Source organism: Nocardioides sp. NPDC057767 (assembly GCF_042798275.1).
Taxonomy (GTDB): domain Bacteria; phylum Actinomycetota; class Actinomycetes; order Propionibacteriales; family Nocardioidaceae; genus Nocardioides.
The window spans coordinates 224394-268249 of the sequence record NZ_JBHVKJ010000001.1; the positions used below are offsets into that span (position 1 = coordinate 224394).

Below are 43856 nucleotides of genomic sequence, written 5' to 3' on the forward strand. Positions count from 1 at the left end.
GTCGATCTCGTCACGGGACTCTCCTCACTCACCTTTTGGTAAGTACCCCAGTAAATAGTGGGTACTCCCGCCATCGTACGCAAAGCCCCAGGATTGTCGTCATGAATCAATCTCTCACCCCCGTCACCGTCATCGGCCTCGGCCCCATGGGTCAGGCGATGGTCCACAGCCTGCTCGCCACCGGGCATCCGGTGACCGTATGGAACCGCACCGCTTCGCGAGCCGACGAGGTCGTCGCCGCCGGCGCCCAGCTGGCGGACTCGCCGGCGAAGGCCGTCGCGGCCAGCGACCTGGTCATCCTCAGTCTGACCGACTACCAGGCGATGTACGACGTGCTCGACCCCGCCACGTCCGAGCTGAAGGGACGCACGATCGTCAACCTCAGCTCGGAGTCCCCGGACGGGACGCGTCGGGGAGCGGAGTGGGCCGCCTCGCACGGCGCGCACTTCCTCACCGGCGGCGTGATGGTCCCGGCCCCGATGGTCGGGACGCCCGATGCGTACGTCTACATCAGCGGTCCCGCCGACGTGCTGTCGCCGCACGAGGACGCGCTCGCCCGGATCGGGTCGGTCCGCTACCTGGGTGAGGACCCGGGGCTCGCGCAGCTGATGTACCAGGCCAACCTGGACATCTTCCTCACCTCCCTCTCCTCGCTGCTCCACGCCGTGGCGCTCCTGGAGACGGGCGGCATCAAGCCGTCCGCGGCCATCCCGGAGCTGATGCAGACCCTCGCCGGCATCCCGCCGATGCTCGCCGCCGGCGAGGACCTCGGCGCCCAGCTCGACGCCGGCAAGCACCCCGGCCACCTGAGCACCATCACGATGATGGGCGCCACCGCCGACCACCTCGTCGAGGCCAGCGAGGCCGCCGGCATCGACACCGACCTCCCCCGCGCCGTCCAGGCCCACTACTCCTGGGCCCGCTCCCGCGGGTACGGCGCGGAGAACTGGTCTCGCATCATCGACGCCATCCGGCCGTACGTCTGAGGTGAGCTGTTGCCGGGCGGCCTCCCCGCAGGAGGCTGTCCGGTACAAGCCTGCCGAGAAGTCACGTACGTCGGCCGAGACGTCACACCCGGTCACTCTCCTACCGCGAGTATCCCTCGGCTGGGCGGCCTCAGCCCGTGAGAATACGGAGCGCGGCTTGACCGTCGGTCTGTCGATCTGCAGGAAGGGCTCTCCATGCCCGCGCGTTGTCTGGCATCGCTTTCGCGAGCGCCGCCAGGCGCGCCCGGTCCGACCCGGCGAAGTGTTCACGCTCTGCGTATGGATCTTCGATCACCGACAACAGGAGCGCGGCATCCTGGAGGTGGCGCTCCTTGTCGCGCGGATCGGTCTGGTACGCGGCCGCCTTGAGGATCAGCGCACCGAATGGGGACGGCACGCTTACCGTCGTCGTTCGCCCTGGTGTGATCTGCAGGCGCGCGTTGATGGTTCGCTGCAGTGCTTGAGTCCCGCCTTCGATCGCCATCATGTTCTTGCCGCGCAGCTTCTCAATCACACGAGGTGCGGCATGGTCGGCCACCAGTACGTCGACGACATCCGTTGCGCTGGCGACGAGATCCACCCGCGACTTGCCTCGGACAAAGCGATGGGCAATGGTGCTTCGCTCATCGATCGACGGAGCGAACGCGTACCCGATCGACTCCAACGCGTTCGCCGCTTCGGCAGCGATGCCACGGGTCGTCTCCACATGCAGCACGAGGTCCACGTCGTTCGTCGGCCTTAGGGCGTCGACACCTCGATGAATGGCGTGGAGCTGCGCCATCAGGCCGCCGACCAGCGTCCACTTCTCGTGCGTCAGCACCGCCTCGATCTCAGCAACGTTGGGCCACGGTGCACCCCAACCGCCACCGGGACTCGGCACCTCGATGGTGGCGCGTTCAGACATGGAAGTCCTCCAGCGCGTGCTCGAGCGCGTCAAGGCCGGCCCGCCGTTCGCGTACGTCGAGGGACTCAGCCAGATCCATTGCCGCGAGCAGGATGCCCCGCCCCGACAGGTCACGCACCACGTCGAGGCTCATGGTTGTAGCGCGGAGCGTGACGCGACCGTCCTCGTCCCGAATCAAACCATGTCGCGACACCACGCCAGCGACGTCATCGGCCGAGAGGTAGCCATCGATGTCGTTCGTGTCCGCGAGACCAAGCCTGCCCGCCACATCGACCGGATAAACCAGTTCCGCCAGGAGGTACTTCCCGGCGCTGGAATGAGCACGGTATCGAGTCACAACAGCCCTCTCACGGGCACGCTCGACCAGCTCAACGGCGGAGAGCTCGCGAAGTCGCGCCCTGAGGCGGAGCCGCTGCCGCTCCCCCATCCATTCGACACCCGCCCCAGACAAGGTCGCCACCGCGCCCCATGCCGTGGCCTCCGACCATGCGCGACGCGAGCGACGCCGAACAGTGGCGAACCGTTCAACCGAGGTCTCGTCCACCAGACCACGCGCGACCTGGCGAAGAGCTCCGCTCGCGGCGAGCTGCTGCACCCGCCGCGTGGACACGCCCAGCCGCTCGGCGGCATCGGACACACCCACGAAACTCATGACAGATAGTTTCGCATATGCGAAGCTATCTGTCATCCCTGGCGACGAACACCGACCACCTCGTCGACATCAGCCAAGCAGCCAGCATCCGAGGGGTGCTGTCGCCGGGGTGGCCGCCCGCGAGGAGGACGCCCCAGTCAGGAATGAGCCGTGAGCCAGCCGATCACGTCGGCGGTGATCGCATCGCGGTTGGTCTCGTTGAAGATCTCGTGGCGCGCCTCGGGGTAGAGCGTCACCGTCACATCCTTCAGTCCGGCCTCGCGATAGCGCTGCCCCAGCAGCTCGACCAGGGCGCCACCTCCGGCAAGCGGGTCGGCGTCGCCGGAGACGACGAGAATCGGCAGATCGGGGCGGATCCGACTGATGGCTGCCGGGTCCGCCAGACGCTCGGCGCCGGCGAACAGCTGAGGCACGGCGGTGTCGGGCAGATCGAACCCGGACAACGGGTCCGCGACGTACGCATCGACCTCGGCCTCGTCGCGCGAGAGCCACTCGTACCCGGTCCGGTGCTCGAACCCGGCGTTGAACGCCTCCAGCCCGACCGGCCCCTCGGCGCTCGAGAGCGCACCGGCGAGTACGTCGAGGGCGGTCGAGCCCGACAGCACCACGCCGTCGTATAGATCGGACCGGTCCAAGATCACCGTCTGCGCCGCGAAGGACCCCATCGAGTGCGCGACCAGGAACACCGGGATCCCAGAGAACTCCTCGCGCAGCGAGGCACCCATGGCCGCAACGTCGGCCACCAGCGCCTCGAAGTCGAAGTGACCGAGCTGGTCGGCCGACGCGACGGACCCGCCGTGACCGCGGTGGTCGACCGCCCGCACGACGTACCCAGCCCCGACGAGAGCCCGAGCGAGCCGGTCGTAACGCTGGCCGTGCTCGGCGATGCCGTGGGCGATCTGGACCACGCCCCGCGGCGCCGACAGCTCCGCTCCCCATGTCCGGGTTGCGAGCACGGTGCCGTCGGTCGGCGAGACGAATGTGGCTGTGGTGGGCATCGAGCCTCCTGGTGACGGGGTGCCTATGCTGCCATTCCTAGGTCCGGCGCATACGCGATCAGCGCGATCCCCTCAGGAACACACCGGGCCTGTTCAAAGGGCGCGAGTCGACGTCGTATCGAGCCCACGGACCGCCGACCTGCTCCCTCATCGCGCTCTCGCCCGGCTCGAGGTCCAGGACATTCACGAGCGTCGGATCCGTGTCCACGAGATCGGTGAGGTGTCCCACCCTGTTGCTGTCCAACGTGGCCTTCGACGCCCCGATCAGCTGCCACACCCCGTCATCGGTGTCGCGCGAGACGAAGAGGGCAGGCTCCTCGCCCGTCAGGACCGGTGCCGTCGTGATGATCTTCGTACGACGCAGCCAGTGGCGCAGCCACACCGCGCGACTGTCGAGCCCCATCACGGCATCGACCACCGTCCAGATGTACGCCATGTCCTGATGCTCGAGGGCTGCAGCAGCGGTCAGATGCGGCCCTCCTTGGGGCACGTCATCGAACGGCTCATCGATCAGCGCCTACCCGACGCGACCGTCACGCTCGAGAACAGCCGCATGAAACGTGCCGCCGCCCTCGTCTCCGGCCCCGACACCGATCGAGATCCGCCCCTCATCCGCTCCCGACGTCCACCCGAAGACGTACGAAGCCAGCTCACCGCGCGGGCCGACGAACTCCCCGAACATTCGGCGGTCCGTACCGTGCTCCGTCTGCCGCTCGACGAACCGGCCCTCTTCTACTCTCACCTTCACGACGCAAACCTAGTAATCGCGCGATTGGCCCCCGCCGCAACAACACCGCCGGCACCAGATGAACCCGAGAGGCTTCGATGACAGCGACACGCTCGACCAGCGACGACCTCGAGGTGCTGCAGCAGGCAGCATCACACGCAGGGTTGGACGCAGCGGACGCCCGCTTGTTGAGGAACGGAACCCACGCGGTCTATCTACTGCCGAACGCGAACGTCGTAGCCCGCCTTGGTCGCTCAGGGACCGTTGACAACGCCGCGCGCCAGATCCAGATCGCCTCCTGGCTCTCCACCAACAGAATCAACGCAAACCTCCCGATCGACGGATTGGACCTCCTCACTGTCGCCGGGCGGCCCGTGAGTTGGTGGACCCCGATCCCGACTCACCGCCACGCGACTCCGGCGGAACTGGGCTCCGTGCTCCGCAAGCTCCACGACCTCTCGGTGCCAACCACCATCGACATGCCGAACCTCGACATCGTCGAACATGTCGCCGAGCGCATCGGGTCAGTACGAGCACTCCCCGCCTTCGACCGCAACTGGCTTCATTGCCGACTCGCCAAGCTGGACGCGTACCTGGCAACCACCGAGGTCCTCGAAGCCCGATGTGTCGTGCAAGGCGACGCTTGGCAAGGCAACCTGGTCGTACCCGACGGCGGCTCCACCGATCCTTCTCGACTTCGACCACGTCTCGATCGGACGCCCAGCCTGGGACCTGATCCCACTCGCCGTCGACCACGAAGACTTCGTCCGAATCGGCCACGAGGATGCCGCCGCGCCGCTGTCCATCACTCGCGCCAGGCATCCCCCAGCCCAACGGCACCCGCGCCTGAGTGCATATTCCCATCCCCAACATAGGGGACTTGCCGTACCAGTACAGCCCAAGGTAAACACACCGACGATGTGCTGAACACGTGACTTTCTTGGAGAAACCTGCGCCGAGCGCTGGACAAGAGAGGACCTGTACGCCGCAGACCTCGCTGAGGACGGCTACATCTCGAATCCAACAAGCAACGGGCACGTCCGTTCTTCCATTCAATTGTGTGCCGAGTGTCGGCACGGGTTGCTAACCTTTCGCTTCGGCTTGGCCGGGTTTGAACTGCGTGACACATAGGAGACCGATGGATCTGATTGGTGAGCTTCTCCACCGGAGGCTCCTGACCGAGATCGGTGATGAGGAAGAGCGCCTCAGGATGGTGCGGGACGCCGCCCTCGCGCTCAGCCAGCGGTTCAAGAGTGACCTACGGTCCCTAGTGCCGCATGCCGTTGTTGCGGCCGTCGATGAGGACTGCGGCGCCGATACAGACCCCCTCACACAGGCGTACGGCGAACTGACGGCGCAGTGGGAGACTGTCCGCAACGCGTTCGACGGGCCGCCGCTTTCGCTGATTCGTGCCATCACGCTTGAGGCGGTCGCAGCAGTGGCCGAGGACGACTCGAGGGTTCTCGCCGCCGCCTGGTACTCGCTGCGCACCGCGCTAGAGGAGCTCCCTGCGGGCAGTTGGGCTGAGCCGCTGGGCGACCTGGCAAAGAGATGGGACGACGCCATATGGGAAAGCGTCGAGGCGTCTTGGTCTCCGGTGTCGGTGTCGTCGAAAGTGACGATGCCGCCGGTGTCGAAGTTCGACAACGATCGCATTACCGCGTCCACGGCGGCGACTGCGCGCAAGGAAGCGGCCACCTTCGTGGCGTCGGGCAACTGGCAGAACTTCGCACAGACCATGATGACGGGCTATCCAGATCACGTTGAGGCGCTCGTGAGCGCGTCTGAGGTTGCTGCCGCAGAGGCGCTCCGTCAGTCGAACGAAGACCTTCGGACGTTCGCTGGCGAGCTGGGCAAGAAGCTGCGCGACATTCTTGCGGCACAGGAGGACGCCATCGAATCGACGCGCCTGCGCGGCGAACTGCTGTGGTGGCAGCGCACGGCGTTCAGCCCGACGCGTCGGGTCGGATACTCCGACCTCGAACCGGCCGAGGTTCCCGTCGTTGCGGCGTACGACCTGCACCTGTTGATGCCCGAGGTAGCGCCGCTGGCGGCCGAGCACCTGCTGTCCGGTGTGGTTGCAAGGGCCAGCGGTAACGCGAAGGTCTCCATCGACGATCTGTCCGGAGCTGCCGACAACCTCCCCGCTGGTAACGGGCACACTCCGACACTTGTTCTTGACGCCGCCCAGTCCGATGCGAAGACCCAACTGCTTGCACGCGGTGAGGACGTGGAGGCCGGCCGTGCCGCGGTGCTGCTGTTCCGGGATCTTCAGGCTCGACGTCTCAGCGGAACCGGTGACGACGAATCATGACAGCCACGGCGGGCGGCGGCGCCGCCTGCAGCCGCGGGAACTGTTACGCCCCGGACACAGGCTGCATCCTGGGCAACGTCGAAGACTGCGAACACTTCGCGGCCCCGGTGCCCGATGCCGCCACGGTGCCTGAGCAGGAGGTCACGCAGGGCCAGCGACTCCCGTGGTCCGGTCTCGCGCTCGGCCTGACCGACGTGTTCCCAATTGCCGCACTGGGTCGCCCGCACATGGTCGGTGTCGTGGGCGCCGCCGGTTCAGGCAAAACCACCCTGCTGGCTGCTCATTGGATTGCTGCCCGACGCGGACTAGGCACGTACAGTCGGTCCTTCGCCGGGTCGTACAGCTTGATGGGTTGGCACCAGATTGCACGGCACCTGCAGTGGCAGCCGTTTGGCTCCGGGTTCCCACCACACACCTCGTCATCAGACAACCGCTCCCCTTCGCTCCTGCACGTCGCGTACTCGAACCCCAACGATCCGGCTGACGGCGCCCGGCGGCGCCACGTTCTGCTCACTGACGCACCGGGCGAGTGGTTCTCCCGTTGGGCCGAAGAACCCGCCCTTGCCGAAGGCGCACAGTGGGTGGCCGACCACGCCGATTCGTTCCTGCTTCTAGCCGACGGCGACGCACTCCGCGGCGCGGAGCGCGGTCAGGCGCGCGTGGACTACCAGTCACTTGCCATTCGTCTTCAGACGGCTGCGGCCGGACGCCCGGTCATTCCGGTTCTCGCGAAGGCCGACGTCGGCGTCCCCGAAAACATCCTGGAAGCGATCAATAGGGTCAATCGGAGGTACTTCGAGGCAGAAGCCCTCCAGGTCTCCGCCCACGAACCAAAGACCTTTGCATCCATAGTCAAGCCGATTGATCTGGCCATCGAAGCTGCGTTCCGCGCCCGCTACGCCAGCACCGGCGACCCAGGAACGTGGATGCGTCAGATGGCAGTTCAACTGCACGGAGGACGTCGATGAACACAAGCGATCAGGTTCTCGTGCTCGGCGGCCCGGACTCCGGCAAGTCCACCTACCTGCTCCAGCTTTACGGTCGCGTGTTCGATGGCGACGGCCGGGTGCAGCTCCGTGGAGCGGTCGATTCGATGGTCGCCATCAAGGACGGGCTTGCCCGTCTCGCCACCGGCCGCCCCGCCGGCCACACGGCGAACGGAACCGAGACCAGCCTTACTCTCCCTCTCATCGACAACGACACGGGCCGCGAGTGGGACATCACCATTCCCGACTACGCAGGTGAAGATCTGCGTCGAGTCGGCGACGCCTTGCGCCTGCCAGACCGGTGGCGCAATCTAGCGGCGACCAGCGACCACTGGGTCGTCATGGTTCGCCTCTCCCTATACCCCGACATGCCTGACTTGGTGAGCCGCCCCGTCGGCGAACTCGCCAGCGCCTCACCCGAAAGTCCCGTAGGTGCTGATGTTCAGAAACTGCCCATCGACATGCTTCTTGTCGACCTGCTGCAGCTTCTCCAGCACGGGCGTGCCCAGCTCGAAATCACTAACGCCCTTCGCGTAACGGTCGTACTGTCGTGCTGGGACGAACTCAGCCGCCCCGACGACACCCTGCCTTCGCAGGTGGTACGCCAACAACTGGCGCTCCTCGACTCGTACTGCACGACGACGTTCGGCCCTCGTTACCGTGTTCTTGGTCTCTCCGCGCAGGGCCGACCGCTCACCGACGCCGACCCCGCCGTCGAGTTCATCGACGAGGGACCGGGCGCAATGGGTTGGCTCGTGCGCGAGGACGGGGCACGCGACCCTGACCTGACCAAGCTGATTGCGGTTGAATGACCCAGTTTCCTCTCGCGCGCTTCGGTAACAAGTCTGGCGCACACGACGTCCTCGGACACAGCGGCGTCGATAACACAATCCTGACCGCCATCGTGTGGCGAACAGACGCCCCGGCTCTCAGTGAGGGCCTCGGTCTCGAACCGTTCGTCTCCGCCTACCGAATGGGCAACTCGTTCATCGTCACATCTACCGCCGCCGATCTCACCGCGGACCGTGCCGGCATGGTGGTCACTACCGCAGCCGTTGTTCCGATCGCGGCAGCTGAAACGCTGGACCTTCAGGCTCTGTGGAACACCCTCAGCGAACCCATCCCGATCGACAGTCCCCTCGACGCGACCGGCTTCGTCCTCGACACGGCCGAACAAGGCACGCACACTCACCCGGCCGGCGCGAAGGCCGCAGCGTCCGCGCTCATAGCGAAGGGGCGAGTCATCTGGGCCGGCGCCGGGTTTGAGGACGCGGTCACATGCATGTGGGCGCACCTACGCCCCCGGGACCGGACGCGACTGGTTGTCGGCGCAGCCGCACACCCCGATCGCATCTCCTTGCCGGCCGAACGAGCGTCCATGCAGTTCATCAAGACCGATGTGAGTGCCCTCCCCCGCTGGGTGGACTGGCCGACCGCGTCGGACGAATCCGCCGAAGTCCCTGACCCGGTCCGGGACGCCATATTCGGCGACGACGCTGGCAACGCCGAACGGTTCGCCTACCGGCTCGGTATCGGCCACGTTGAGTTCGCCACCTGGCGCCACCTCGCAACCGCCGCGAATCTGTTCGACCGCCTACCGACGTTGGATCACGAGGGCGCTCGAGGCCTGCTGCAGCTCCTAGGTCTTATCCAACCGGACCCCGAATGCGGCACCGAAGTGAAGGACGCGGGTCTGGAGCACCTCTCGAATCTGACCGTGACTGCGTCATTCGTCGACGTTCGAGGACTGCGCGGGCTGCCGTGGCAGGCCTACGGAAGAGGCGTGCGTCGTCGGCTGTTGGACACCTGGGCAACTGCAACAGTACCTGATCGCACACGCACCAGCGAGGTGGTCGCGGCGGCGACGTCGCTGCAGTCCGAAGCGAGCGACACGTTCCTAGTCGAGCTGGGCACGGCAGTCTCAGCAGCGATCCAAGACCGTCACATGGAGCGTCTCGTAGGCGCAGCCCTGACGGCGGCTGACGGTGCGAGTGCGTTGACCTGGTTCGTCAACGTCCGTACCGCCCGGGCCATCGACGACGCCATCTCTTCGAACGTCGCCTCCGGCGCTCCGGTACCGGCCTGGTTGCGAACCTCCGCCCAGGAACTGGTGCTCCCGATCGCGCACGCGTTGTCGGTGCCTGTTACGGACCCGATCGCTGGATGGAAGGACCATCTCGCGCTCCGGTCACGCAGGGACTCCGCGGAGGACATCCTCGCCGCTCGGACCGGTGAAGCTGGCGTTGTTGCCGCTGCGGTCGCACTCGGTGACAGCAAGCTCCTCGACCGCGCCGCCCACCTCGCCGTCGCTGACCCGTCCCTGCTCGGCGATGGCGACATCGACGACGCCAGCTTCCGCATGTTGTGGTTCGCAGCCACCAGGGCCGGAGGCGACCCGTGGACATCGGTCCGCCCCGCTAACGCGGTTGTACCGCTCCTCGACCTCCTCGTCGCTGGAGACGATGTCGAGCCGAAGGTGCTCGAATCACTGTCACGGACGACGTCCGCAGACATCGCCACCTACCCGAGCCGCGCGTTGGTCTGGTCCAAGCTTCCGCCGACGGCAGTCATCGGGTTCAAGGAGGCGACCGCACAGACCATCGCAAGGTCATACAAACCCGGTGACACACTCCTCGAGCATCCGTTGGTCGCCGCCGTCCTCTCCTCGACGCTCCTCGCATCGGTGTCCCGGGAATCCGCAACCCAAGCCCTCTCCCTGTTGTCGTCCGTCCCGAACGCCAACGCCAGTCACGCCATCACAGTCATCGAAAACGGCACCTTCACCGCAGCTGAAGAAGCAAGACTCGGCGACCTCGTCCGCACGCGCCGTTGGCGCTACGCGGCCGAACGCATCATCACGCTGAGCGCCGCCCGCTCCGACCTCACCCGAGCCGCGGCAGCCGTAGACAGCATGTTCGGGTTCTTCGACCGGCTCACTAGGTACATGAGCTCCGGAAGCCCGGTCGTCCCCAAGATCACCGAGAACGAACTCCATGACGCACTCACGAACGTCGCCGCCCAGCTGTACAAGCAGGGCCCCTTGACCGCCGCAGTGTGGGAGCGAGCCAGAGGTGACGACGCCGACCTCGTCACCGGCAAGACAGGGCGACTGGCCTGGGGCCGCGCGCTCCAAGACGTCTTGGCCGGGCGAAAGGGAGCACCGTCCCTCGAAAACCTTCTCGCAACCATGCTCGAGGACTATCCAACCAACCAGCAGCTTCTGACCCTGAAGAAGACGATCGAGAACGGAACAACCCAACGATGACCAGCACCGACATCAACGTCCTCGTCGTCACCGCCCTCAAACTCGAGAGGCTCGCGGTCCGCGAGCACCTTGCCGACGTCGAAACCGAAAACGCCTCCGGCCTCGCCGCCGACATCGGCAGCAGCGTGTCCAGCCCCGGGCAACGCATCGCCATCATCGAAACCGGCCCCGGGAACGTCAGTGCGGGAATCCTGACTGCGAAGGCCGAAGAGACGTTTCGCCCCGAGTACATCGTCATGTTTGGCATCGCCGGAGGCGTCAAGGACGTGGCTATCGGCGATGTGGTCGCCTCGAGCAAGGTCTACTGGGTGGAGGGCGGCAAGGCCGCCGACAAGCTCAAGCCCCGACCAGACTTCGCCACGGTCAGCCCTTCAGTGCTACAACTCGCCCGCGCCGTCTCCGCAGACAACGCGTGGATGGGCCGCGCCACGAGCAACGGCGGCACTTGGCCAGGAACAGGACGCGAACCCGACTCCTTCGTCGGCCCTATCGTCGTCGGCGAGAAAGTCGTCATCGATCAACGCGCCGAAGTCGCTCAAATCATCTCACAAACGTTCTCCGACGCCATCGCTGTCGATATGGAGGACTTCGGAGCGCTCCGCGGCGGAGCCGCCAATGAACGCGCCAAAACTATCGCCATCCGAGGCATCTCCGATCTCATGGCGCACAAAGCCGATGCCGACGCCGGGGGGTCCCAACCGCTTGCCGCGGCCAACGGCGCAGCGTTCCTTTTCGATCTCCTTGACCGACTCGCCTCGAGCACGATGGTCGCCGCCGCAGAAGCAGTCGCTCCACCAACCACCAACCGGGTTAACCAGCTCGTGTCCGTGGCAAGGAAACTCTATCCTGGCGGACCAGAGCAGGACGCACTTTGGGAGCGCGCAGGAGGTGACCCGTCCCGCCTAAACCGTGAAGGTGCCGGCGCCACGAGATGGTGGCATGCAATCCAACTCCTAGAAAACGGTGGGGGCGGAAACATTACCGTCGACACCCTTCTTGCTCAGATGCGCTCCGACTACACCAACAACGACGACCTCAACGGCTTGAACTAGTGGCGCCTACCAGCTCCGTGCGACAGGGGAGCATTCTGCGGCGCGGGGTCGGCGCTCTCGCTAAAGTTCTGACACACCTACAATCAAGGTACAGGCACGTGAGGAAAACTCAGCAACAGCGACTGCTAGCGAGGTACGCGCAACACTCAAAGCTACTCGGCTGGATCATGTTGATCTCTGCAGTGTTGATAATCGGCGTGGGGATCTACGTCGGTGGCGCTTGGGGAATCTTCATCAGCGCCGTCGGTGGCTCCGTCATGCCGGCCGCACTCGTAAACGCTTGGCTCGATCCGTTACTTCGCGAGGACGCGGCTCACGATATGAAGGTTCTCCTTGACGTGCGCGCGGACCTCGACGCAACTGGATTCATGGCAGCGTGGCGGTCCACGGCCTTTGATATCCGGAGGTTCATCGGCCGTACAAACAGCATCGACGTCTTACCCTTGAGTCTCCGGGACTGGATGAACCGAGACTATGCGACTCTTTTAGAGATCTGCGCGGCCAGTGCCGTGAAGGTGCGTATCTACTTACCAGCGCCGGATGAGCCCTGGTGTTCGGTACTCGCTCACCGAGACCATCTTGAGTCCAATGCGGTCCACGACCAACTTATCCGCATGCCAGATCAACTGCTTCGGGCTTGGGATGCGAGTCCACCCCACATGGGTTCTCGAATCGAAGTCTTCTTTTTCGACGGCGTTCCCTCCACTGGAATCACGCTATGCGATGGCGGCGCTGCGGTCGAGGTCGGACCAGCTGTACGTGACGAGGAGGTTAAAGTTCCCGGCCACGTCCTGGCGTTCGAGTTCAATAGCGCCGTTGACAATTGGGCAAGACGGCAACTGTCCTTTGGCGGCGAGAGTCGGCCGACCAGCGCTGGACTGAGGCCGCTACCACAGGTTCAACAGGCACCATCTGCGGAGGGCATTCACTCACAGCCGCGTGGGACCGGGGGGCAGGTGGCCGACTCATCGTCTCCGACTGAATCTGTTACGAACGATTCGGCCTCATTCGAAGCGAGGGACACCGATGGCACGGAGTAAGAGCGGAACGCTGACGCGAGACTTTCGGATTGAAGAACTGCTCGCCCAAATCGACGATGGCGAGTTGGTGCTCCCCGAGTTCCAGCGGGACTTCGACTGGGGAGAAGATCGCGTTGCGCAGTTGCTGGCCACGGTTGCGAGGCGATGGCCGGCGGGATCATTGCTCCTTCAGGAGTTCACTGACGAAGCGTTTTTTGAACTGCGCGAATTCGACGGCGGCCCACCAGTGGTCAAAGAGCGAGTTGTCTATACGGTTCTCGACGGGCAGCAGCGACTGACCGCTCTATATCACGCAATATACGACAGCGGAAAGTACGTCTTTGCCGTGCGCGCAAATGCGCTTACTCCAGGTACATCCATTGAGAATCTTGAAGATTCAATCCGTTCATTTCGAAGGGCCGAATGGGATGGTAACCACCGCTCGGCTCCATGGTCCGACGATAACGATTGGATCCCGTTCTACGCACTGAAGTCGGCGGCAGATTTCTTCGCTTGGCGCGATGACGTGGTCCGGCGAGATCGGCCTGGTCGCGTCCCGTCGCAGGCGGACGCAAATGTGTTGTCGGAGGCATACAGGCTAGGGCTCGAGGCATTTAGCACTTACATGTTACCTGCCGTAGTCGTCGAAAAAAACCTGGAACCTGAAGCTGTGGCTCGCATCTTCGAGCGAGTAAACCGAGGGGGTCTCCATCTAAGCGCGTTTGACCTTATGGTCGCAAAGACTTTCGAACCCGGATGGAACCTTCGCGACAAGTGGCTAACCGCTCAGAATGAACATTTGCACCTCTCCGATTTTTTCGGAGAAGACGGCATGCCAGTCATACGATCTATCGCCATGAAGACGAGCAACAATGTCCGAGAAGGAGAAGTTCTACGACTTCCAGGCCTGGCTGTTCGTCAAGACTGGGACGCAGCCACCCGCGCGATGGAGCAAGCGTTGTCCTTCTTGGGGGAACGTTGTGGTGTTCGCCAGCCTGAGTGGTTGCCGTACGGTGGCATGCTAATCACTCTTGCGGGTCTCGCACTGGAGGAGGATCTGTACGCGCATTCCGAGACCGTCGAGGCATGGTTCTGGTCGCGCGCCTTTGGACTCAAGTACGAGGGCGGGGCCAACACGGTCACGGTGGACGAGTATCACCATCTTCGCGCGGTTCTCCGCGGGGAGGTCCGCCTCAGCCTCACCCCTATGTACAGACGCACTATATTCGAGGCAACACGCAAACGGCGCTCGGCGCTATGGCGCGCTTTCATGGCCGTCTTGTCGGTTCACGGCGCAAGGGATCCAATCACGGGGGAGGCCGTCGACGCCGACAGCGCGGTAGCGATGCACGTGCTTCCCCGACAGTTTGAGACTGCCCCCGGAGAGGAGTCTCAGCACCTTCGGGTGCTCAACCTGGTCTTTGTCTCGAACTCGACTAATCGAAGGCTCGCCGGCAATGGAATTGACAATCTTTACGGCGAGACAAACAGACTGATTGGACTTGAGGGTCAGATGGTCCGCGAAAGCCAACTTCTGCCGGCCGAAGGAGCCGTCAATTCTGCGAGGGAGTTTCTTGAACTTAGGCTCGATCTCCTCGAGACCTTCCTGAGAGATCGCGTGGGGCAGGGTTTCGTCGAGTAAGTCCCGCAAAGCATCCGCCTGCTTGAATGACCACTCATCGGCGGCGGCTTAACCACCGCCTGACCGACAAAGAACTCACGCATGTTGGCCGTCTAGCGCTTTGCGCGTCGTATGGAAGGATTCGGGTCCATGATTCGTGCGGTGGTGTTCGATGTTGGCGAGTGTCTGGTGAACGAGACTCGGGAGTACGGCACGTGGGCCGACTGGCTGGGGGTGCCACGGCACACCTTCTCCGCGGTGTTCGGGGCGGTCATCGCCCGCGGGTTGGACTACCGCGAGACCTTCCAGGTGTTCCGGCCGGGGTTCGAATTGACCGAGGAGCGGCGGAAGCGGGATGAGGCTGGCCAGCCGGAGTGGTTCGGCGAGGACGACATCTATCCCGACGTACGTCCTGCGCTGAAGGAGCTTCGCGCCGCCGGATTGTGGTTGGGGCTTGCCGGCAACCAGACCGTCAACGCTGGTCGAATCCTGCGGAAGCTGGACTTCCCGGTGGACATGGTCGCGACCTCCGACGACTGGGGTGCGAGCAAGCCGAACCTGGCGTTCTTCGAGCGTGTCATCGAGGCGGTGCCGTACGCGGCTGAGGAGATCCTCTACGTCGGCGACCGGCTCGACAACGACGTCCGGCCTGCATACGAGTCGGGGATGGCGACCGCGCTGATCCGTAGGGGCCCGTGGGGCGTGATCCAGGAGCACGACCTGGAGGCGGACGAGATCGCGACGATCCGGATCTCGTCGCTCGACGAACTGCCCGGACGGATCGCGTCTCTCAACAAGAGTCAGTGACGTAGCGCGCTCAACGTGTTGTGCCAGCCGTAGAGACGGTCGTCGAGGCGGCGTACGCAGTCCAGGTCGGCGTGGGCGTCCAGGGCCTTTCGTACGGTCATGATCCGCTCCATGCCGGTGGCGTACCAGTTGACCGCGAGGCTGTCGAGCGCGCGCTCGGCGTACCCGCATGCCGCCTCAGGGTCGCCGGCAACTGCCTCGACTGCGGCCATGTCGCCCAGAATCACCGGTGACTGCTTCTCGTCGCCGGTGGTGGCCGAGTCCAAGGCCCATTGCAGGGTGGCGCGGGCCTGGACGATGCGGCCGGCCTTGAGCTCGGTGTTGCCCTTGAACGCGGCCAGTCTCATCGGGGAGAACCAGGTGAACCAGTCGGGTGACTGATGCTCGTTGGGTTCAGCCATCAGGTCCTCAGCGTGGTGGATCAGCTTCAGCGCCTGGTCGTAGTTGCCGGCGATGGTGGCGCATTCGGCCTCGACCGCGTCGAGCCACGCGAGATGCTCCACTGACGCGGGAGCGCGGCGGGCGTAGACCCGCGCCGCGCGGATCCGATCCGCGGTCAGGTCGGTGTCCTTGACCCAGCCGGGGATGAAGGCGGTGTGAGCCAGGATGGCCGAGCCGATCAGAGAGTCGTCAGCGACCGCGGCCATCTGGAGCGCGTTGATGTAGGTGGCATCGGCATCCGCAGGACGCTGAAGCGAGAAGAACTCGATCCGCCCGGCGAGCAACAGCGACTCCGCCAGCGACAGAGCGAGCCGCTCGCGGATCGTTCCGGTCGCCTCTTCCACCAGCCCGGCGACCATGTGGTTGTGCTCGACCAGCACAGCCAGCAGATGTCCGGGCGCGACGGTGGGATACATATGGCGATAGGAAGCCACGATGGCGGTGACGTCAGCGGCGATCGTCACCGGCTGGGCGCCCGCCGCCGGGGTCGTCGAACGTCGGGTGCGACGGACCGACTCCTTCCTCTGCGCCTGACCAGGCACAGAGGCCACTGTCGGCATCGTGTCCCAGGGAGCGGTGAACCCGAGTTGCTCGATCGGCAGGTTGAGGACATGCGTGAGGAGCCGCTGATAGTCCGAGCGTGGCCACGGCGGCGCGGCCGACTCCCATCGGCGTACCTGCCTGACGCTGATCTCCACGTGGCCCAGGCCCAACTGCGGTGCGGCACGCGTCAACGCATCTGCTAGTGCCTGCTGGGACCCGAAGCCCGCGTGCTGTCGGGCGGCCTTCAACAGGACGTTCCCATTCCGATCGTTCACAATCTTCCTCCGAGGTTGACCCCTCCCCGCCACCAGGAACCGTATCGCGCGCCAACTAATGACCGCTAAAAGTCCTCAGAAAGACCTCACATGCTCGCCATCGGTCAAGGAGGCTGAGGACGTCCGGGCGGACGGATGGCGACAGGCCGCTTTTCGCCCGGATTCCAGAACGGGAAGCGACGGAGAGACTCGGATGTCATCGCTCAGCAAGGTCCGCCCAGGCAGACCACGACTCATCCCGGACATCGGCGTGGGTACGCCGCGCGAGCAAGTCTTGGAGGCGGCCGCAAGCTTGTTCACGAGCAAGGGGTTCGCCGCGACCTCGACCCGCGAGATCGCCGAGGCGGTCGGAATCCGACAGGCATCGCTCTACTACCACTTCGCCGGCAAAGACGAGATCCTCGCAGCGCTGCTCGCCACGACCGTGAGACCGACCCAGGTGGTGGTCGAGGAGATCGTGGCGCTGGTCCCGCCGGAACGCGTCGAGACCGCGTTGTGCCTGCTCGCTCTGGTCGACATCGACACGCTCGCGCGGGTGCCGCACAACGTCGGCGTCCTGTACCAACTGCCTGACGTCGTGTCCGCGACCAACCTCGACTACGCGAGCTTCCGCCAGGCCCATGGCGAGCTCGCCGAGGCGTACGCAGATCTCGGGTATCGGCTTGCTGCCCGGCACGGAATGACCACCTCTCCCCCAGCGCTCGGCTCGATGCTGATCCAGCAGGTGGAGGGAGTCATCACACTGCGCACCGACGGCAACGACGTCGACAGCGACCGCGCCGTCGAGATCGCCGCCGGTTGTCTTCGCCTGTGCGGCTGCGACCGGGTCGAGGTCGACGAGGCGATACGCAGGGCGAGTGCTCTTCAGAATCAGCTGAGGCTCGAGGCAAGCACGTCTCCCGAGAAGACTCAGTCGGTGATGTCGCCGGAATAGCCGTGCGTCGTGTCGTGCCAGGTGCCGTTGGCTGGACTGGTGGCGTGGAACTCGGACCACGTGATGTTGGCGTTGGTGATGGGCGAGAAGTACATGGCGGGCGAGGGCCGCGGCCCGGTGCAGGTGCCGTCGGAGTGGCACTGCCAGTCGAAGTCGGCGACGTGGCCGCTGAGCGGATACTGCGGGTTGAACTCGCCGGTCAGCCGGAGGATCCGCAGGCCGTAGAAGGTGCCGGTCAGGCCTTCGCTGATCGTTCCGGTGCCGCCGGGGCTGACGCCCGCGAAGCTGGTCCAGGTGCCGTTGTACTCGATGCGGAAGCAGTAGTGCTTCTGACCGATCTTCCACACCTGGACATGCTGGAGGTACGAGTCGAGGGCCCAGACATGGCCGTCGCTGGCGAAGTCCGCGACATTCGTGTTGCCGATGGTCACGTCGTACAGCGTCGGTCTGTTCGTCGGGCACGAGTCCAGGTCGGTCGGGACCGCAGAGGCGTGGGGGCTGCCGGCGATCAGCAGACCGACGCAGAGAGTCAACGCCAAGAGAATCCGGCGCATAGCGCCACCTCCGCCTTCTGGTGAGCTGCGGCCGAAGACTCTTGGTGCCGAGATCGGCCGGACAGCTACTTCGAAGTATGCGCCTGGTTGCCCATGATGTGGATCCCCGTTCCGGGGGAAGATTCGCTCGCATCTGCGGTCAGTGGCGCTGCTTCGACGCTATCCGCGCGAGGGTGCGGTCCAGGTCGTCGAGGACGTCCGGCCAGGTGGCCTCGCTCGGTGGCTCGCTGTGGGCGAAGCTGCCGGCTAGCTCGAGGGTGACGTAGCCGTGGATGAGGCTGGACATCAGGCGGACGGCGTACGTCTGGTTGGTCTCGGCGACTCCGTAGCTGCGGACGACGGCCAGGGCCAGGTCGGCGTTGCGGCGGCCGGCGGCGATCGCGTCGTCGACGGAGGGTGGGGCCGACTCGGCACCCGGGGCGGGTGGGATGCGCTGCCGGGTGGTGGCGTCGTAGCGGCCGGGTGAGCGGTGGGCGAAGTCGCGGATGGCGTTGGCGTAGGCGATGAGGAGGTCGCGGCTCTCCCCCGCCGACATGGCGGCGGTCGTGGTGTCGGCGAGCTCATTGAGGACGTACGCGGTGACGGCGGTGCGGAGGTCGGTGGCTCCGGTGATGTGGGAGTAGAGGGTCGGCGATTTGATGCCGAGGTGGCGAGCGAGGACCGAGATCGTGACGGCGTCGAAGCCGAGCTCGTCGGCGAGGTCGGCGGCGGCCGCGATCACGGCGGTCCGGTTCAGGCCTGGACGACCCATCAACAGCCTCCTGAGTAACGAGTTGCCTAACAGTTGTAGGAAATCCTAGTCTGATGAGCATGAAGCCGCTGACCGAGATCGACGTACGTGCATCGTTCGTCAACCTCACCAAGGGTGCGACCAAGCGCCTCAACATGCCAGCTGATCTGGCCGAACGGCCGTGGGACGACCTCGACTACCTCGGCTGGCAGGACCCGAAGGCGCCGCAGAACCACTACCTCGTCACCGAGCACGACGGCAGGCTCTGCGGCGTGGCCCTCCGGGCTTCACGCGAGACGCGGGGGCCGCGGAAGACGATGTGCGCGCTGTGTACGACGGTCGGTGACGTCGCGCTGCTGGTCGCCTCGCGCGCCGGTCGCTCCGGGCAGGACGGCAACTCGGTCGGCACCTACATCTGCGCCGACCTCGACTGCTCCCTCAAGGCGCGCAACAAGCGCAAGCTCGACACCCCGGTCGTCCACGAGACCCTCAGCGTCGAGCAGAAGGTCGACCGGCTGCGCGGCAACCTCGACTCATTCGTGGCGCGGGTGCTCCGGCCGGCGTAGCGGCTTGGCGCCGGGGGTTCGCAACCTCCGCGCCGTCGCATAGGCGGGCGCGCGTAGGCGGCGGTGCCATGCGTAGATCTCGAACCCGGGCGGTGTCGAGCGGGTCGGGTCGAAGGAGAGCATCAGGTCGCGGTCGGACTCGACGGTCAGCTCGAGGGTCGCGAACGACGTCCAGTCCGTCCCCGCACGTGTCCACATCAGCTGCCACGTGGCTTCGTCGACGAGCTGCGCTCCGAGCCAGACCGGCCCGGTGGGCGTGCGGTACGGGAGCAGCGTACTGAAGAAGCCGTCGGGCAGATGGGTCCTGGGAGCCAGCAGGAACCGGGTCCATCGGCCGTGGCCGGTGGTGGCGAGCAGGAGGTCGGCGTGTTCGCCAGGCGAGGTGGGAACGCGCAGGGCGAGCCCGTTGACGTCGGGCACGGGCTCCGGCAGGCCCAAGGCGCGGGAGAGTCGTACCACGACCTCGTCCGACCCGCCTTCGTCGAGGAACGCCGCGCCCGTGGTGGCTCCCGGCCGTCGCCGCAGCGTGGCCAGGTGCACCGTGCCGTGCGGGTGCAGGGGCTTGTCGGCGGGTCGCAGGTGGGCGAGTACGCCGACAGCGGTCTGCAGCACACGGCCGCCCGCTCGCGCCATCGAGCCTGTGACGGCGGGCTTCACGCGGTCGACCTTCCCCATCGAAAGCGGTCGTGCAGGATGGCGGCACGGGCCGCGTTGCTGCCGGCCGCGCCGTGCACGCCTCCGCCGGGGTGGGCGGAGGCGGATCCGAGGAACAGTCCGGCGATGCCGGTCTCTGCCCGCCCCAGGCCGGGGACCGGCCGAAAGACCAGCTGTTGGTGGAGCTGGGACGTACCGCCGCCGATCGCTCCGCCGATGAGGTTGGCGTCGAGGGCTTCGAACTCATGCGGACCGAGCACGCGTCGTGTGGCGACGGCGCTGCCGAAGCCGGGAGCCAGGCGCTCGATGCGCGCCTGCATGCGGTCGGCGAAACGCTCGCACTCCTCCTCGTCCCATCGCCCGCGCAGGCCGTCAGGTCCCGCATCGCGCCGCACCGTCTGCGGCACGTGCGTGTAGGCCCACACCGACTCCGTCCCGGCCGGCGAGCGGCTCGGGTCGGTGGTGGTCATCTGGCCTGCCAGGAGGAACGGAGCATCGGGGATGACGCCGGCAGACACCTGTGCCAAGGACTGGGTCATCTGCTCGACCGAGTCGGCGACGTGGAAGGTGCCGGGCGCGTACGCGGGTTCGGTGAGCCACGGGATGGGCTTGTTCAGGGCCCAGTCGACCTTGACCGTGCCCGGGTCCAGCTGGAAGTTCTTCATGCCGGCTGCGACGCGTCGCGGCACGTCGGCGGGATCGAGGAGCCGGCCGTACAGATGGGGTGCCGCGACGGCGGCGATCACGGCGCGGCGGACCTCGATCCGGTCACCGTCACGGGTGCGGACCTCGGTGACGCGTCCGTCCTCGACACCGAGGCGGGTGACCTCGGCACCGCAGCGTACGTCGCCACCACGGTCACGGAAGCGGCGCTCCAGCGCGGCGGCGAGCATGCCGGCACCGCCCTCCGGGACCGGGAAGCCGACGGTCTGGCCCAGCATCGCGAGCAGGAGCCCCATCATGCCGGAGCCCGGCGAGTCCAACGGGATGTCGGCATGCCCGGCGTTGCCGGCCAGGAGCAGACGCGCACCTTCGCCCCCGAAGCGGTTGCGGGCGAGGTCTCCGGCCGGGGTGAGCAGCGTACGCACGGCCGCCAGGCCTCCTGCACGACGAAGGGCGTTGAGCAGGTGAGCCCCCGGCCGCAGTGGCGGGAACGGGGTCAGCAGGGCGTGTACGAGGGGTTCACCGATGTGGTCCCAGAGACCGCACAGCTCCAGCCACGCGTCGCCGTCGCCGGCGTGCTGGGCATCGAGCAGCTCTGCGGTGACGTGTCGGTCGCGGTGCAGCAGCGCCCAGCTGCCGTCCTGCATGGGGTGCCCCAGGACTGCGGGTGCATGCGTCCACCGCAGCCCGTAGTCGTCCAGGCCGAGACCGCGGATGGTGGGTGATGCGGCCGCGAGCGGATAGAACGCGCTGAAGGTGTCATGGATGAAGCCCGGGTGGACGTCCTCGGAGCTGCGTACCGCTCCACCTGTGGTGGGCTGGGTCTCGAGCACCAGCACCGACCAGCCCTTGTCGGCGAGCAGGTTGGCCGCGACCAGGCCGTTGGGTCCGGACCCGACGACGACCGCGTCGTAGGCGTCAGTCATGGGCGGCGTTCGACGATGTAGGCCAAGCGCCGCAGAGCCTCCACGTTTCGCCACTTGAGAAGCGGATCCTGCACCAGCCGCGGGATCAGAGCGCCCGGGCCCGCGACGGCCTGCTCCTGGATCGCGATCTCGGTGTCCTCGCCTGCTGGCTCCACCGTGATCTCGACGTGCGCGGCACCTACGGGCCAACCGCGCGCACGGAGCAACAGCCTGCTCCCGGGGTCGCACTCGAGCACCTCGGTGCTGTCGTCGAGCAGCATCGGCCAGATGCCGACCGAGTGATGCAGCTGAGAGCCGACGTTCGGCCAGTCCTTGTCGGCATCACGCAGTCGAGACGCGCCGACCACCCAGAGCGGGTAGAGCCAACCGTCCGCAAGGACGTCCCACACCTGCTCGGGTGATGCGTGGACCAGCCTGTGGTTTGTGCTCATGAAGACGTCCTCGGGGGCTCGGGATCACTGGACCTAGCGGTACCCCTCCCCCGGCGCGTCATGCGGACGACCAGGTTGCGCACCACCCCCAGGGCCGTGTTCTCGCGGCCGCCGTGCACGCCGTTCTCGTCGTTCATCGTGGTCAGGACGTTGCCCGGATGTGGGTCGACCGGGCGGGTGAGGTCGGTGAGCAGGAAGCCGAGAATCGGCGCGACCACCCGGTCGTGGAGGAGAGGCACCGCATGCCCCAGCCGTATCACCTCGCCGGCCATGCTCAGCTGTGGCCGGCCACGGCCGCGGTCGGCGCGGCGCAGGATCTGTCGGGCTGTCCGTTGGGGGCTCGAGACCGGAGGCGGAGGCCGGCCCTCATGACCGATGACACTCGCGGCATGGCGATAGATCGGGGTGTCCACGCCCGCGGGCGCGACGTACACGATCGCGACGTCAGGTCGGTCGCGGTTCTCCAGGCGCAGCTGATAGGCCAGCGCGCGTACGCCCCACTTGCTGATGACGTAGGGGCTCATCGATGGCGCCGTGATGTGGCCGAGCACCGAACCGACCAGGACCAGCGTCCCGCTGCCCTGGCTGCGCAGCACAGGCACCACATGACGTGCCACGCTGACCGACCCGAGGAGGTTGGTACGCAGCACCCCCTCGAAGAGCTCGGACGGCAGGGACTCCGTGCGACCGAGCGCGACCACCCCAGCGCAATGGATGACAGTGTCGAGCTGCCCATGCCGGTCGAGCACCGCCCCGACACAGTCCCGCACCGCAGCGTCGTCTCCCACGTCGAGCGGCAGCACCATGGTCGATGCGGCACCCAGCCGCACACACCCGCGGGCAGCGGCGTCGAGCGACTCACGCCCCCGGGCGACCAGGACGAGGTGGTCTCCGCGGGTGGCGGCGAGGCGCGCGACAGCCAGACCGATCCCGCTGGACGCTCCGGTGACAAGGGTGATCGCCATACTCCGACGTGGTACCCGTGGACGACGACTTCATGCGACGATGCTCTGCGGCTCAACAGTGCATCGCTGGGTCATGCAGCCTGGTCAGAGCACCTCGAGCCACGCCGCGGCACGTTCCGTTGCTGCCCGATCCTTGACCGGCACCGTGCCCAGTCGCTCAGCAATGAGCTTCCGATCGACCAGGCCCGCACGAATGAGTGCCGCCACGAAGTTCTGGTCCTTCTCACGGAACGCACAGAGCTTGGCGACGCAGAGGTCCTCCTTGTCGAGACACCAGCCCGTGAAGACGGGCTCCCCTCCGGGCGCAGCAGTGTTCGCGTTCCGCACCTTCACGAGTCGATCGCGCCAGCCGTCCGGCAGCACAGATGTGCTCAGGTCGACACCGTCGATGCTGAACCCGTGCAGTTCTTCGAACGGCGAGAACTCTCCAGCGATGCCCTCGATGACGTCGGCGAGGCGGGCGGTCTCGTCGTTGTCGTCAGCGATGGGCAGGATGTCGACCTCGATCGACATCGTCGCATCGGGCGGCAACTGAGTCTCGTCGAACGATCCGAGGATGGACTGCGAGCCGACGACGATCACCTCAGGGTGGCCGATGATCTGGCATGCCGTACGGATGGCGTGCTCGAGCTGATCGCGACGCATCAGCTGGCCTCGGCCAGTTGCTCGAGGACCTGAACGCGGTCAGGCTCGCTGAGCAGGCCGCCCATGGGCGAGACTTCGCGCATCTCGATGGAGTCGCGGTCGAGGCCGGTCATGACACGCTGCAGGCCGCGTACGTCCTCGTCGTCCACGAGCGAGGTCCAGCGCTCGAGGTTTCGCTCGTGCGGTTGTCCGTTGACGTTGTGACGGAGGTGGTCGAGGCGGCGCTCGATCCTCGGCCTCCACTCACGCAGCGTCGTCGGGGTCAGGTCGCCCGACAGGCGGCGATGAAGCATCCACGAGCGGCGTTCGGAGCGGGTCAGGTCGGGCGTGACGGGGCGGCGTACGACCTCGAGACGCCAGCCCATGCAGGACAGCAATCGGTCGAGCTGTTCGTCGCTCAGGTCGACCTTCCCGGAGAGGAACTGGCTGATGCTCGGCTGATGGACACCGCTGGTTCGCGACAGCGTCGACTGGGTGGTGCCCGTCTCGAGCATCACCTCGCGCAGGATCTCACCACGTGACGACATGACCCAAGTATAGCAAGCGATACTATGAGCGTCCCCGACTCAGCACTCGATGACGTTGACCGCGAGACCCCCGCGGGAAGTCTCCTTGTACTTCACCTTCATGTCGGCCCCGGTCTCCCGCATGGTCTTCAGCGCCTTGTCGAGGCTGACCTTGTGGGAGCCGTCCCCGTTGAGGGCGAGGCGGGCGGCGTTGATCGCCTTCACGCTGGCGATGGCGTTGCGCTCGATGCACGGGATCTGCACCAGCCCGCCGACCGGGTCGCAGGTGAGGCCGAGGTTGTGCTCGATGCCGACCTCGGCGGCGTTCTCGACCTGCTCCGGCGTGCCGCCCAGCACCTCGCACAGCGCACCGGCGGCCATCGCGCAGGCAGAGCCGACCTCGCCCTGGCAGCCGACCTCGGCGCCGGAGATCGAGGCGTTCGTCTTGCACAGGATCCCGATCGCGGCCGCGGTGAGCAGGAACCGGACGATGCCGTCCTCGATCGCGGCCTCGTCCAGGCCGGCCTCGGGCGCCACGAAACGTACCCAGTAGTGCAGGACGGCGGGCACGATACCGGCCGCGCCGTTGGTCGGAGCGGTGACAACCCGGCCGCCCGAGGCGTTCTCCTCGTTGACCGCCAGGGCGAACAGGTTGACCCAGTCCATCACCCGGAAGGGGTCCTTGGCCCCCGCCCCGGAGGCCAGGTCGCGGTGGAGCAGCGGCGCCCGCCGCGGCACCCGCAGACCCCCAGGAAGTACGCCGTCGGTGACCGGATCACGGTCGCAGCCGGCCTGCACGCAGGCCGCCATCACCCGCCAGATCTCCAGAAGACCGGCGCGGATCTCGTCGTCGGTACGCCAGGTCAGCTCGTTGGCGCGCATGAGGTCGGAGACCCGGAACCCCTCGCGCTCGCAGATGTCGAGCAGCTCGGCACCGGTGGCGAACGGGAAGCGTACGGGCGAGCGGTCGGCGACCACCCGCGCGGCGCCGGAGGCGTGCTCGTCGACCACGAAGCCGCCGCCGACGGAGTAGTAGGTCCGCTCGCGCAGCACCTCCCCCGTGGCGGCGTACGCGGTGAACACCATGCCGTTGGGATGGCCCGGCAGGCTCGCACGGCGGTGCATGACCAGGTCGGTGCCGCTGTCGAAACGGATCGGACCGTGGCCGCCGAGCGACAGCTCCCCGGACTCGCGGATGGCCGCCACCCGACCGGACGACGCGCGCGTGTCCACCGTGGCCGGCTCCTCGCCCTCGAGGCCGAGGAGCACCGCGCCCTCCGAGCCGTGGCCGTGCCCGGTCGCGCCGAGCGAACCGAAGAGCTCGGCCTTCACCCGCGCCACCTCGCCCAGCCTTCCGTCCGCGGCGAGACCGTCGACGAAGGTCTTCGCGGCGCGCATCGGGCCGACGGTGTGCGAGGACGACGGGCCGATCCCGATCGAGTAGAGGTCGAAGGCGCTCAGTGCCGTCGCCACGGCCGTGGAGCCGGCGACCTCCGCGGTCACGTCACTCCTCGATCAGGGCGTCGTAGGCTGCGGCGTCGAGCAGCGCGGGGGCGCCCGAGACGCGCATCTCGAACAGCCAGCCGGCGCCGAACGGGTCGCTGTTGATCAGTGCGGGGTCCTCGACGACGGCGGCGTTGACCTCCAGGATCTCGCCGTCGGCGGGCGCGAAGATGTCGCTGACCGACTTCGTCGACTCCAGCTCACCGCAGCTCTCTCCCCCGGTGATCTTGGTGCCGACCTCGGGCAGCTCGACGAAGACGATGTCGCCCAGCGCCTCGGTGGCGAACGCGGTGACACCGATGCGCGCGACGTCGCCGCGGGTCTCGAGCCACTCGTGCTCGGCGGTGTAGGACAGGTGGGTCGGGTTGGTCATGGCGGTGCTCATTTCTTGGAGTAGAAGGGAAGGTCGACGATCTCGGCGTCCTCGCGGCTGCCACGCACGTCGACGTGGACCTTGGTGCCAGCGGTGGCGAGATCGGGTCGGACGTACGCCATCGCGATGGGGCGTCCGAGGGTCGGTGACGGGGAGCCGCTGGTGACGACTCCGATCTCGTCGCCGGTGACCGGGTCGACGACGGCGTAGCCGGCCCGCGGGGACCGGCGCCCGGCGGCCACCAGGCCGACGAGCACGCTGCGCGGGCCTTCATCGCGGCGTACGGCCAGGGCGGCATCGCCCACGAAGCCGTCGGCCTTGTCGAAGGAGACGACCCGGCCGAGGCCGGCCTCGAAGGGGGTCGTGTCGCGGTTCAGCTCGTGGCCGTAGAGCGGCATGCCCGCCTCGAGCCGGAGGGTGTCGCGGCAGGCGAGTCCGGCAGGGACCAGCCCGTGCGGCGTACCGGCCTCGGTGATGGCCTCCCAGACCGCAGCGGCCGACGCGGGCGCGCAGTAGATCTCGAAGCCGTCCTCGCCGGTGTAGCCGGTGCGCGCGAGCAGGACCTCGACCCCGGCGACCGTGCCGGCGTCGATGGCGTAGTAGCGCAAGGAGGGGACGTCCAGGTCGGTCAGGGCCGCGACGATCGCCGCCGAGGCCGGTCCCTGGACCGCGATCAGCGCCCACTCCGCGGAGGCGTCGTGGACCACCGCATCGAACCCCTGGGAGCGCTCGGCCAGCGCCGGAGCGACCGCGTGGACGTTGCTCGCGTTGGCGACGACCAGGTAGCGCTCCTGCTCGAGCCGGTAGACGACCAGGTCGTCGATGATGCCGCCGTCCTCGGCGCAGATCATCGAGTAGCGGGCGCGGCCGAGGCCGATCGCCGAGGGCCGGCCGACCAGGGCACGGTCGAGCGCTCGCCCCGCCTCGGGGCCGGTCACCTCGATCTCGCCCATGTGGGACAGGTCGAAGAGCCCGGCGGCCGTGCGGACCGCGTTGTGCTCGGCGGTCTCCGAGCCGTAGCGGACCGGCATGTCCCAGCCGGCGAAGTCGGTGAACGAGGCGCCGAGCGCCTGGTGGATCTGGTGCAGAGGGGTAGGGACAGATGAGGTCATGTGTGCGGGAGGCTCCCTGGTGGTGGGTGCCGACAGCGGCACCCGTGGACGGGTGACCTCCCCGCTCTGTCATCGCTACCTGAGAGCTTCACCGCCCGACGGGGGCGGTTTGCACCGTGGGTGCAGGATCGTCGGATCCTGACTTTCCAGAGGTCGCCTCACCACAGCGGTCATTTGGGCCTGAGAGATTCTGGGGAGGTTTGCTCCTTCGGCGCCTCGCCCGGGATGGGTGAGGACTCTCCCGCTGCAGTTCGAACGGCGGATGTGAAGTTGTGCGGCAAACCTAGGTCTGGCCTCCCCGGCCGTCAAGATCTCGGCACCGCGACCCACTAACGGGAACTGTTCTCACCACCTTCTACGATGGCTCGATGCCACCGACCAATGCCAGCACCCGGGTCCCCGTGGTCATCCTCACCGGTCATCTCGGGTCCGGGAAGACCACGCTGCTCAACCATCTGCTGCGCCAGCCCGGCGCCCGGGTGGGCGTGGTCGTCAACGACTTCGGCGACATCAACGTCGACGCCGGGCTCGTCACCGGCCAGGTCGACGAGCCGGCCTCGATCGCCGGCGGCTGCCTGTGCTGCCTGCCCGACGCCGGTGGTCTCGACGACGCCCTGGAGAAGCTGACCCATCCGCGGCTCGCGCTCGACGTCGTCATCGTCGAGGCCAGCGGGCTCGCCGAGCCCGGCACCCTCGCCAAGCTGGTCCGGTTCAGCGGTGTCGAGCGGGTACGCCGCGGTGGGCTCATCGAGGTCGTCGACGCCTCGGCCTACTTCGACACGCTCGACGACGGGCGGGGCCCGGCACCGGTGAGGTTCGCGGCCGCCTCACTGGTCGTCGTCAACAAGACCGACCTGATCCCGGACGCCGAGCGGGAGGTGACCCTGGCTCGGATCGAAGCGCGGGTGCGGGAGCACAACCCCGAGCTCCACGTGGCGTACGCCGTGGGCGGCCGCATCGACCCACGACTCGTCTACGACGCAGCCGTGCCCGAGGACCCGCCCGACGAGCTGCCGATCGCCGCACTGCTGCGCGAGGCGGCCTCCGACCACCAGGCACATCAGCACGCCGCCTCGGTGACCGTGACGAACCCAGGCACCATCGAACCGGCCCGGCTGATCGACCTTCTCGAGGACCCGCCCCCGACGGCGTACCGCATCAAGGGGACCGTCGCCGTCGCGACCGGCCAGGGACCTCGCAGCTACCACGTGAACCTGGTCGGACGCAGCGCCCATGTCGCCGCGGCCAGGCGGACACCGGAGGCGACGAGCGAGCTCGTGGCCATCGGCCTGGACCTCGAGACCGACGCGGTCCGTGCGCGCCTCGCCGGCGCCCTCACCGAGGCCGAACGGCCGAGCACCGAGGGCCTACGCCGGCTGCGCCAGCTGGTCCGCGTCAGTCTCTGACCAGCGACCTCAGCCGGCTCGGCGGACGATCCGCTCCATGTCGGTGATGACCACCGAACGCGACTCCAGCCTGACCCAGCCCTTGGCCGCGAAGTCGGCGAGCGCCTTGTTGACCGTCTCCCGGGCCGCGCCCACGAGCTGGGCGAGCTCCTCCTGGGTCAGGTCGTGGCGTACGTGGACGCCCTCCTCGGTCTCCTGACCGAACCGCTCGGCGAGGTCGAGCAACGCCTTGGCGACCCGGCGAGGAGCGTCGGCGAAGACCAGGTCGCCGATCACGTCGTTGGCCCGGCGCAGCCGACCCGACAGCAGGGCGAGCAGCCCGCGGGTCACGCTCGGGCGGCCGTCGAGCAGGCCCAGCAGGTCGTCGTGCGAGAGCGAGGCGAGCTCCACCTCGTCGGTGACGGCCGTGACCGTCGAGGAGCGCCGACCGGGGTCGAAGAGCGACAGCTCGCCGAACACCTGGCCCGGCCCCAGGATCGCCAGCAGGTTGTCCTGCCCGTTGGCCGCGGCGCGGCTCAGCTTCACCTTGCCGTCCACCACCGCGTAGAGCCGGTCCGCGGCGTCTCCCTCGTGGAACAGAACCTCGCCACGCCCGAGGCGCGTCTGCCCCATCGTCGCGAGCAGCGCCGTCATCGCCTCGTCGTCCAGCTCGCTGAAAAGCGGTGCGTGCCGAAGCACGTCTTGATCCATTACCCAGCCGCTCCTGTCGTCATTTTGCCGAAGCCCTCAGCGTACCGAGATCGTGGCCGTCAACCCCGGTTGTGTGTCCCGCATCGCACACCTGTCGGGTGCGTTCTTCGCCACACCGGACCAGCCGGACCAGCCGGACCGGCCGGGCCGGCCGGGCCGCATGACCCGAGGACTCAGCTCGTCGGCCACCCCGTGTAGGCCTCGGCGAGATATGCGGACCCGGCGGCCGAGTCGATGACCGAGCGCAGCTCACCGACCTGGCGACGCAGGTCGAACTCGTCTCCGCCCGGTGGCAGGTGGAGCATCGAGGTCATCCAGTAGGAGAAGTTCTGCGCCTTCCAGACCCGGGCGAGCGCCCGCTCGGTATAGGTGTCGAGGATCGCGTCGTCAGTGCCGCCCAGCACCCGCTCCAGTACCTCGGCGAGCACCTTGACGTCCTGCAGGGCGAGATTGAGACCCTTGGCACCCGTGGGCGGAACGGTGTGGGCAGCGTCGCCGGCGAGGAGGAGCTTGCCGTACCTCATCGGCTCGAGCACGAAGCTACGGAACCGGAGCACCGCCTTGTCGATGATCGGGCCTTGCTGCAGCTGATGGCCGTTGGCGCCCACGCGGGCCTGTAGCTCGCTCCAGACGCGATCCTCGGACCAGGCGTCGACCTCCTCGTCGGGGTCGCACTGGAAGTACATCCGCTGCATGGTCTCGGTGCGCTGGCTGATCAACGCGAAGCCGCGCTCGGAGTGGTTGTAGATCAGCTCCGGGGCGCTCTTCGGAGCCTCGCACAGGATGCCGAACCATGCGAAGGGGTACTCCTTGAAGTACTGACGCCGCTGATCCTCGGGAATCGACCGGCGACACATGCTGTGCGACCCGTCGGCTCCGACGACGTACCGGCACTCGATCTGCTGTGCGAGACCCTCTGCGTCGCGGAACCGGATCGTCGGCCTGTCACCGGTCAGGTCATGGACCGAGGTGTCGGTGACACCGAAGCGGACGTCGCTGCCGGCAGCGGTGTGGGCGTTGGCCAGGTCGATGAAGACATCGGTCTGCGGGTAGAGCCACACCGAGGCGCCGGCAAGCTCCTTGAAACTGATGTGGTGGAGCTCTCCGCCGAACCCGAAGAAGGTGCCTTCATGCTCGTCACCCTCGTTCAGGACACGGTCGGAGACGCCGGTCTCGGTGAGCAGCCGGACGCTGTCGCGCTCGAGGATGCCGGCGCGCACGGTCTGCTCGATCTCGATACGGCTGCGACTGTCGATCACCACCGAGTCGATACCGGCGCGCGCGAGGAGGTGGGCGAGCATGAGTCCGGCCGGGCCGCCCCCGACGATGCCGACCTGGGTGGTGGTGACCTGCGGTGTGTTCGTCATCTGAATCTCCGGGTTCGGGCATCACGCCGTGGGACGGCGGTGGATGGACTTGTAGGTGACGTACGCCGCGAGGCCCTCCGGGCCGTACTCGACTCCGAGGCCGGAGTCGTGCCGGCCCGCGAAGGGTGCGGCGTGGTTCGAGGCGAAGAAGTTGATCCCGACCGATCCGGTGTCCAACCGTTCGGCGACCTCGGCGGCCGCCGCAGGATTCGTGGAGAAGACCACGCCACCCAACCCGAACGGGGTGTTGTTGGCGATCGCGACCGCCTCGTCGAGGCTCTCGTAACGAAGCACGGTCAGGACCGGTCCGAAGATCTCCTCCTGGGCGACGGTCATCTCGGGTGTGACGTCGGCCAGCACCGTGGGCTGGACGAAGTTGCCCGGTCCCGGCAGCGGCGCTCCCCCGGCGACCACGCGAGCGCCCTCGGCGCGGGCGGTCGACAGGTAGCCGAGAACCTTGTCGTACTGGCCACGGTTGGCAACCGGCCCGACCACGGTGTCCGCGTCGAACGGGTCGCCGACCTTGGCCGCTGCGACCGTGGCGGCAACGGCGTCGACCACCTCCTCGTAACGTTCGGCGGGCGCCAGGATGCGGGTGGAGATGTAACAGGTCTGACCGGTGTTCCGCAGGCAGGTGCGCAACAGCACCGACCGCAGCTGATCCAGGTCCGCGTCCGGTAGCACCACGGCCGAGGACTTGCCGCCCAGCTCCAAGGTGACCGGACGGAGGAGCTCGCCACAGGCCGCGGCGATCCGGCGGCCGACCGGTGTAGAACCCGTGAAGGCCACCTTGGCGACGTCGGGATGGCGGACGAGCCGGTCGGCGACGTCGTTGCCGGACGTGAGCAGATTGACCACGCCGGGCGGCACGCCGGCCGCCTCCGCCGCGTCGACGACGTAGCGGATCGAGAGGGGGGTGCTCGGTGCCGGCTTGATGACGACGGTGTTGCCGGCCAGCAGTGCCGGGGCCAGCTTGATCACAACCAGGTTGATCGGGAAGTTCCACGGCGCGATCAGGGCGCACACGCCGAGCGGGTCCTTGCGCACCAGACTCTCGTGGCTGCCCGATGGCGCGGGGCGTACGTCGTCGGTGTCGAGCTCGGGGGCCAGCGTGGCGAAGTAGCGCAGGATCCCGGCCGCGTTCGCGGCGGCTCCGGCCGACTCCATCACGGGCGACCCGTTCTCCCGGGTGTTGGTGGTCGCCAACGGCTCGGCCCGGGTCTCGATCTCCGCTGCCATCCGGACCAGAACCTCGGCACGCTCGGCGGCGCTCATTCGTGGCCACGGACCCTGCGTGAACGCCATGCGCGCGGCCGCGACGGCACGGTCGAGGTCGGCCGTGGAGCAGTCCGGGACCGAACCCCACTCCTCGTCCGTGGCGGGGTCGACCACCGGCAGGCGGGCGCTGCTCTCGGCAGCGACCCAGCGCCCGTCGACGTACAGGTCCTCGACGTGAGTCCAGCGCAGCTCGGCGCCACGGCGCCCGGGCGCGAGAGGAGCCGGGGCGGTCATCGCAGCACCGCGGTCTTGAGCAGCGCGTTGCTCCGCGCGAGCGACGCCTCCGCCATCGCCGTCCCCGCTTCGGTCAGCAGCTCCGGCACGATCTCGGCGGCCAACCGATCGCAGTAGGTCGCCGGGTCCAGGCCGAACCACCCCGAGGCGAGCGCGATGCCGGCGTGGTCGAAGCGCCACAACCTGTCGGCATCGCGGACGAGGGCGTCCTCCAGGCTATGGGCCTCCTTACGGGTGTCGTGACCGTCGATGATCGCGCAGCAGGCCTCCACGAACGCGTCGTCGTAGCCCAGTGGCGGCAGCACCTCACGAGCGATCAGACAGCCCTGCTTCTCGTGCTCGTAGCGGATCGCGGCCTTGCGCCAGTCGCCCGAGAAGCCCTCGGAGATGATCCGGCTCTCGTCGACCCGGCCCCAGCCGGTGTCGTGAAGCAGGATGGAGACGCGCACGAGCAGCGCATTGGCCTCCGGATGGGCGCGGCAGAGCCGCTCGGCGAACGCGAGCGAGATCGGCAGGTGGATGTCGTTGCCACGGGTGCGGCTCTCGGGCACGACCGCCTTCCATACCGGGTCGAGATCGGCGTCTGCCGCCGGGGTGAGGGAGATCGGGCCGATGTCGACCGGTCCGGAAGCAGGGACCGGCGTCGCGGGGAGGGGCTGGGTCATGGATCGAGTCACTGGGTCACCTTCTTGAGCATCACCGCCGGGTCTGCCGCGGCGGAGGCGGGAATGTGCTGGCCGTTGCTGAGGGCCGCCTTCACGGCCATGAAGTCGAGCGGGGTGTTGATGGCGTCGCAGGCGATCAGCCGCTCGCGGCGGTAGTAGAGGACCGAGAACTTGCCCTTCTCCTCGTCGCGACGTACGACGGTGCGGTCATGTCCCGCGGAGAGCCCGGCGATCTGGATCTTCATCTCGCCCTGGTTCGACCAGAACCAGGGGATGCCGGCGTACTCCTCGGCACGGCCGGTGATGGCGTACGCAGCGACCTTGCCCTGCTCGACGGCGTTGTTGACGCTCTCGAACCTGATCCGGTCGGCGTCGTCCTCGGAGAGCGGGTTGGGAAGGTTGGCCACGTCGCCGACGGCGATGGTCACCCCGTCGGAGGCCACCGCCTGCCGGTCGACGACGATGCCGTTGTCGCAGTGCAGGCCGATCGACTCGGCGAGCTCTGTGTTGGGTACGACGCCGACACCCACCAGGACCAGGTCGGCCGGATAGACCGTGCCGTCCTCGAGCTCGACGCCGCCGACCTTGTCGCCGCGGGCGGTCGCCCGCTTGATCCGGGCGCCGGTGACGATCTCGATCCCGGCTTCCCGATGCCGTCGGAGCACCTCGGTCGCGGTCTCCTCGCCCACCGCCCTGCCGAGCAGTCGGGGCCCGGCTTCGAGCAGGACCACGTTGCGGCCCATCGCACGGAGGCTGGCGGCCGCCTCGGCACCGATGAAGCCGCCGCCGACCACCACGACGTCCTTGACGTCCGGCACTCGGGCCTTGAGCTCGAGTGCGTCGTCGGCGTTGCGTAGATAGAGGACGCCCGGGAGATCCATGCCCTCCAGCAGGAGTCGCCGGGCCCTGGCGCCCACGGTCAGCGCCAGTCGGTCGAAGTCGAACCGGCGCCCCGACATCGCGTACGCCGCGCCGCTACCGTCGGCCTGCTTGTCGATCCTCAGGATCCGCTCGTTGGCAACGACCTCGATGCGGTGCTCCGCCCAGTAGTCAGCCGTGCGGAAGATCAACGACTCCTTGGACACCTTGTCCTGCAAGAACTCCTTCGAGAGCGCGGGACGCTGGTAGGGACGGTGGTTCTCCTCTCCCAGCAGAGTGATCGGCTCGTCGTACCCGAGCGCCCGAAGCGAGACCGCGAGCTGGACGCCGGCCTGAGAGGCACCGATGATCAGCAGTCCGTTCGACGTGGACATGGTCAGACCTGCGTCTTCGGGGTGGTGACATGGAGGTCACGGTCGGCGACCTTGATCTGGCACGAGAGCCGGGAGCAGTCCTCGCGGTCCACCGCCGCGCCCCAGAGCATCTCGTCCTCCATCTCCTCCATCTCGGGAAGCTGGGCGAGATCGTCCTCGTCGACGAAGACGTGGCAGGTGGCGCAGGACAGCGACCCGCCGCACTCGGCGACGATGCCCGCGATCCCGTTGCGTACCGCGGTCTCCATGACCGAGTCGCCCGAGGTGGCCTCGACGGTTCTGGTTTCGCCGTCGGCGGAGGTGAAGGTGATGGTCGGCATGTGTTGCCCCTTCCTGGGTGAGCTGGGCTCAGCTGGCTGGCTCAGATGAACTGGCGGCCGCCGTCGACGACGACGGTCTGACCGGTGATGAAGCTGCTGTCGGGACCGGCCAGGAACAGCGCCGTGCCGACGATGTCGTCGGGTCGACTGGCCCGGCGCAGCGCACCCCGGTCGATGCCGTACGACTCGGCGTCCTCGATCAGGCTGAGGCTGGCGTCGGTGAGGGTGAAGCCGGGAGCGATCGCGTTGGCGGTGATCGAACGCCGGCCGAGCTCCTTGGCCATCACCCGGGTCAGGGCGACGACGCCTCCCTTGGAGGCCACGTAGTGCAACCACTGTTCCGATCCGGAGTAGATCGTGGCCGAGGACAGGTTGATGATCCGGCCGCCCTCGGGCAGATAGGGGCTACAGGCGCGTACGACCAGCCAGGGGCCCTTCAGGTTGACGTTCATGACGAGGTCCCATTCGGCCGGGTCCAGCTCCTCGAGCGGCGCCCTGGTCAATGTCCCGTAGATCGCGGCGTTGTTGACCACCACATCGATGCTCCCGCCGCCGAACTCAGACACCGCCGCCGCGACCTGACCGGTCGACTCCGGCGAGGTGACGTCGCCGGTGCCGTACCAGACCTCGCCGCCGGCCCGCTCGACGAGGTCGGCGGTCTCCTTCAGCCCCACTTCGGCAACGTCGGTGATCGCGACGCGGTAGCCACGGCTTGCGAACCCGAGCGCGAACTCGCGGCCGAGGCCGCCCGCAGCGCCTGTGACGAGCACCGTGCGACCGGTGCCCTCCTCGTCTGTGGACCTCTCTGATGTCGTCATCGGCTCAGTCCAGGATCTCGACGCGACCGGTTCCGCCGTCCACGCGGACGCGCTGACCGGTCTTGATGGTCGTGGAGCCGTTGCCGGTGCCGGTGACGGCCGGAAGTCCGTATTCACGGCAGACGATCGCCGCGTGGCTCATCATGCCGCCGATGTCGGTGACGGTCGCCTTGATCTTGCCGAAGACCGGTCCCCATGACGGAGCGGTGATGGTGGCGACCAGGATCTCGCCGTCCTGGACCTCACCGAGCTGGTCGGCGTGATAGACGACGCGGGCGATGCCCTCGACCACCCCGGGCGAGGCGGCCATGCCAGTGATCGCGCCGTCACCGTCGGCCTCGTCGCCGGCCAGCCACTGCTGGACCTGCTCGGTGGTGATACCCCACAACATCTGGGTGAACGGCTCGGTGATCTGCGCGGGCGGGGTGTTGAGCGCGGGCTGCGGACGCTGCGTGGAGAGCGCATCGATGATGCCACGACGACGCTCGATCTCCGCCGGCCAGTAGTGCGGACCGGTGGCCTCGGCGCCGACGGCCCAGCCGGTGACCAGGTCGAAGATGGCGTCGCGTACCTCACCACGGGTCAGGTAGAGCATCTCGTCGGGCTGCCAGAACCCCGCCTCGACGAAGACCCGGTCGAGCTCGCGGACCTTGCGCCAGAACACCCCCATCGTCCAGTGCTCGATGTAGAAGTTGTGGTTCTCGACGTACGGGTAGGCGGTCGCCGCCAGGCCCCGTTTGGCGTCGAAGAGACCCTGCTGCTCGGCGTCGAGCAGATCGCGGTACTCCTCGACGATCCGGTCCTTCTCCGCGGTCAGCTCGGCCACCGGCCGCATGATCTGATGGCCCTCCTCGAGCCGGCGGATGTAGTCCTTGATGTAGCCGAGCGGGATCTCCTGGTGCTCGAGCCAGTACTTGTCGTGGCCGTAGAAGCCGTTGCCGACCGTGAAGTTGAACCACGGGTCCTGAGCCTTCTCGTACGCAGCCAGCCACTCGGCCCCACCGGGCATCGCACCGATGGCAGCCAGAGTGCCCGTGACGTCGTCGGTGTTGCCGAACCCCGCCTGGAGATGGCTCTCCACGGCCAGCGCAGCGAGCTGCTTGAGCTCGTCGTCGGGGCGGAACAGCTCCATGTCGACGCCCTGGACCATCTTGGCGATCGCCTGGTCGGGGATGCTCGGGAAGACCTCCTTGCAGAAGGTGAAGAAGTCCAGGTAGGCGAGGTAGCCGAGGTTGAGGAACTCGAAGTGGTACTGCCAGTTCTGGTAGCAGAGCTGGATCAGCCGGTCATAGTTCTCCATCAGGACCTCGGAGCCGTCCTTGGCCTTGCCGGTGGTGATGTCCTCGAAGGGGACCATCTCGGGCAGAGGCCGGAAGCTCAACGCCTCCATCTCGTCGATGGTGCCGCGTACCTTGGTCCGCCAGGCTTCGAGCAGGCTCTCCCAGTTCTGGAAGTAGTGGCCGGCGCGACGCTCGAACTCGGGCACCCGGCCGGCGATCTCTTCCGGGGGCACCGGGACCGGCGACATGTACAGGTAGCCCATGTGGATCTTGAACTCGATCCCGTTGGCCGGCGGGATCAGGAGGTGACGGGTGTTGTACTGCCCGAGGCACTTGACGGCGAACTCGCCGCCGATCGTCTCGAACGGCTTGAAGACCGTCGGCCAGTGCTGGCTGTCGCAGAACCAGAACTTCTCGTCCTCGGCACCGCTGCCGTTGGTGAAGACGAGGTTGTAGGGATAGAGCTTCTCCCAGCCCTCGGCGCCCGGAGGCACGCTCAGCTCGGAGGGCTTCGGGAAGGATTTCAGTGCTGCGGCGGCATCGGTGGCGGTCATCGTTCTCCTTGAACTCGTGCGGACCCGGGCTGCTAGGCGCCGGTCAGATGGCTGGTCAGGCCGGACATGAAGCCGCCGGCCGCGGGCGTGGAGCCCGACGTGGATGGTGCACCCACTCCCCCGCCGGGTCTGCCGGCAGCGGAGTGGATGGTCTCGGGGCGCGCCTGGAGGAGAAGCAGGTCCTCGCCCTCGGGAAGATCTCGGTCGAAGGCCCACTCGATGTCCTGGGGGCAGCCATAGTGCTTCTCGGCGCGCTTGGCGAGGCGCGCGATGGCGACGAACTCCTCGGATTCGAGGCAGAGCCGACCGCGACGCTCCTCCTCGACCTCGCGCTCGACCAGCCCTCCGGCGTCGGCGTCGGGAACGAGCTCGGCGTGCTTGGCGCCGCAGTGCTGCTCCACGACGGTGAGCATCACCTTGTCGAGCAGAAGGTTGTCGGGGGTCACCTGGCCCGAGACCACCATCTCGCCAACACCGTAGGAGGCGTCGATGGCGACCTTGGAACGGTCTCCGGTGGTCGGGTTCAGGGTGATCGCGACACCCGCAGCTCGGGCGTTGACCATCTTCTGCACCGCTACTGCCATCGACAGACCCTCATCGGGGATGTCGTTCTTGAGGCGGTACAGGATGGCCCGGCTGGTGTAGATCGAGGCCCAGCAGCGCCGGATGTGCTCGCGCACCTGGTCCCAGCCGCGCAGCCATAGATAGGTGTCCTGCTGACCGGCGAAGCTGGCGTCGGGCAGGTCCTCGGCGGTTGCCGACGATCTGACCGCCACAGGCACATCCGCGCCTATCCGCTCGATCAGGGCTGCGTACGCCCCCTCGACCGCCCCGTGGACCGGCACGGGCACAGGCAGCTCGAGCAGCATCTCCCGGATCCGGCGCGCCACCTCCTCGACGGCGGCGACGTCGGCCGGGTCCAGCCCGGTCAGCATGGTGGAGATCTGGTTGGCCATCCCGGAGTCACGGACGAAGGCGTCGTACGCCGCTGTCGTCACCGCGAACCCCGGAGGAACCGGCATCCCGGCGGCCGTCATCGTCGCCAGCGACGCACACTTGCCGCCGAGCAGGTCGTGCTCGGCCGGGGTCGGGTCGTCGAAGAACTGTACGTAGGGCGCGTTCATGCCTGGGCCTCCGTTCGGGCCGGGTCGATGGCTCTGTCCTGACCGAGGTCCCAGGTCACCGGAACGGCGAGCGGTGCCCGGAACGAGAGGTTGTCGCCGAAGTGGATCGCCTCGCCCCCGGCCAGCCGTAGGTCGGGCGCAACCCGGACGATCTCCTCCAGGGCGACCCTCGCCTGCAACTTGGCGAGCATGTTGCCGAGGCAGTAGTGGATGCCGAATCCGAAGGCGAGATGCTCGCGGGCGTTGCCGCGCGTGACGTCGAAGGAGTCGGGCTCCTCGAAATGGGACTCGTCGCGGTTGGCTGACCCCATGAGCAGCAGCAGCTCGGCACCCTTCTCGATGGCCACACCACCGATCGTCGTGTCCTTGAGCGCCTTGCGGCGCCAGCCGACGATCGAGGGGCTCGTCCGCAGAACCTCGTCGACCGCTCCGGGGATCAGGCCAGGGTCAGTGCAGACCCGCTGCCACTGGTCTGGGTGGCTCAGCAGCATTCGGACAGCGTTGGAGATCAGGGTGGTGGTGGTCTCATGACCGGCGAAGAGCAGGCTGTAGCAGATCGAGGCGATCTCGTGATCGGTGATCGGGTCGCCGTCGCGCTGGGCGCGGACCAGGTCGCCGACGAGGGAGTCGCGGTCCTCGGCGTGCGCCTCGGCCACCAGGCGCTGGCACTCCTGCCAGTACGCGACCAGGTTGTGCGCGTGTGGCACCTGCTCCTCGTCGCTGAGGTCGCCCCAGGTCATCGCCGCACGTGAGTCGGACCAGGTCTTGAACTGCTCCACCTGCGAGGTGTCGGCACCGATCAGGGTGAGGATGGTGACCGTCGGGACGTCGTAGGCGAGATCGCGCACGATGTCCCCGGTCGGGGCGGTGCGGGTCAACATCGCCGCCAGCAGGTCGACGACATGCTGGCGGATCGTCGGCTCGAGCTTCTTGTAACGCCGCGGCGTGAAGGCCTTGGAGGTCACCTTGCGGATGCGGGTGTGCTCGGGTGGCACCCTTGCGGAGAGACCGGAGTAGGCGGTGAAGCCGCCCTCCTCCATGATCCGCCTGGCCTCGGCGCCCCTCTCCCGAACCGGTGCCTGAGCGTTCTCGCTGCTGAAGGTCTCCCAGTCCTCGAAGACAGCCTTCACGTCGTCGTAGCGGCTCACGACCCAGTAGCCGACACGCTCGTCGAACATGACCGGCTCGTCGGTGCGCAGCGCCGCGTAGGAGGGAAACGGATCGTCCATCGCGAACGGCTCGTACCCGTGATGAACCGGGCAGCCCGTCGACGGCCGAGCGTCGTTGGTCGCGGTCATGAGTGGTCCTCTCACCGTGGGGCGGATCGACATCGTGTGATGCCTGCAACACCCTGGATCCTTCCTCCGTGTGGCCCCCGCCACAATGGGCGGATTCCATTCAATGGAAGTGGATCCCCGGACGGGACCTACGCCGGCTAGTCGGTAGCGCGCTGCTGGCCGGCGGCTTCTGCACTTTTCGCCCAGCGGTTGACCGCAGGAGCGATACGGGCGGCGGTACCGCGCAGGGTCGGTAGATGACGCGGCATCTGATCGGCCTGGCTGGAATGCATCGCCAACCCGATCGCTGCCGGCGCCGAGCCGTCGGCAACGATCACCGGCACCGCGATCGAGCACGTCCCGATGCGCACCTCCTCATACGTCGTCGCGAACCCCCGCTCACGGATCGACGCGAGCTCGTCCAGGAGACGCTGCGGACGTACGACAGTCTTCGGGGTGACGGCAGCGAGGCCGCGAGCGACGTATGCCTCCTGCATCCAGCGCTCCTCGTAGGCGAGCAACACCTTCCCGACCGCGGTGGCATGCAGAGGCAGCCGGCCTCCGACCCGACTGGCCCGCGGCACTCGCTTGGAGCTGTAGATCCGGTCGATGTAGAGCGCTTCGTCGCCCTCACGGATCACGAGATGGGTGTTCTCGTTGGTCAACGAGAACAGATCCTGGAGGTAGGGGCGGCTCGCTTCCCGCAGCTGCCGGCTGGCCTGCTGGGCGATCTCCCACAGCCGGAGCCCGACACTGTAGGCACCACCCTCGTCGCGCTCCAGCGCACCCCACGACGCCAGTTCACCGACCAGCCGATGAGCGGTCGGGAGCGAGAGATCAGCGTGCACGGCGATCTCGGTCAGGCTCACCGAGCTGCGACCGCTCTCGAAGACGGAGAGGATCGCCAGGACCTTGGCCGTCACCGAACGGCCGTCGCCTCCCCGGCTCATCAGCACTCACCCGTGTTCGGTTCCATCCAATGAATCTATCCGGTCCCGACCTGGTCAACAGGAAGCATCGTGACGTCGGCATGGTTGAGGCCGGTGTGAGGCTCTCCATGCTGGACCGCTCCCGTACGCGGACGGGCTGTCCCGAAGGCGCTGCGCTGACCCACACGATCGAGCGGGCGGTGGCCGCCGAGAGGCTGGGCTACCACCGGTTCTGGGTCGCCGAGCACCACGCGGTGCCGGGGATCGCGTCGGGGTCGCCGCCGGTGCTGCTCGGAGCGCTCGGCGCGCACACCTCCACGATCCGGCTCGGGTCGGGCGGGGTGATGCTGCCGCACCACCAGCCGCTGGTCGTCGCCGAGCAGTTCCTCATGCTCGACGCCCTCTACCCCGGCCGTATCGACCTGGGGCTGGGGCGCACGCTGGGCTTCACCGCACCCGTACGCCGCGCGCTGCGGCAGGATCTCGACGACCCGGACACGTTCGCCGAGGACATCGAGGAGCTGCAGGACTATCTCGACCGCACCGCCCCGGTGACCGCGCGCCCGGCTGCCGAGCGCCGGATCCCGATGTTCGTGCTGGCCACGGGACGGGGAGTCGCCCTCGCGGCAGGGCTCGGGCTGCCGGTCGTCGTGGGCGGTCCGGTGCTGGACAGCCCACGGCTGGGCGAGCTGCTGGGGGCGTACCGGAAGGACTTCCGGCCCTCCTCACGGGCTCCCGAGCCGTCGGTGATCGTCTCCGTCGACGTGCTCGTCGCGGACACCGACGCCGAGGCCGCCGAGCTCGCGCTGCCGGAGGCGTGGGCGATGGCCCGGTCGCGGCAGACCGGCGAGTTCGGCCCGCTCGAACCCGTCGACGCGATCCGGTCGCAGACATGGTCGAACCAGGTCCGTGAGCGGGTCGAGGCCCATCTCGCCCGGACCACCGCAGGATCGGTCGAGACCGTCCGGCGCCGCCTCGACCAGCTGGCCGAGGCCACCGGAGCCGACGAGCTTCTCGCCTTCACCTCGACCTACGACCGCGACGCCCAGCTCGCCTCCGACGCCGCGCTCGCCCAGATCATGACCGCCCGGGCAGAGGTGTAGACCCGGTTCCCGAGCTGGTCGACAACGTGTGGGCCGCCTCCAGGAGGAGACGACCGAGCTCGGCCTGGCGCGGAGGCGCGAGGCGGGCCTCGATGCCGGTGATGCTCAACGCCCCGTAGGGCTGCCCGTGGGCGTCGAAGACGGCGGCGCCCAGACCCCAGCTGCCGACCACGATGAGGCCCGGGTTGACCGCGAAGCCGCGCTCGCGGGTGGCGGCGATGCGCTTCCGCAGAGCGGACGCGGAGTGCTCCTCGCCGTAGACGGGGACGAGGTCGGTGCGGGCCAGGTAGGCCTCGCGGCGCGACTCGGGCATGAGCGCCAGGATCGCCAGGCCGGCGGAGGCGACACCGAGGGGGAACCGGATGCCTTCGTGGAGCACGTGCGAGCGGATCGGGAAGCTGCCGTCCTCGCGCAGGACGCAGACGGTCTCGTCGCCACGCCGGATCGAGAAGAACGCGCTCTCCCCTGTATCCCGGGCGATGCGCAGCACCGCCGCCCGGGCCGCCGGGGTGATGTCGTGGCGGGTGGTCGCGGCGGCACCGAGCAGGAAGCACTCCGGCCCGAGGTGCCACGCGCCGGTGCTGTTGTCGCGCTCGACCAGCCCCTCCTCCTGCAACGTGCTCAGCAGCCGGTGGGCGGTCGGGCGCGGGATGGCGGCGGCCGTCGCGAGCTGGGTGGTCGTCGACCCCTCCGGCTCGCGCGCGGCGAGCAGCCGCAGCAGGTGCGCGCTGCGACGGATCACGCTGGGCTGGGTCGCGCCGGGGCCGGGTTCCATGAGACGTACGATAGGTGCCGTCCGCTCAGTGAACGCATCTGCGGCAGCGGGGTCGGTCAACGAAAGATCGAGCGTGAACTCGCGATCATCTATTGACCGAGCGACCCGCCCGCCCTTGACTGATGATCATGGACAAGGTCATCTCCTCAGCCGCCGAGGCGGTCGCGGACATCCCGAACGGAGCGACCCTCACGGTCGGCGGCTTCGGGTTGTGCGGCATCCCCTCGGTGCTCATCAACGCAATCCTCGAGGCCGGCGTGACCGACCTCGAGGTGGTCTCCAACAACGCGGGCGTCGACGACTGGGGCCTGGGCCTGCTGCTCGGCGCCGGACGCCTGCGCCGGGTCGTCGCGTCGTACGTCGGTGAGAACAAGGAGTTCGCGCGGCAGTACCTCTCCGGCGACCTCGAGGTCGAGCTGACCCCGCAGGGCACGCTGGCCGAGCGGATGCGCGCGGGCGGCTCCGGCATCGCCGCCTTCTACACCCGCACCGGCGTCGGCACGCAGGTGGCGCAGGGCGGGCTGCCGTGGAAGTACGACGACGCCGGCAACGTCATCAAGACCTCGCCGGAGAAGCCGGTGATGACCTTCGAGACGCCTGACGGCGAGAAGGAGTTCGTCCTGGAGGAGGCCATCGTCGCCGACTTCGGCATCGTCCGCGCGTGGAAGGGCGACCGCCACGGCAACCTCGTCTTCAAGGACTCCGCTCGCAACTTCAACCCGCTGGCCGCGATGGCCGGCCAGATCACGATCGCGGAGGTCGAGGAGCTCGTCGAGCCCGGCGAGATCCCGCCGAACGACGTCCACCTCCCCGGGGTCTACGTCCACCGCGTCGTGCCCCTGACCCCCGAACAGGCCGCCGACAAGCGCATCGAGAAGAGGACGGTCCGCTGACATGGCATGGACACGTGAACAGATGGCCGCTCGCGCCGCCGCGGAGCTCTCCGACGGCGACTACGTCAACCTCGGCATCGGGCTGCCGACGCTGGTGCCCAACTACGTCCCCGACGACGTCGAGCTGGTGCTGCAGAGCGAGAACGGCATCCTCGGCACCGGCGCCTATCCCACCGAGGACGCCGTCGACCCGGACCTGATCAACGCCGGCAAGGAGACGGTCACCGTGCGCAAGGGCGCGAGCTTCTTCGACTCCGCCACCAGCTTCGGGATGATCCGTTCCGGCAAGATCGACGCCGCGATCCTCGGCGCCATGCAGGTCTCGAAGGGCGGCGACCTCGCCAACTGGATGATCCCCGGCAAGATGGTCAAGGGCATGGGCGGCGCGATGGACCTCGTCCACGGCGCCAAGAAGGTCGTCGTGCTGATGGAGCACGTCGCCCGCGACGGCTCCTACAAGATCGTCGAGGAGTGCTCGCTGCCCTACACCGGTCTCGGCGTCGTGCAGCGCATCATCACCGACCTGTGCGTCCTCGACATCACCCCCGAGGGCCTGCGCCTGGTCGAGCTCGCCCCGGGCGTCACCCTGAACCAGCTGTACTACGCCGTTCGCCGACTCGCACGTGATCCCTGGCCACGAACGCGTAACGGTGGTTGACACCCGCTCGTGCGACGGAGCATCCTGCCCCATCGGATCATTGGTCTAGACCGGAACGTACCAATCTTCCGGACCAGATG

Annotated in this window: 44 protein-coding genes and 1 riboswitch (1 of these 45 only partly in view); of the genes, 14 read left to right on the plus strand and 30 right to left on the minus strand. The window is 67.5% G+C overall.

All coding sequences use genetic code 11. The features are described from left to right. Positions 1-14: the beginning of a winged helix-turn-helix transcriptional regulator gene (locus ACFVDI_RS01045; RefSeq protein ID WP_378899323.1), read on the minus strand. The gene continues 367 nt to the left of window position 1, outside the view; only the first 14 of its 381 coding nucleotides appear in the window; it begins with the start codon at positions 12-14; its stop codon lies off the left edge, out of view. Positions 15-101: 87 nt separating this feature from the next. Between ACFVDI_RS01045 and ACFVDI_RS01050 the strand changes: the two genes are divergently transcribed. Continuing rightward, complete coding sequence (locus ACFVDI_RS01050) at positions 102-986, plus strand: NAD(P)-dependent oxidoreductase (protein WP_378899325.1); 885 nt, start codon at positions 102-104, stop codon at positions 984-986. Between the two features lie 130 nt (positions 987-1116). On the opposite strand, the gene ACFVDI_RS01055 is transcribed toward ACFVDI_RS01050, so the two are convergent. From ACFVDI_RS01055 to ACFVDI_RS01075, 5 genes are all read right to left on the minus strand, one after another. Beyond that, positions 1117-1890 (minus strand): nucleotidyl transferase AbiEii/AbiGii toxin family protein, encoded by a 774-nt coding sequence (locus ACFVDI_RS01055; protein ID WP_378899327.1) that lies wholly within the window; start codon positions 1888-1890, stop codon positions 1117-1119. After that, complete coding sequence (locus tag ACFVDI_RS01060; RefSeq protein ID WP_378899329.1) at positions 1883-2542, minus strand: hypothetical protein; 660 nt, start codon at positions 2540-2542, stop codon at positions 1883-1885. The genes ACFVDI_RS01055 and ACFVDI_RS01060 overlap by 8 nt, the downstream gene beginning before the upstream one ends. A gap of 137 nt (positions 2543-2679) precedes the next feature. Then, positions 2680-3540 (minus strand): alpha/beta fold hydrolase, encoded by an 861-nt coding sequence (locus ACFVDI_RS01065; RefSeq protein ID WP_378899331.1) that lies wholly within the window; start codon positions 3538-3540, stop codon positions 2680-2682. Between the two features lie 58 nt (positions 3541-3598). Then, the gene (locus ACFVDI_RS01070) at positions 3599-3976 is read right to left on the minus strand and encodes a hypothetical protein (protein ID WP_378899333.1); all 378 of its coding nucleotides are present in this window, start codon (positions 3974-3976) and stop codon (positions 3599-3601) included. Between the two features lie 81 nt (positions 3977-4057). Then, the gene (locus ACFVDI_RS01075; protein WP_378899335.1) at positions 4058-4288 is read right to left on the minus strand and encodes a hypothetical protein; all 231 of its coding nucleotides are present in this window, start codon (positions 4286-4288) and stop codon (positions 4058-4060) included. A 1117-nt stretch (positions 4289-5405) separates the two neighbouring features. Between ACFVDI_RS01075 and ACFVDI_RS01080 the strand changes: the two genes are divergently transcribed. From ACFVDI_RS01080 to ACFVDI_RS01110, 7 genes are all read left to right on the plus strand, one after another. After that, positions 5406-6581, plus strand: coding sequence for a GTPase-associated system all-helical protein GASH (locus ACFVDI_RS01080; RefSeq protein ID WP_378899337.1), 1176 nt, complete (start codon positions 5406-5408; stop codon positions 6579-6581). Further along, positions 6578-7549 carry a hypothetical protein gene (locus ACFVDI_RS01085; protein WP_378899339.1) on the plus strand — a complete coding sequence of 324 codons (972 nt, stop codon included), beginning with the start codon at positions 6578-6580 and terminating at the stop codon, positions 7547-7549. The genes ACFVDI_RS01080 and ACFVDI_RS01085 overlap by 4 nt, the downstream gene beginning before the upstream one ends. Continuing rightward, positions 7546-8379, plus strand: coding sequence for a hypothetical protein (locus tag ACFVDI_RS01090; protein ID WP_378899341.1), 834 nt, complete (start codon positions 7546-7548; stop codon positions 8377-8379). The genes ACFVDI_RS01085 and ACFVDI_RS01090 overlap by 4 nt, the downstream gene beginning before the upstream one ends. Continuing rightward, a complete protein-coding gene (locus ACFVDI_RS01095; RefSeq protein WP_378899344.1) occupies positions 8376-10832 on the plus strand; it encodes a hypothetical protein in 2457 nt (818 codons plus the stop codon). Before ACFVDI_RS01090 ends, ACFVDI_RS01095 begins: the two co-directional genes overlap by 4 nt. Further along, positions 10829-11884 carry an effector-associated domain EAD1-containing protein gene (locus ACFVDI_RS01100; protein ID WP_378899347.1) on the plus strand — a complete coding sequence of 352 codons (1056 nt, stop codon included), beginning with the start codon at positions 10829-10831 and terminating at the stop codon, positions 11882-11884. Before ACFVDI_RS01095 ends, ACFVDI_RS01100 begins: the two co-directional genes overlap by 4 nt. 1026 nt (positions 11885-12910) lie before the next feature. Beyond that, a complete protein-coding gene (locus ACFVDI_RS01105; RefSeq protein WP_378899350.1) occupies positions 12911-14545 on the plus strand; it encodes a DUF262 domain-containing protein in 1635 nt (544 codons plus the stop codon). 129 nt (positions 14546-14674) lie between these two features. After that, complete coding sequence (locus tag ACFVDI_RS01110; protein ID WP_378899353.1) at positions 14675-15331, plus strand: HAD family hydrolase; 657 nt, start codon at positions 14675-14677, stop codon at positions 15329-15331. On the opposite strand, the gene ACFVDI_RS01115 is transcribed toward ACFVDI_RS01110, so the two are convergent. Further along, positions 15325-16506 (minus strand): hypothetical protein, encoded by a 1182-nt coding sequence (locus ACFVDI_RS01115; RefSeq protein WP_378899356.1) that lies wholly within the window; start codon positions 16504-16506, stop codon positions 15325-15327. The genes ACFVDI_RS01110 and ACFVDI_RS01115 overlap by 7 nt on opposite strands. Positions 16507-16783: 277 nt before the next feature. Here ACFVDI_RS01115 and ACFVDI_RS01120 point away from each other — a divergent pair, with 277 nt between their 5' ends. Beyond that, on the plus strand, positions 16784-17524 hold the full coding sequence (locus ACFVDI_RS01120) for a TetR/AcrR family transcriptional regulator (protein ID WP_378899359.1): 741 nt from the start codon (positions 16784-16786) through the stop codon (positions 17522-17524). Here the strand turns inward: ACFVDI_RS01120 and ACFVDI_RS01125 are convergent. Further along, positions 17500-18078, minus strand: a complete 579-nt coding sequence (locus tag ACFVDI_RS01125; RefSeq protein ID WP_378899363.1) for a hypothetical protein — start codon at positions 18076-18078, stop codon at positions 17500-17502. The genes ACFVDI_RS01120 and ACFVDI_RS01125 overlap by 25 nt on opposite strands. A gap of 139 nt (positions 18079-18217) precedes the next feature. After that, positions 18218-18829 (minus strand): WHG domain-containing protein, encoded by a 612-nt coding sequence (locus tag ACFVDI_RS01130; RefSeq protein WP_378899366.1) that lies wholly within the window; start codon positions 18827-18829, stop codon positions 18218-18220. 53 nt (positions 18830-18882) lie between these two features. Between ACFVDI_RS01130 and ACFVDI_RS01135 the strand changes: the two genes are divergently transcribed. Further along, entirely contained in the window at positions 18883-19374 is a 492-nt protein-coding gene (locus ACFVDI_RS01135) for an FBP domain-containing protein (RefSeq protein WP_378899369.1), read from the plus strand. Here the strand turns inward: ACFVDI_RS01135 and ACFVDI_RS01140 are convergent. The 9 genes from ACFVDI_RS01140 to gcvT form a co-directional block, all read right to left on the minus strand. Beyond that, the gene (locus ACFVDI_RS01140) at positions 19342-20031 is read right to left on the minus strand and encodes a hypothetical protein (RefSeq protein WP_378899372.1); all 690 of its coding nucleotides are present in this window, start codon (positions 20029-20031) and stop codon (positions 19342-19344) included. The two genes, ACFVDI_RS01135 and ACFVDI_RS01140, sit on opposite strands and share 33 nt — an antisense overlap. Next, on the minus strand, positions 20028-21617 hold the full coding sequence (locus tag ACFVDI_RS01145) for a phytoene desaturase family protein (protein WP_378899375.1): 1590 nt from the start codon (positions 21615-21617) through the stop codon (positions 20028-20030). The genes ACFVDI_RS01140 and ACFVDI_RS01145 overlap by 4 nt, the downstream gene beginning before the upstream one ends. Next, positions 21614-22048, minus strand: a complete 435-nt coding sequence (locus tag ACFVDI_RS01150; protein ID WP_378899378.1) for an SRPBCC family protein — start codon at positions 22046-22048, stop codon at positions 21614-21616. The genes ACFVDI_RS01145 and ACFVDI_RS01150 overlap by 4 nt, the downstream gene beginning before the upstream one ends. After that, positions 22045-23013 carry an SDR family NAD(P)-dependent oxidoreductase gene (locus ACFVDI_RS01155; RefSeq protein ID WP_378899381.1) on the minus strand — a complete coding sequence of 323 codons (969 nt, stop codon included), beginning with the start codon at positions 23011-23013 and terminating at the stop codon, positions 22045-22047. The genes ACFVDI_RS01150 and ACFVDI_RS01155 overlap by 4 nt, the downstream gene beginning before the upstream one ends. Positions 23014-23097: 84 nt before the next feature. Next, complete coding sequence (locus ACFVDI_RS01160) at positions 23098-23658, minus strand: DUF6036 family nucleotidyltransferase (protein ID WP_378899384.1); 561 nt, start codon at positions 23656-23658, stop codon at positions 23098-23100. Next, on the minus strand, positions 23658-24185 hold the full coding sequence (locus tag ACFVDI_RS01165; RefSeq protein WP_378899387.1) for a helix-turn-helix domain-containing protein: 528 nt from the start codon (positions 24183-24185) through the stop codon (positions 23658-23660). The genes ACFVDI_RS01160 and ACFVDI_RS01165 overlap by 1 nt, the downstream gene beginning before the upstream one ends. 39 nt (positions 24186-24224) lie before the next feature. Further along, positions 24225-25637: an L-serine ammonia-lyase gene (locus ACFVDI_RS01170; RefSeq protein ID WP_378899441.1), complete on the minus strand. Its 1413-nt coding sequence runs from the start codon at positions 25635-25637 to the stop codon at positions 24225-24227. A gap of 31 nt (positions 25638-25668) precedes the next feature. Then, positions 25669-26040 carry a glycine cleavage system protein GcvH gene (gcvH, locus tag ACFVDI_RS01175; protein ID WP_378899444.1) on the minus strand — a complete coding sequence of 124 codons (372 nt, stop codon included), beginning with the start codon at positions 26038-26040 and terminating at the stop codon, positions 25669-25671. An 8-nt stretch (positions 26041-26048) separates the two neighbouring features. Next, positions 26049-27152, minus strand: coding sequence for a glycine cleavage system aminomethyltransferase GcvT (gene gcvT / locus ACFVDI_RS01180; protein WP_378899390.1), 1104 nt, complete (start codon positions 27150-27152; stop codon positions 26049-26051). A gap of 157 nt (positions 27153-27309) precedes the next feature. Beyond that, a riboswitch (glycine riboswitch) is annotated at positions 27310-27406 on the minus strand. Between the two features lie 114 nt (positions 27407-27520). Between gcvT and ACFVDI_RS01185 the strand changes: the two genes are divergently transcribed. Then, on the plus strand, positions 27521-28558 hold the full coding sequence (locus ACFVDI_RS01185) for a CobW family GTP-binding protein (RefSeq protein WP_378899393.1): 1038 nt from the start codon (positions 27521-27523) through the stop codon (positions 28556-28558). A 9-nt stretch (positions 28559-28567) separates the two neighbouring features. Here the strand turns inward: ACFVDI_RS01185 and ACFVDI_RS01190 are convergent, their stop codons facing one another. The 11 genes from ACFVDI_RS01190 to ACFVDI_RS01240 all read right to left on the minus strand — a co-directional run bounded on the left by ACFVDI_RS01190 (position 28568) and on the right by ACFVDI_RS01240 (position 40368). After that, positions 28568-29248 carry a Crp/Fnr family transcriptional regulator gene (locus ACFVDI_RS01190; protein ID WP_378899396.1) on the minus strand — a complete coding sequence of 227 codons (681 nt, stop codon included), beginning with the start codon at positions 29246-29248 and terminating at the stop codon, positions 28568-28570. 173 nt (positions 29249-29421) lie between these two features. Beyond that, complete coding sequence (locus ACFVDI_RS01195; RefSeq protein WP_378899399.1) at positions 29422-30615, minus strand: 4-hydroxybenzoate 3-monooxygenase; 1194 nt, start codon at positions 30613-30615, stop codon at positions 29422-29424. 21 nt (positions 30616-30636) lie between these two features. Beyond that, positions 30637-32127: an aldehyde dehydrogenase family protein gene (locus tag ACFVDI_RS01200; protein ID WP_378899402.1), complete on the minus strand. Its 1491-nt coding sequence runs from the start codon at positions 32125-32127 to the stop codon at positions 30637-30639. Next, the gene (locus ACFVDI_RS01205; protein ID WP_378899405.1) at positions 32124-32792 is read right to left on the minus strand and encodes an HD domain-containing protein; all 669 of its coding nucleotides are present in this window, start codon (positions 32790-32792) and stop codon (positions 32124-32126) included. The genes ACFVDI_RS01200 and ACFVDI_RS01205 overlap by 4 nt, the downstream gene beginning before the upstream one ends. 8 nt (positions 32793-32800) lie before the next feature. After that, complete coding sequence (locus ACFVDI_RS01210) at positions 32801-34045, minus strand: NAD(P)/FAD-dependent oxidoreductase (RefSeq protein ID WP_378899408.1); 1245 nt, start codon at positions 34043-34045, stop codon at positions 32801-32803. Positions 34046-34047: 2 nt separating this feature from the next. Further along, positions 34048-34365, minus strand: a complete 318-nt coding sequence (locus ACFVDI_RS01215) for a 2Fe-2S iron-sulfur cluster-binding protein (protein WP_378899411.1) — start codon at positions 34363-34365, stop codon at positions 34048-34050. A 41-nt stretch (positions 34366-34406) separates the two neighbouring features. Next, positions 34407-35183, minus strand: coding sequence for an SDR family NAD(P)-dependent oxidoreductase (locus ACFVDI_RS01220; protein ID WP_378899414.1), 777 nt, complete (start codon positions 35181-35183; stop codon positions 34407-34409). A gap of 4 nt (positions 35184-35187) precedes the next feature. Next, positions 35188-37017: a PEP-utilizing enzyme gene (locus ACFVDI_RS01225; RefSeq protein WP_378899417.1), complete on the minus strand. Its 1830-nt coding sequence runs from the start codon at positions 37015-37017 to the stop codon at positions 35188-35190. A 32-nt stretch (positions 37018-37049) separates the two neighbouring features. Further along, entirely contained in the window at positions 37050-38141 is a 1092-nt protein-coding gene (locus ACFVDI_RS01230; protein WP_378899420.1) for a PEP/pyruvate-binding domain-containing protein, read from the minus strand. Next, positions 38138-39439 (minus strand): cytochrome P450, encoded by a 1302-nt coding sequence (locus ACFVDI_RS01235; protein ID WP_378899423.1) that lies wholly within the window; start codon positions 39437-39439, stop codon positions 38138-38140. The genes ACFVDI_RS01230 and ACFVDI_RS01235 overlap by 4 nt, the downstream gene beginning before the upstream one ends. Before the next feature lie 137 nt (positions 39440-39576). Next, positions 39577-40368 carry an IclR family transcriptional regulator gene (locus ACFVDI_RS01240; RefSeq protein ID WP_378899426.1) on the minus strand — a complete coding sequence of 264 codons (792 nt, stop codon included), beginning with the start codon at positions 40366-40368 and terminating at the stop codon, positions 39577-39579. Between the two features lie 29 nt (positions 40369-40397). Between ACFVDI_RS01240 and ACFVDI_RS01245 the strand changes: the two genes are divergently transcribed. Beyond that, a complete protein-coding gene (locus ACFVDI_RS01245) occupies positions 40398-41450 on the plus strand; it encodes an LLM class flavin-dependent oxidoreductase (protein ID WP_378899429.1) in 1053 nt (350 codons plus the stop codon). On the opposite strand, the gene ACFVDI_RS01250 is transcribed toward ACFVDI_RS01245, so the two are convergent. Beyond that, the gene (locus ACFVDI_RS01250; RefSeq protein WP_378899432.1) at positions 41425-42225 is read right to left on the minus strand and encodes an IclR family transcriptional regulator; all 801 of its coding nucleotides are present in this window, start codon (positions 42223-42225) and stop codon (positions 41425-41427) included. The genes ACFVDI_RS01245 and ACFVDI_RS01250 overlap by 26 nt on opposite strands. 128 nt (positions 42226-42353) lie before the next feature. Between ACFVDI_RS01250 and ACFVDI_RS01255 the strand changes: the two genes are divergently transcribed. After that, positions 42354-43118: a CoA transferase subunit A gene (locus tag ACFVDI_RS01255; RefSeq protein ID WP_160021995.1), complete on the plus strand. Its 765-nt coding sequence runs from the start codon at positions 42354-42356 to the stop codon at positions 43116-43118. 1 nt (position 43119) lies between these two features. Beyond that, positions 43120-43776: a 3-oxoacid CoA-transferase subunit B gene (locus ACFVDI_RS01260; RefSeq protein WP_378899435.1), complete on the plus strand. Its 657-nt coding sequence runs from the start codon at positions 43120-43122 to the stop codon at positions 43774-43776. Positions 43777-43856: the final 80 nt, after the last annotated feature.

Bases quoted from the DNA above. Each gene is read 5' to 3' on its own strand.
- ACFVDI_RS01160 (WP_378899384.1), bottom strand. From the start codon at position 23,658: ATGCGTCGCGATCAGCTCGAGCACGCCATCCGTACGGCATGCCAGATC.
- ACFVDI_RS01080 (WP_378899337.1), top strand. From the start codon at position 5,406: ATGGATCTGATTGGTGAGCTTCTCCACCGGAGGCTCCTGACCGAGATC.
- ACFVDI_RS01150 (WP_378899378.1), bottom strand. From the start codon at position 22,048: ATGAGCACAAACCACAGGCTGGTCCACGCATCACCCGAGCAGGTGTGG.
- gcvH (WP_378899444.1), bottom strand. From the start codon at position 26,040: ATGACCAACCCGACCCACCTGTCCTACACCGCCGAGCACGAGTGGCTC.
- ACFVDI_RS01095 (WP_378899344.1), top strand. From the start codon at position 8,376: ATGACCCAGTTTCCTCTCGCGCGCTTCGGTAACAAGTCTGGCGCACAC.
- ACFVDI_RS01070 (WP_378899333.1), bottom strand. From the start codon at position 3,976: ATGGCGTACATCTGGACGGTGGTCGATGCCGTGATGGGGCTCGACAGT.
- ACFVDI_RS01155 (WP_378899381.1), bottom strand. From the start codon at position 23,013: ATGGCGATCACCCTTGTCACCGGAGCGTCCAGCGGGATCGGTCTGGCT.
- ACFVDI_RS01090 (WP_378899341.1), top strand. From the start codon at position 7,546: ATGAACACAAGCGATCAGGTTCTCGTGCTCGGCGGCCCGGACTCCGGC.
- ACFVDI_RS01200 (WP_378899402.1), bottom strand. From the start codon at position 32,127: ATGACCGCCCCGGCTCCTCTCGCGCCCGGGCGCCGTGGCGCCGAGCTG.
- ACFVDI_RS01230 (WP_378899420.1), bottom strand. From the start codon at position 38,141: ATGAACGCGCCCTACGTACAGTTCTTCGACGACCCGACCCCGGCCGAG.
- ACFVDI_RS01130 (WP_378899366.1), bottom strand. From the start codon at position 18,829: ATGGGTCGTCCAGGCCTGAACCGGACCGCCGTGATCGCGGCCGCCGCC.
- ACFVDI_RS01065 (WP_378899331.1), bottom strand. From the start codon at position 3,540: ATGCCCACCACAGCCACATTCGTCTCGCCGACCGACGGCACCGTGCTC.
- ACFVDI_RS01215 (WP_378899411.1), bottom strand. From the start codon at position 34,365: ATGCCGACCATCACCTTCACCTCCGCCGACGGCGAAACCAGAACCGTC.
- ACFVDI_RS01235 (WP_378899423.1), bottom strand. From the start codon at position 39,439: ATGACCGCGACCAACGACGCTCGGCCGTCGACGGGCTGCCCGGTTCAT.
- ACFVDI_RS01255 (WP_160021995.1), top strand. From the start codon at position 42,354: ATGGACAAGGTCATCTCCTCAGCCGCCGAGGCGGTCGCGGACATCCCG.
- ACFVDI_RS01195 (WP_378899399.1), bottom strand. From the start codon at position 30,615: ATGACGAACACACCGCAGGTCACCACCACCCAGGTCGGCATCGTCGGG.
- ACFVDI_RS01120 (WP_378899359.1), top strand. From the start codon at position 16,784: ATGTCATCGCTCAGCAAGGTCCGCCCAGGCAGACCACGACTCATCCCG.
- gcvT (WP_378899390.1), bottom strand. From the start codon at position 27,152: ATGACCTCATCTGTCCCTACCCCTCTGCACCAGATCCACCAGGCGCTC.
- ACFVDI_RS01225 (WP_378899417.1), bottom strand. From the start codon at position 37,017: ATGACCGCCACCGATGCCGCCGCAGCACTGAAATCCTTCCCGAAGCCC.
- ACFVDI_RS01100 (WP_378899347.1), top strand. From the start codon at position 10,829: ATGACCAGCACCGACATCAACGTCCTCGTCGTCACCGCCCTCAAACTC.
- ACFVDI_RS01125 (WP_378899363.1), bottom strand. From the start codon at position 18,078: ATGCGCCGGATTCTCTTGGCGTTGACTCTCTGCGTCGGTCTGCTGATC.
- ACFVDI_RS01135 (WP_378899369.1), top strand. From the start codon at position 18,883: ATGAGCATGAAGCCGCTGACCGAGATCGACGTACGTGCATCGTTCGTC.
- ACFVDI_RS01245 (WP_378899429.1), top strand. From the start codon at position 40,398: ATGAATCTATCCGGTCCCGACCTGGTCAACAGGAAGCATCGTGACGTC.
- ACFVDI_RS01085 (WP_378899339.1), top strand. From the start codon at position 6,578: ATGACAGCCACGGCGGGCGGCGGCGCCGCCTGCAGCCGCGGGAACTGT.
- ACFVDI_RS01205 (WP_378899405.1), bottom strand. From the start codon at position 32,792: ATGACCCAGCCCCTCCCCGCGACGCCGGTCCCTGCTTCCGGACCGGTC.
- ACFVDI_RS01185 (WP_378899393.1), top strand. From the start codon at position 27,521: ATGCCACCGACCAATGCCAGCACCCGGGTCCCCGTGGTCATCCTCACC.
- ACFVDI_RS01105 (WP_378899350.1), top strand. From the start codon at position 12,911: ATGGCACGGAGTAAGAGCGGAACGCTGACGCGAGACTTTCGGATTGAA.
- ACFVDI_RS01110 (WP_378899353.1), top strand. From the start codon at position 14,675: ATGATTCGTGCGGTGGTGTTCGATGTTGGCGAGTGTCTGGTGAACGAG.
- ACFVDI_RS01055 (WP_378899327.1), bottom strand. From the start codon at position 1,890: ATGTCTGAACGCGCCACCATCGAGGTGCCGAGTCCCGGTGGCGGTTGG.
- ACFVDI_RS01165 (WP_378899387.1), bottom strand. From the start codon at position 24,185: ATGTCGTCACGTGGTGAGATCCTGCGCGAGGTGATGCTCGAGACGGGC.
- ACFVDI_RS01060 (WP_378899329.1), bottom strand. From the start codon at position 2,542: ATGAGTTTCGTGGGTGTGTCCGATGCCGCCGAGCGGCTGGGCGTGTCC.
- ACFVDI_RS01250 (WP_378899432.1), bottom strand. From the start codon at position 42,225: ATGGAACCCGGCCCCGGCGCGACCCAGCCCAGCGTGATCCGTCGCAGC.
- ACFVDI_RS01190 (WP_378899396.1), bottom strand. From the start codon at position 29,248: ATGGATCAAGACGTGCTTCGGCACGCACCGCTTTTCAGCGAGCTGGAC.
- ACFVDI_RS01260 (WP_378899435.1), top strand. From the start codon at position 43,120: ATGGCATGGACACGTGAACAGATGGCCGCTCGCGCCGCCGCGGAGCTC.
- ACFVDI_RS01145 (WP_378899375.1), bottom strand. From the start codon at position 21,617: ATGACTGACGCCTACGACGCGGTCGTCGTCGGGTCCGGACCCAACGGC.
- ACFVDI_RS01220 (WP_378899414.1), bottom strand. From the start codon at position 35,183: ATGACGACATCAGAGAGGTCCACAGACGAGGAGGGCACCGGTCGCACG.
- ACFVDI_RS01210 (WP_378899408.1), bottom strand. From the start codon at position 34,045: ATGTCCACGTCGAACGGACTGCTGATCATCGGTGCCTCTCAGGCCGGC.
- ACFVDI_RS01050 (WP_378899325.1), top strand. From the start codon at position 102: ATGAATCAATCTCTCACCCCCGTCACCGTCATCGGCCTCGGCCCCATG.
- ACFVDI_RS01240 (WP_378899426.1), bottom strand. From the start codon at position 40,368: ATGAGCCGGGGAGGCGACGGCCGTTCGGTGACGGCCAAGGTCCTGGCG.